Annotated in this window: 55 protein-coding genes and 1 tRNA gene (1 of these 56 cut by a window edge); 29 read left to right on the forward strand and 27 right to left on the reverse strand. The window is 64.9% G+C overall.

Annotated elements, in window-relative coordinates; all coding sequences use genetic code 11:
- Window positions 1–306 carry the final stretch of a TolC family protein gene (locus MET49242_RS22775; RefSeq protein ID WP_036286404.1) on the forward strand. It extends 1,068 nt beyond the left edge of the window, so only the last 306 of its 1,374 coding nucleotides appear in the window; the start codon falls outside the window, past its left edge; it ends in the stop codon at window positions 304–306.
- Here MET49242_RS22775 and MET49242_RS22780 read toward each other — a convergent pair whose 3' ends face one another.
- Window positions 307–1,188: an alpha/beta fold hydrolase gene (locus tag MET49242_RS22780; RefSeq protein ID WP_036286407.1), complete on the reverse strand. Its 882-nt coding sequence runs from the start codon at window positions 1,186–1,188 to the stop codon at window positions 307–309.
- Between the two features lie 182 nt (window positions 1,189–1,370).
- Between MET49242_RS22780 and MET49242_RS22785 the strand changes: the two genes are divergently transcribed.
- The 3 genes from MET49242_RS22785 to lexA all read left to right on the forward strand — a co-directional run bounded on the left by MET49242_RS22785 (window position 1,371) and on the right by lexA (window position 4,629).
- Window positions 1,371–2,336, forward strand: coding sequence for an acetyl-CoA carboxylase carboxyltransferase subunit alpha (locus tag MET49242_RS22785; RefSeq protein ID WP_036289314.1), 966 nt, complete (start codon window positions 1,371–1,373; stop codon window positions 2,334–2,336).
- Between the two features lie 190 nt (window positions 2,337–2,526).
- The gene (locus MET49242_RS22790; RefSeq protein WP_051134431.1) at window positions 2,527–3,750 is read left to right on the forward strand and encodes a murein L,D-transpeptidase family protein; all 1,224 of its coding nucleotides are present in this window, start codon (window positions 2,527–2,529) and stop codon (window positions 3,748–3,750) included.
- A gap of 165 nt (window positions 3,751–3,915) precedes the next feature.
- Window positions 3,916–4,629 (forward strand): transcriptional repressor LexA, encoded by a 714-nt coding sequence (gene lexA / locus MET49242_RS22795; RefSeq protein WP_036286409.1) that lies wholly within the window; start codon window positions 3,916–3,918, stop codon window positions 4,627–4,629.
- A gap of 125 nt (window positions 4,630–4,754) precedes the next feature.
- On the opposite strand, the gene MET49242_RS22800 is transcribed toward lexA, so the two are convergent.
- Window positions 4,755–7,028, reverse strand: coding sequence for a ComEC/Rec2 family competence protein (locus MET49242_RS22800; RefSeq protein WP_036289321.1), 2,274 nt, complete (start codon window positions 7,026–7,028; stop codon window positions 4,755–4,757).
- Between the two features lie 218 nt (window positions 7,029–7,246).
- Entirely contained in the window at window positions 7,247–7,456 is a 210-nt protein-coding gene (locus MET49242_RS22805) for a hypothetical protein (protein ID WP_036286412.1), read from the reverse strand.
- Between the two features lie 131 nt (window positions 7,457–7,587).
- On the opposite strand from MET49242_RS22805, the gene MET49242_RS22810 reads away from it, so the two are divergent.
- Window positions 7,588–8,679, forward strand: a complete 1,092-nt coding sequence (locus MET49242_RS22810) for a DUF2336 domain-containing protein (RefSeq protein ID WP_244430878.1) — start codon at window positions 7,588–7,590, stop codon at window positions 8,677–8,679.
- Between the two features lie 3 nt (window positions 8,680–8,682).
- On the opposite strand, the gene MET49242_RS22815 is transcribed toward MET49242_RS22810, so the two are convergent.
- Genes MET49242_RS22815 through MET49242_RS22825 form a run of 3 tightly spaced genes read right to left on the reverse strand, consistent with a single transcriptional unit; the run spans window position 8,683 to window position 11,654 of the window.
- Window positions 8,683–9,024, reverse strand: a complete 342-nt coding sequence (locus MET49242_RS22815) for a DUF1491 family protein (protein ID WP_036286420.1) — start codon at window positions 9,022–9,024, stop codon at window positions 8,683–8,685.
- 49 nt (window positions 9,025–9,073) lie between these two features.
- The gene (locus MET49242_RS22820) at window positions 9,074–9,790 is read right to left on the reverse strand and encodes a peptidoglycan-binding protein (RefSeq protein ID WP_036286422.1); all 717 of its coding nucleotides are present in this window, start codon (window positions 9,788–9,790) and stop codon (window positions 9,074–9,076) included.
- Window positions 9,783–11,654 carry an ATP-binding protein gene (locus MET49242_RS22825; protein WP_036286424.1) on the reverse strand — a complete coding sequence of 624 codons (1,872 nt, stop codon included), beginning with the start codon at window positions 11,652–11,654 and terminating at the stop codon, window positions 9,783–9,785. The genes MET49242_RS22820 and MET49242_RS22825 overlap by 8 nt, the downstream gene beginning before the upstream one ends.
- A gap of 229 nt (window positions 11,655–11,883) precedes the next feature.
- Here MET49242_RS22825 and MET49242_RS22830 point away from each other — a divergent pair, with 229 nt between their 5' ends.
- The 4 genes from MET49242_RS22830 to MET49242_RS22845 all read left to right on the forward strand — a co-directional run bounded on the left by MET49242_RS22830 (window position 11,884) and on the right by MET49242_RS22845 (window position 16,239).
- Complete coding sequence (locus MET49242_RS22830; protein WP_036286426.1) at window positions 11,884–12,159, forward strand: hypothetical protein; 276 nt, start codon at window positions 11,884–11,886, stop codon at window positions 12,157–12,159.
- Window positions 12,160–12,356: 197 nt separating this feature from the next.
- Window positions 12,357–13,016 (forward strand): hypothetical protein, encoded by a 660-nt coding sequence (locus MET49242_RS22835; RefSeq protein WP_036289323.1) that lies wholly within the window; start codon window positions 12,357–12,359, stop codon window positions 13,014–13,016.
- Window positions 13,017–13,133: 117 nt separating this feature from the next.
- Complete coding sequence (gene lepA, locus MET49242_RS22840) at window positions 13,134–14,939, forward strand: translation elongation factor 4 (protein WP_036286434.1); 1,806 nt, start codon at window positions 13,134–13,136, stop codon at window positions 14,937–14,939.
- Between the two features lie 34 nt (window positions 14,940–14,973).
- Window positions 14,974–16,239 carry a hypothetical protein gene (locus MET49242_RS22845; protein ID WP_036286437.1) on the forward strand — a complete coding sequence of 422 codons (1,266 nt, stop codon included), beginning with the start codon at window positions 14,974–14,976 and terminating at the stop codon, window positions 16,237–16,239.
- Between the two features lie 130 nt (window positions 16,240–16,369).
- On the opposite strand, the gene MET49242_RS22850 is transcribed toward MET49242_RS22845, so the two are convergent.
- Window positions 16,370–17,272, reverse strand: coding sequence for an EamA family transporter (locus MET49242_RS22850; RefSeq protein ID WP_036286440.1), 903 nt, complete (start codon window positions 17,270–17,272; stop codon window positions 16,370–16,372).
- A 33-nt stretch (window positions 17,273–17,305) separates the two neighbouring features.
- Entirely contained in the window at window positions 17,306–18,034 is a 729-nt protein-coding gene (locus tag MET49242_RS22855; RefSeq protein WP_036286443.1) for a class I SAM-dependent methyltransferase, read from the reverse strand.
- Window positions 18,035–18,238: 204 nt separating this feature from the next.
- Between MET49242_RS22855 and MET49242_RS22860 the strand changes: the two genes are divergently transcribed.
- The 3 genes from MET49242_RS22860 to MET49242_RS22870 all read left to right on the forward strand — a co-directional run bounded on the left by MET49242_RS22860 (window position 18,239) and on the right by MET49242_RS22870 (window position 20,260).
- Entirely contained in the window at window positions 18,239–18,580 is a 342-nt protein-coding gene (locus MET49242_RS22860; RefSeq protein ID WP_144259779.1) for a hypothetical protein, read from the forward strand.
- A gap of 255 nt (window positions 18,581–18,835) precedes the next feature.
- The gene (locus MET49242_RS22865) at window positions 18,836–19,324 is read left to right on the forward strand and encodes a restriction endonuclease (RefSeq protein ID WP_244430879.1); all 489 of its coding nucleotides are present in this window, start codon (window positions 18,836–18,838) and stop codon (window positions 19,322–19,324) included.
- Between the two features lie 246 nt (window positions 19,325–19,570).
- On the forward strand, window positions 19,571–20,260 hold the full coding sequence (locus MET49242_RS22870; RefSeq protein ID WP_036286451.1) for a spermidine synthase: 690 nt from the start codon (window positions 19,571–19,573) through the stop codon (window positions 20,258–20,260).
- Window positions 20,261–20,843: 583 nt separating this feature from the next.
- On the opposite strand, the gene MET49242_RS22875 is transcribed toward MET49242_RS22870, so the two are convergent.
- Window positions 20,844–20,919 (reverse strand) — tRNA-Glu (locus MET49242_RS22875).
- Between the two features lie 112 nt (window positions 20,920–21,031).
- Between MET49242_RS22875 and MET49242_RS22880 the strand changes: the two genes are divergently transcribed.
- Both MET49242_RS22880 and MET49242_RS22885 read left to right on the forward strand, forming a co-directional pair.
- Window positions 21,032–22,333, forward strand: a complete 1,302-nt coding sequence (locus tag MET49242_RS22880; protein ID WP_036286454.1) for a glutamate-5-semialdehyde dehydrogenase — start codon at window positions 21,032–21,034, stop codon at window positions 22,331–22,333.
- Window positions 22,334–22,421: 88 nt separating this feature from the next.
- Complete coding sequence (locus MET49242_RS22885) at window positions 22,422–22,991, forward strand: nicotinate-nucleotide adenylyltransferase (RefSeq protein WP_244430880.1); 570 nt, start codon at window positions 22,422–22,424, stop codon at window positions 22,989–22,991.
- A 6-nt stretch (window positions 22,992–22,997) separates the two neighbouring features.
- Here MET49242_RS22885 and MET49242_RS22890 read toward each other — a convergent pair whose 3' ends face one another.
- Window positions 22,998–23,294 (reverse strand): hypothetical protein, encoded by a 297-nt coding sequence (locus MET49242_RS22890; RefSeq protein ID WP_036286459.1) that lies wholly within the window; start codon window positions 23,292–23,294, stop codon window positions 22,998–23,000.
- A 272-nt stretch (window positions 23,295–23,566) separates the two neighbouring features.
- On the opposite strand from MET49242_RS22890, the gene MET49242_RS22895 reads away from it, so the two are divergent.
- Window positions 23,567–25,045, forward strand: coding sequence for a metalloprotease (locus MET49242_RS22895; protein WP_144259780.1), 1,479 nt, complete (start codon window positions 23,567–23,569; stop codon window positions 25,043–25,045).
- Here the strand turns inward: MET49242_RS22895 and rimO are convergent.
- Together rimO and MET49242_RS22905 are read right to left on the reverse strand one after the other, a co-directional pair.
- Window positions 25,027–26,376, reverse strand: a complete 1,350-nt coding sequence (gene rimO, locus MET49242_RS22900) for a 30S ribosomal protein S12 methylthiotransferase RimO (protein WP_036286465.1) — start codon at window positions 26,374–26,376, stop codon at window positions 25,027–25,029. The genes MET49242_RS22895 and rimO overlap by 19 nt on opposite strands.
- A 235-nt stretch (window positions 26,377–26,611) precedes the next feature.
- Entirely contained in the window at window positions 26,612–26,821 is a 210-nt protein-coding gene (locus MET49242_RS22905; protein WP_036286468.1) for a hypothetical protein, read from the reverse strand.
- A gap of 32 nt (window positions 26,822–26,853) precedes the next feature.
- Here MET49242_RS22905 and MET49242_RS22910 point away from each other — a divergent pair, with 32 nt between their 5' ends.
- Window positions 26,854–27,837, forward strand: a complete 984-nt coding sequence (locus MET49242_RS22910) for a beta-ketoacyl-ACP synthase III (protein ID WP_036286470.1) — start codon at window positions 26,854–26,856, stop codon at window positions 27,835–27,837.
- A 375-nt stretch (window positions 27,838–28,212) separates the two neighbouring features.
- On the opposite strand, the gene MET49242_RS22915 is transcribed toward MET49242_RS22910, so the two are convergent.
- Both MET49242_RS22915 and MET49242_RS22920 read right to left on the reverse strand, forming a co-directional pair.
- Window positions 28,213–28,449 carry a thioredoxin family protein gene (locus MET49242_RS22915; RefSeq protein WP_036286471.1) on the reverse strand — a complete coding sequence of 79 codons (237 nt, stop codon included), beginning with the start codon at window positions 28,447–28,449 and terminating at the stop codon, window positions 28,213–28,215.
- Window positions 28,450–28,537: 88 nt separating this feature from the next.
- Window positions 28,538–29,206 carry a MarR family winged helix-turn-helix transcriptional regulator gene (locus MET49242_RS22920; RefSeq protein ID WP_051134432.1) on the reverse strand — a complete coding sequence of 223 codons (669 nt, stop codon included), beginning with the start codon at window positions 29,204–29,206 and terminating at the stop codon, window positions 28,538–28,540.
- Between the two features lie 120 nt (window positions 29,207–29,326).
- Between MET49242_RS22920 and ftsY the strand changes: the two genes are divergently transcribed.
- From ftsY to MET49242_RS22955, 7 genes are all read left to right on the forward strand, one after another.
- Entirely contained in the window at window positions 29,327–30,388 is a 1,062-nt protein-coding gene (gene ftsY / locus MET49242_RS22925; RefSeq protein ID WP_036286472.1) for a signal recognition particle-docking protein FtsY, read from the forward strand.
- Window positions 30,389–30,393: 5 nt separating this feature from the next.
- Window positions 30,394–31,020, forward strand: a complete 627-nt coding sequence (locus tag MET49242_RS22930; protein WP_036286474.1) for a septation protein A — start codon at window positions 30,394–30,396, stop codon at window positions 31,018–31,020.
- Window positions 31,021–31,154: 134 nt separating this feature from the next.
- Complete coding sequence (locus MET49242_RS22935; protein WP_036286476.1) at window positions 31,155–31,583, forward strand: hypothetical protein; 429 nt, start codon at window positions 31,155–31,157, stop codon at window positions 31,581–31,583.
- 215 nt (window positions 31,584–31,798) lie between these two features.
- A complete protein-coding gene (locus MET49242_RS22940) occupies window positions 31,799–32,545 on the forward strand; it encodes a L,D-transpeptidase (protein ID WP_036289328.1) in 747 nt (248 codons plus the stop codon).
- A 67-nt stretch (window positions 32,546–32,612) separates the two neighbouring features.
- Window positions 32,613–32,756 (forward strand): hypothetical protein, encoded by a 144-nt coding sequence (locus MET49242_RS22945; protein WP_036286478.1) that lies wholly within the window; start codon window positions 32,613–32,615, stop codon window positions 32,754–32,756.
- Between the two features lie 10 nt (window positions 32,757–32,766).
- Window positions 32,767–33,717, forward strand: coding sequence for a tyrosine recombinase (locus MET49242_RS22950; protein WP_036286480.1), 951 nt, complete (start codon window positions 32,767–32,769; stop codon window positions 33,715–33,717).
- Between the two features lie 360 nt (window positions 33,718–34,077).
- The gene (locus MET49242_RS22955; RefSeq protein WP_036286482.1) at window positions 34,078–34,665 is read left to right on the forward strand and encodes a polymer-forming cytoskeletal protein; all 588 of its coding nucleotides are present in this window, start codon (window positions 34,078–34,080) and stop codon (window positions 34,663–34,665) included.
- Between the two features lie 140 nt (window positions 34,666–34,805).
- On the opposite strand, the gene MET49242_RS22960 is transcribed toward MET49242_RS22955, so the two are convergent.
- From MET49242_RS22960 to MET49242_RS23015, 12 genes are all read right to left on the reverse strand, one after another.
- Window positions 34,806–35,105 (reverse strand): hypothetical protein, encoded by a 300-nt coding sequence (locus MET49242_RS22960; RefSeq protein ID WP_036286484.1) that lies wholly within the window; start codon window positions 35,103–35,105, stop codon window positions 34,806–34,808.
- A gap of 168 nt (window positions 35,106–35,273) precedes the next feature.
- A complete protein-coding gene (hemW, locus tag MET49242_RS22965) occupies window positions 35,274–36,440 on the reverse strand; it encodes a radical SAM family heme chaperone HemW (RefSeq protein ID WP_036286486.1) in 1,167 nt (388 codons plus the stop codon).
- A gap of 56 nt (window positions 36,441–36,496) precedes the next feature.
- Complete coding sequence (locus MET49242_RS22970; RefSeq protein WP_051134433.1) at window positions 36,497–36,808, reverse strand: (2Fe-2S) ferredoxin domain-containing protein; 312 nt, start codon at window positions 36,806–36,808, stop codon at window positions 36,497–36,499.
- On the reverse strand, window positions 36,805–37,104 hold the full coding sequence (locus MET49242_RS22975; protein WP_036286489.1) for a type II toxin-antitoxin system RelE/ParE family toxin: 300 nt from the start codon (window positions 37,102–37,104) through the stop codon (window positions 36,805–36,807). The genes MET49242_RS22970 and MET49242_RS22975 overlap by 4 nt, the downstream gene beginning before the upstream one ends.
- Window positions 37,101–37,346: a type II toxin-antitoxin system ParD family antitoxin gene (locus MET49242_RS22980; protein ID WP_036286492.1), complete on the reverse strand. Its 246-nt coding sequence runs from the start codon at window positions 37,344–37,346 to the stop codon at window positions 37,101–37,103. Before MET49242_RS22980 ends, MET49242_RS22975 begins: the two co-directional genes overlap by 4 nt.
- Window positions 37,347–37,395: 49 nt before the next feature.
- Entirely contained in the window at window positions 37,396–39,828 is a 2,433-nt protein-coding gene (gyrB, locus tag MET49242_RS22985; protein ID WP_036289332.1) for a DNA topoisomerase (ATP-hydrolyzing) subunit B, read from the reverse strand.
- A gap of 230 nt (window positions 39,829–40,058) precedes the next feature.
- Entirely contained in the window at window positions 40,059–41,477 is a 1,419-nt protein-coding gene (locus MET49242_RS22990; RefSeq protein ID WP_036286509.1) for a hypothetical protein, read from the reverse strand.
- A 93-nt stretch (window positions 41,478–41,570) separates the two neighbouring features.
- Entirely contained in the window at window positions 41,571–42,176 is a 606-nt protein-coding gene (locus MET49242_RS22995; RefSeq protein WP_036289334.1) for a glutathione S-transferase family protein, read from the reverse strand.
- A 50-nt stretch (window positions 42,177–42,226) separates the two neighbouring features.
- Window positions 42,227–44,026, reverse strand: a complete 1,800-nt coding sequence (recQ, locus tag MET49242_RS23000; protein WP_036286512.1) for a DNA helicase RecQ — start codon at window positions 44,024–44,026, stop codon at window positions 42,227–42,229.
- A 50-nt stretch (window positions 44,027–44,076) separates the two neighbouring features.
- Entirely contained in the window at window positions 44,077–44,292 is a 216-nt protein-coding gene (locus MET49242_RS23005; RefSeq protein WP_144259781.1) for a hypothetical protein, read from the reverse strand.
- 57 nt (window positions 44,293–44,349) lie between these two features.
- Entirely contained in the window at window positions 44,350–45,480 is a 1,131-nt protein-coding gene (gene recF / locus MET49242_RS23010) for a DNA replication/repair protein RecF (protein ID WP_036289336.1), read from the reverse strand.
- A gap of 41 nt (window positions 45,481–45,521) precedes the next feature.
- A complete protein-coding gene (locus MET49242_RS23015; RefSeq protein WP_036286523.1) occupies window positions 45,522–46,061 on the reverse strand; it encodes a DUF3124 domain-containing protein in 540 nt (179 codons plus the stop codon).
- Window positions 46,062–46,152: 91 nt separating this feature from the next.
- On the opposite strand from MET49242_RS23015, the gene MET49242_RS23020 reads away from it, so the two are divergent.
- From MET49242_RS23020 to rpsT, 6 genes are all read left to right on the forward strand, one after another.
- Window positions 46,153–47,895 carry a cation:proton antiporter gene (locus MET49242_RS23020; RefSeq protein WP_036289337.1) on the forward strand — a complete coding sequence of 581 codons (1,743 nt, stop codon included), beginning with the start codon at window positions 46,153–46,155 and terminating at the stop codon, window positions 47,893–47,895.
- Between the two features lie 72 nt (window positions 47,896–47,967).
- Window positions 47,968–49,248, forward strand: coding sequence for a bifunctional phosphopantothenoylcysteine decarboxylase/phosphopantothenate--cysteine ligase CoaBC (gene coaBC / locus MET49242_RS23025; protein WP_192815611.1), 1,281 nt, complete (start codon window positions 47,968–47,970; stop codon window positions 49,246–49,248).
- Window positions 49,245–49,712: a dUTP diphosphatase gene (gene dut, locus MET49242_RS23030; RefSeq protein WP_036286527.1), complete on the forward strand. Its 468-nt coding sequence runs from the start codon at window positions 49,245–49,247 to the stop codon at window positions 49,710–49,712. The genes coaBC and dut overlap by 4 nt, the downstream gene beginning before the upstream one ends.
- Window positions 49,709–50,152, forward strand: coding sequence for an Rrf2 family transcriptional regulator (locus MET49242_RS23035; RefSeq protein ID WP_036286529.1), 444 nt, complete (start codon window positions 49,709–49,711; stop codon window positions 50,150–50,152). Before dut ends, MET49242_RS23035 begins: the two co-directional genes overlap by 4 nt.
- A 35-nt stretch (window positions 50,153–50,187) precedes the next feature.
- Window positions 50,188–50,961: an enoyl-CoA hydratase gene (locus MET49242_RS23040; protein WP_036289338.1), complete on the forward strand. Its 774-nt coding sequence runs from the start codon at window positions 50,188–50,190 to the stop codon at window positions 50,959–50,961.
- Between the two features lie 123 nt (window positions 50,962–51,084).
- A complete protein-coding gene (rpsT, locus tag MET49242_RS23045) occupies window positions 51,085–51,357 on the forward strand; it encodes a 30S ribosomal protein S20 (RefSeq protein WP_036286531.1) in 273 nt (90 codons plus the stop codon).
- 21 nt (window positions 51,358–51,378) lie between these two features.
- Here rpsT and MET49242_RS25935 read toward each other — a convergent pair.
- On the reverse strand, window positions 51,379–51,588 hold a 210-nt coding region (locus tag MET49242_RS25935; RefSeq protein ID WP_210162341.1), incomplete at its 5' end, for a hypothetical protein.

A 51,588-nucleotide genomic window follows, 5' to 3' on the forward strand; every position in this document is an offset into this window, starting at 1 on the left:
GAGGTGACGCGGGCGCGCGCCGAATATGAGCGCGCCAAGCGAATGGTCGTCGCGGAAATAAAGGCCGCGCGGACGGCGCTCGCAGCGGCGCAAAAGGCGGCGGGCCTCGCCGACAAGCGGCTCGCCGTCGCCAATGAGCAGTTCGAACTGTCGCGCAAGTCCTTCGCGCTCGGCGAAATCAGCGCCTTCGATCTGTATCGCGTGCGCCAGATTCAGCTGGAGGCGCAACGCATGCAGGCGGGCGCCGCGATCAATGTCGGCGTTGCGGTTTCACGCGTGAATCAGGCGCTGGGATACGCGCCATAATCACGGACAACGGCTCAGGAACTCCATTATCCGCCCGATCGTCGGCTGATCGAGCAGCAGGGGCGCATGGCCCTGGCCGGCGACGGTGAATGTTTCGAGCCGCGGCGCGCGCCGGGCCATTTCCTCCATCGTCTCGGCCGAAAAGATGTCCGACGTCTCGCCGCGAATGACGAGCATCGGCGTTTGCGACATTGTTTCGAAACGGTCCCAGAAGGTTTCGGGCTCGGCGTCCGGCGTGAAGATGTCGAGCGTGTGCGACAGTTCGGGGTCGTAGCGAAGCGCAACCTTCCCGTCCTTCTCGACGAAGGTCTGGCGCGCATAAACGGCCCAGTCCTCCGCGCTAACGGCGGGAAATTGCGGCGCGGCGGTCATGCGCATCAAGGCGATCGCGTCGTTCATCGAGGCGATGGGCGGCAATTTTCCGACATAGCGCTTTATGCGCAGCAGACCCTCGAGTTCGATCTTTGGCCCGATGTCGTTGAAGATCGCCGCGCGCACGAGGCCCGGCGTTCCGGCGGCGAGATCCATCGTGTGCAGCCCGCCGCGCGAGGTGCCGAGAAAGACGGCCGACGAAACGCCCGCGTCGCGCAGCACCGCGAGAATGTCGTCCTGTTCGACCGCGAGCGCGTAATGGGTCCAGTCCTTATCCCAGTCCGATCGGCCGCGCCCGCGGTAGTCGAGCGCGAGCACGCGCCGTCCCTGCGCCTGCGCGGCCTCGGCGACGCGCCAGAAGTCGTCGGCGGAGCGCGCGAGGCCCGGCAGGCAGACGAGCGGCAGACGCCCGGCCGAGGGACAGGCGTAATCGAGATAATGGAGGCGCAGCCCGTCGCTCGCGGAAACGAAGCGGCTGTCGGCATGGGCCCGAGGGGTCGGAGGGTTCAAGCGAATCGCGCTCCTCTTGCAGAAAATTGCGCCATGCCCCCGATTGCGCCATTTGGCGCTCGAAATCCACCCCGCGCGGTCCTGCCGTCTTCCTTGACTTCGGCGCCGGTTGCGGCGAGTTTGCGCGCGCCCGAGAGGCCGCCGGGCGCTGGTCGAATCTTGCAGGAAACATCGTCGCCCCCATGCGCTCTTATCTCGACTTCGAAAAGCCCGTCGCGGAACTGGAAACCAAGGTCGAGGAACTGCGCGCGCTGGCCGAGAAAGGCGAGGGCGTCTCGATCTCGGAGGAGCTGACGAAGCTGGAGGCCAAGGCGTCCAAGGCGCTGGCCGACCTCTACGCGAGCCTCACCCCCTGGCAGAAAATTCAGGTCGCGCGTCATCCGCAGCGCCCGCATTTCTCCGACTATGTGAAGCAGCTCGTCACGGAATTCACGCCGCTCGCCGGCGACCGCTTCTTCGGCGAGGACGCCGCCATCGTCGGCGGCTTCGGGCGCTTCAACGGCGAGCCCATCTGCATCATCGGGCAGGAGAAGGGCTCGGACACCGCGAGCCGTCTGCACCATAATTTCGGCATGGCGCGACCCGAGGGCTACCGCAAGGCGGTGCGCCTCATGGAGCTCGCCGACCGCTTCGGCCTGCCGGTGGTCTCGCTGGTCGATACGGCCGGCGCCTTTCCGGGCATCGACGCCGAGGAGCGTGGGCAGGCGGAAGCCATCGCCCGATCGACCGACGCCTCGCTGTCGCTGGGCGTGCCCAATGTCGCGGTCGTGGTGGGCGAGGGCGGCTCCGGCGGCGCCATCGCAATCGCCGCCGCCAACAAGGTGCTGATGCTGGAGCACGCGGTCTACACCGTCGCCTCCCCGGAGGCCTCGGCCTCCATCCTGTGGCGTGATTCGGCCAAGGCGCAGGACGCCGCGACCAGCATGAAGATCACGGCGCAGGATCTGCTCAAATTCGGCATCATCGACGTGATCGTCACCGAGCCCTCGGGCGGCGCTCATCGCGACCCCAGGGCGGCCATCGCCGCCGCGGGCGACGCGGTTTCCCTCGAATTGTCGCGTCTTACCAATCTTTCGCGCGAGCAGCTTCGCCACGCCCGGGCCGAGAAGTTCCTCGCCATGGGCCGAAAGATCGAGGAAAAGCGTTAAGGTAAATCCGGCAAATTTGCGGTTTTCACCATTCCGGATGGCGCCTCGGACACTTTCTCGTCCCAATGTTTGGTCTAAATGCGGGTCGGCGCGGAAGGTCAGCCGTCGCGCCGGGTAAGGATTGCGTTACGCGCAGGCGTGTAAAGGTTCTCGGACACGCGGGGGCGTCGCGCAAAGGGGAGCGGGTCGCATGAATTTCCAGGGTTTCAAGCCGTTTGCGGTTGTTGCGGCCTTCGCCGCCTTCACGCTGGCGGCCTGCGAGGACGGGGGCTTTTCGCACCGCTCGCTCGCGCCCATTCCGCCGGAGACCGTCGCGCTGATGGAGAAGGTCGGCACGACGAAGGAAGCGCCGATGCTCATCCGCGCCTACAAGAAAGAGGCGGAGCTCGAGATCTGGAAGATGCGGTCCGACGGCCGCTACGTCCATCTCAAAACCTTCCCCATGTGCCGCTGGTCGGGCCAGCTCGGCCCCAAGACGCGCGAGGGCGACCGCCAGGTGCCGGAGGGCTTCTATTCGATCACGCCGGCGCAGATGAACCCGAATTCGGCCTATTACCTGTCCTTCAACGTCGGCTACCCGAACCAGCTCGACCGCGCGCTGGGGCATAGCGGCGGGACCATCATGGTGCATGGCGCCTGCTCGTCGGCCGGCTGCTTCTCCATGACCGACAAGCAGATCGCGGAAATCTACGCGATTGCCCGCTCCTCCTTCGGCGGCGGCCAGCGCGCAATCCAGATGCAGTCCTATCCCTTCAAGATGACGGCCGAAAATCTGGCCAAGCACCGGCTTGACCCGAACATCGGCTTCTGGAAGAACCTGAAGGAAGGCAATGATCACTTCGAGGTGACGAAAGAGGAGCCGCAGGTCGCTTTCTGCGGCCGTCATTATGTCTTCAACGCCACGCCCGCGGGACATATGGACGCGGCCTCGGCCTGTCCGCCCCTGAAGCACAATCCGGAGATCGCGGCCCAGGTCGCCGAAAAGGCGGCCAAGGATGACACCAAGGTGGCCGAACTCGCCGAAAGCGGCGTGAAGCCGGTTCGCGTCGTCTATCAGGACGGCGGTCAGAACCCGGCCTTCGCCTCGCGCGTCGCCGAGGTGAGCCGCCCCGAGGCGATCGCCCCGCCAGTCGAAATCGCGCTGGAGGAAAAACCGGCCCGCGGCGCCGGCAAGGCCGCGACGCAGCTCGCCGCCAAATCGCCCGTCGTGACGGTCGCTGCCGCCAAGGCCGCCGCCGAGAGCCGGGAGGCGGAGGCGCCGCATCCGGTGGCGCAGGCCTTCGCGCCCGACGACCGCCGCGAGATGCAGGCGCTCGCCAGCGACGACAGCCCGACGAGCTCGATCAAGAAAGCGGCTCCCCGGAAGCCCGGCGCCCCCGATCCGGCGACAAAGAACAAAGCCGCCGCCCATTAGAGCGGCGGCGCCTCCGCGCTAGCTCCAGTTAACAGCCCCCTGACATAAGGCTTGCGGAACGCACCGGGAACGCATATGAATCGTTCATGATTTGTTTTTGAGCGATTCAGGCTCCCCTGCGGGTCTGTGTCGACGCTACGGCGCGAGTTCAGGGGCCAACTTTCGATGCTGACAAAGAAGCAAAGCGACCTTCTGCGCTTCATACATGAACGCCTGAAGGAGTCCGGCGTGCCGCCGTCCTTCGACGAGATGAAGGATGCGCTCGATCTGAGATCGAAGTCGGGGATTCACCGATTGATCCTCGCGCTAGAGGAGCGGGGCTTCATCCGCCGTCTTCCCAATCGCGCCCGCGCGCTCGAGGTGCTGCGCCTGCCTGAATCAGCGACGCCGCGCGGCGGCGGAGGGTCGCGGGGCGGAAAATTCTCGCCGGCTGTCATCGAGGGCAATCTCGGCCGTGTGCGGCCGCTGCACGAGCGGCGGGAGGAGGAGACCGGGCAGAATGTGGCGATTCCGGTCATGGGCCGCATCGCCGCCGGCACGCCGATCTCCGCGATCCAGAGCCGCAGCCACACCATCAGCCTGCCGCCCGACCTTCTGACCAGCGGCGAGCATTACGCGCTGGAAGTGCGTGGCGACTCCATGATCGAGGCCGGCATCCTCGACGGCGACACGGTCGTCATCAAGAAGCAGGACAACGCCGACACCGGCGACATCGTGGTGGCTCTCATCGACGACGAGGAGGCGACGTTGAAGCGTCTGCGCAAACGCGGCGCCTCGATTGCGCTCGAAGCGGCCAATCCGGCTTATGAAACGCGCATCTTCGGGCCGGATCGCGTGCGTATTCAGGGGAAGCTCGTGAGCCTCCTGAGGAAATACTGATTGGCCCGCATTCGCCCCATGCCCGCGCATGGCGAATGGGGGCGCGGCGGGCGTCCCGGGGCCGGAGCGAAGCTTCCTCCAGTCCGCAGCGCCTTGAAGCAGGGGCGATGCAAAAAAAGCCGCGGTCAGTCGTCCAGCGGCTCCGCCGCCTGAGCGTCGTCATTGTCGCTTTCAATTTCAGAGGCCTCGGGCGTGGTGATCCGGCCGCGCCTTTCCTGCGGGGCCTGCGACCACGGCCGATCCTCGTCGACGCCGCGCGCTCTCGTCCATTCGATCTTCTCGCCCTTCAGTCGCAAGGAAATCGCGCCCGTTTCCACAAGCTTGCGACGATCTATGACGATCGGCGCGGCGCAACCTTCGGGCGCATGAAGCGGCGTGACGATGATCGCCGCGCGCGCGCAGTCTTCCAGAAAGGCGCCGCGCTCATTCACAAGGGCGACGATGCGCCCGTCGAACAGTCTTCCAACGCATCCCAGATCGTCGCAGGCGACGCCAGCTCCGGCGTCTGCGGCCGCGCGGGAATCCGCGTCGGCGCGCAACCATTGTTCGGACGCGAAGACGCTCGGTCTTTTGCCCAGAAGGGCGATTTCGCCGGAGGCGGCACGGAAGGCCGCCGAGTCGCCCGTCGGCGGAACGGCGAGATCGAAACCCGTTCCGTTTTTCGCGCCGAGCAGGCCGACGAGCGCCAGAGGTATCGCGGTCGCCCGGAGCGACCACGTCCGCCATAGCACCGCCGACAGAACGGCAAGCGCGAGAAAGACGATCGCCCAGGGCGCAAAAGCCTTCACATGCAGGCTCGCCCCCGGCGCGCTCGCGATCAGCCCCGCGAGATAGATGACGAGATCGATCCCGATCTTCAGATAGCGCCAGACGAAGCCGTCGAGGCCGAAAGGATAGAGGACCGCGCCGATCAGCGCGCAAGGCACGGCGAAAAATTCGATGATCGCCAGGGTCAGCGGATTTCCGACCAGCACATATGGACTGAGCTCGTGGAAATCATTGGCCATGAAGGAGGCGGTGGCGGAGGTGGCGCAAAGGGTCGCGAGAAGCGCCGCGCCCGGTCCGTGCACCAATCGCTCGACCAGGGCTTCGCGCAGTTCCGCAAGTCGCCCGCGCATGCTCGGGCCGACAGGGCGCGCGCGGCTTCGTCCGAGATAATCGCCGCGCCATTCATAGACCGCGATCAGCGCCGCGACGGCGGCGAAGGAAAGTTGAAAACTCGCGCCGAGCAGCGCCTCCGGCTCGAAGGCGATGATGAAAAAGGCGGCGAGCGCAAGATTGCGCATGGAGAGCGACGCGCGGTCGAACAACACGGCGACGAGCATGATGAGCGTCATGACCAGCGCGCGCTCCGTGCCGACGCGCGAACCCGTCGCGATGTCGTAGAGAATGGCGCCGAGGATAGCGAGCCCGGCCGCCCATTTCTTGATCGGGTAGTTGAGCGCCAGCGTCTGCGACATTGCGAGGAGGCGCCGGAAACCGACGAAGAAAATGCCGGCGACGAGCGTCATCTGCATGCCAGAGATGGTGATGATGTGAAAGATGCCGGCCCGGCGTATGAGGTCTTTCGCGTTACCGGAAAGGAAATCGCGCTTGCCTGTCACCATGGCGGCCGCGATGGCGCCCGCGTCGCCGTCGATCGTGCGATAGACGCGCAGGGCGAGCGCATTTCGCGCGCGATCGATGGCGGCGAAAAAGCGTAGCGAAATTGGCGCCGGATCGGGCGGCGGCATGACCTCGATGCGGCCGAGCGCGTTCCCGACGCCGCCGAGCCGCGCGAAATAGGCGTCGCGCGCGAAATCATAGCCGCCGGGCAGCGCCGCGCGGGCAGGGGGCATGAGCCGGGCTTTCAACGCGACGAAATCTCCCGCCGAGAAAGACGGATCGCCGCGCGTGGTGAGGCGTACGCGCGCCGGCGCGACTTCGCCCGGCAGACCTTCTGCGCTTGCGACGCGCAGGATGAAGCGGGCGCCGGACCGCCGCGGGTCGAGCTCTTCCACGAAGCCGGTGAGTTCGCCGATCCCGACGCGCGGGATGATCGGCGCGGCGACGCGCGCGGTCCGCCACGCCGCGGAGGTGAAGCCGGCGGCGACGAAGGCGAGCGCCACGAATAATGCGCGCGCCCGCGCATGGCGGCGAGCGATGAGAGCGAACGCCGCGGCGGCGCCCAGGACTGCGAAGCAAAGCGGCAGCGGCGGTTCGCGCTCCGCGGTGAAATACAGCACGACGCCCGCGCCGGCGGCGACGACGAGCCAGAGGAACGGCCGTCGCAGCGCGGCCTCTTCCGCAAGCGCCGCGCGCAGCGCCTCGCCGATCCGATGCGCACGCGGGGCGAGCCAAAGGGCGACGGCGCCGCCGCCGCGACGCTCCCCTTCCGCCACGCGCGAGGCTTCTCTCACCGCCCGCTCCAAATCGCCAAAAGGTAAAGCTGGAGCTTAACTTGGTTTCTCGCGCCTGTCTCGCCTCGCTGCGAGGCGTTCACAGGCGGCGCTCTCTATCCGCCGGGTTCCGGCGGGGGCGGGGAGCGAAAGCTTACGGGAAATCTTCGAGGAACGGCCTGCGGCGTTCTACAACGGCCGATCCAACCGTGGTCAGCAGGCGCAGATCTCTGTCGACGTCATGCGCGGGCGCGGTTCTTGCGCTTCTTGCCGCCTCTCGGCGTGTGGCCGAGATCGGGCGGCGACCAGCCTCCCGCGGCGTCGGGCGTCTCTTCCATGCGCATGTAGCGCACGCCGAGAAAGAACAGGATTTGCGCATCGCCATTGAAAGGCTCGGCGCGGTTCGGCGCGTCTTTGACGCGCGTTCGGAAGGCGATGACCTCCCCCATTTCAGCCTCTCCGCACTTGCTGCGGCCAAAAGTGAATCGACCGTTACTTGGCAATTAGGGAATGGTGAGGGTTAATGTTCCGTCAACGAAGAGCTGCTAATTTTAGCAGTGTGTGCTGCGTAAGAGTTTAAGTGAGTGGACAGCTTATGCTTTCCGACAAGAGACAGCGGCGAGCCGATGACGCGTCGATCCTGCAGGTGATCGTCGACCAGTTCGTCGAGCGTCCAGTCCATCCATTCAGCGATATCAAGCAATTTGAACGGCTTGCGCTCGGTCTGATCGACATTGTCGACGCTGGCGCGGTCGCCCGCGTGGCGCGGCCGTTGTGTTTCCATCCGGAGACTCCCCCTTCGATTTTTGCGCGCCTTCTCGACAAGGGCGGCCCTTGCGCCGAGCTTGCGCTGGAATATGCGCCGGCGCTGCCGCGCGCCGAAACGGCGGTCCTCGCCGCCCGGTGCCCGACGGGATTCGCCCTCGCCCTCTCGCGCCGTCGCGATCTCGACCGCGAAATCATCGCCGCGCTGATGTCTCGCAACGAACCCCGGGTGTTGCGCGCGCTCGCCGGCAATCTCGCGGCGCATTTCGAATCCGCCGCGCGCCGCGTTCTGGCGCAGGCCGCGCGCGACGATGTGAGGCTGGCGCGCCTGCTGCTCGATCGCGACGATCTGGAAATCGATCCCGGACCGCTATTTCTCGCCGCGACGCGCCTCGAACGCACGGCGATCATCCTCAACGCCTGCCGCAAGGTTCTCGCCAGCGGCTATGCGGAGCCGCGCCGCGCCGATCCGGACTTCGTCGCGAGGCTGGAGGACGCCGCCCTGCGCAGGGATCGCGAGGAAATGGCCGCGCTGGTCGCGAGTGCGCTCGATTGCCGGAAGGATCGGGCGCTGGCGGCGCTGACGGATTCGCTGGGCGAGGCGCTGGCCCTGACGCTCGTCGCGCTCGGCGTCGATACGGAGGCGGCGACGCGTATCTTCCTTTGCGCCGACGCGCCGATCGCTCACGACGTCGATCGCGTGCGCGCGCTCCTGCGGCTCATGCGCTCGACGCCGCAACGCGCGGCGGCGCAAATCGTTACGGCGATCACCGGCGCGGCGCGGACGGAGAAGGAGCCCGCGCGTCGGAATGGTTCGCGCGAGGAAGCCGTGACGGCTCCCGGCTGGCGACGGAGTTTGCCGCGCCAGAACGGCGTCGCCGCGCGCAAACTCGATCAGTCGGCGTAAGGGTCAGGCCGCGAGGTCGACGAAGACGCGCCCCTCGCGGTCCTCGATCTCGACGATCCATAAATCGGGATCGAACATGATTTCGCGCTTCAGCCGCGCTTCAGCCTCGGCGGGGTCGAGCCATTCGCTGGCGTGGGCGCGCGCGAACAGCCGGTCGACGCCGGCGGGCGTTTCCTCGCTCTGTGGCGCAGGTCCGTAGATTGCCGTGCGACCGTCGAGTCGATCGAGCTTGATGAAAAGGGCGCCCGCTTCCGCCGCGCCGCGCCGGCGCAACATGGCGACGGCGCCTTGAGCTTCCGCGCGACGGATGAGGGCGGAAGCGAAAATATCCGATCTGAGCCGCATGGCTGACGATGTAGCGCGGACGTGCCCGCGCTACAAATGATCGCCTTGCTTACTGATGCGCGAGGCCGGAGCGGGTCGCGAGCTGGCGCATGACCTTGGGGCTGAGCTGGCCCTTCACCGGCAGGCCGCTGTCGCGCTCGAACTTTTCTATCGCCTGGCGGGTCGTGCCACCAAAGACGCCGTCCGCGCGCACCACGTAACCGAGCTTGAGAAGCGCGCGCTGCGCATAAAGCACGTTCTTGTCCGGACCGGCCTCCGCCTCCTTTTCCGCCGCGCCGCCGAGCAGCTGGCTGATCGGATCGCGCTTTTTCTCGATGGTCGTTTTGCTGACTTCGGTTTTCGCGACTTCGGCCTTCTCCGGCTTTGCGGCGTCCGTCCTGGTTCGCTCGACCTTCGCCGGCGGGCGCGGCGCCTCCGGCTTTGCGGCCTCGGCCTCGGCGCGCGTCGCGGCGATTTCCGTGGGCCGGACCGGCGGCTTCGGCGCCGCGGCCGTTTCTGTCTTCTCCGCGACGGGCAGATGCGTCGAGAAAAGCGGGGCCGGATGACGTCCGTCCTGGAAGAAGAGCGCGTTCATCGGCACGCCGACGGCCGCAAGGCCGCCGATGCCGAGAAGCAGCAGAACGCTCATCCGCTTGAGGCCGAAAACGCGCGACAGAACCGACGGGCGGTTTTTGTCGGCGCGCTTGGCGCTCGCGCGGCGCCTGGGGGCGGAGCGTTCCTCGGGAAGGGACTGGCGCCCTGAGGCGCTGAGCGAAGCGTCACGCAATTTTCTTCACCGTTTCCTTTTCGAAGCCCACGTCGCTGTTGTGACAGGCGCCGTGACGGGCGATGGTTTCGATTTTCGCCGAGGCGCCCCCGGCGCCGTTCTGCGCGCGGCAGTCGAGGGGCAGGCGCACCGTGACGGAGGTGCCCTTGCGCGGCGCGCTCTCCACGGTGATCGAGCCGCCGTGCAGGCCCACGAGGCCGCGCACCACCGAGAGGCCGAGACCCGTGCCTTCATGCGTGCGGTCATGCGACGCGCTCGCCTGGAAGAAGGGATCGCCGAGCCGCGCGAGATCGGCGGGGGCGATGCCGATGCCGCTGTCGATCACGGAGATGCCGAGGTGATTCCCCTCCGGAGCGAGACGGATCTTCACCTTGCCGTTGGCGGGGGTGAACTTCACCGCATTGGAGAGGAGATTGAGCAGGATCTGCTTGCAGGCGCGCTTGTCGGCGACGAGATCGTCGATGTCGCGGCGATAGTCGCGCAACAGCGTCACGGCGGACTGGTCGGCCTTCAGCTGCACCATGTCGCAGCATTGATCGATCAGCGCCGGCAACGAGAAGGGCTCCGGGAAAATCTGCATCGAACCCGACTCGATCTTCGACATGTCGAGGATCGTATTCACGACTTCGAGCAGGTGATGACCCGAATTGCTGATGATTTCCGCATATTCGCGCTGCTTGCCCGGATCGGTCGGCGCGAGTTCCGGATTTGCGAGCATTTCCGAAAAGCCGATGATCGCGTTGAGCGGCGTGCGCAGCTCGTGGCTGACGTTGGCGAGAAAGCGCGTCTTGCTCGCCGTGGCCCGTTCGCTCTCGGCGCGCGCCGCCGCGATGGCTTCCTCGGCGCGTTTCGCCGCGGTCACGTCGCGCAGGATGCAGACGACGGGAACGACGGTTTCGATATTTTCCTCAATTCCCGTTTCGAGATCGTCGGCGATCGGTTCGGCGCGGCACATGCGCGCGTCGAAATAATTGAACACCGGCTCCACATATTTGCCGGAGGCGGTCGCCGCGAGCGCAACCTGCACGCGCAGCACCGCCGTCGTCGGCCTGGCGCGGTCGAAGGCGTCGGAGACGAGCTTCAGAAAGGCGGGACGATCGGCGATATGGACGCGCTGGAAGAAGCCGCGTCCGATCAGATCGCGACGATCGAGACCATAGGTCTTGTGCGTGTCGCCGACGATGGTCGAGACGGCGCCGTTACGGTCGAGATGCAGCACGATGTCGCCGATCGCGTCCGTAAGCAGCCGCAGGTCGCGCGCGTTCTGCGCGTCGGAGCGCATGCGGACGTTTTCGGCGCGGATCGCGCAGATCGCGACCACGGCGATGTAGAGCAGAAGCGGCGCCGCGAGCATGGCGATGCTGGTCGAATGCTCGATCGATGTCAGCTCCGGGGATGGAAACCGCAAGCCGGCCGTGAGCGCGAGGACGTCCACGGTCGCCGCCTCGATGACGAAGACCATGACGATCTCCGGCGTCAGTGCGGCCTCTACAAGCGCAATCGTCAGAAGCGCGATCGAGATGATCTCATAGCCTTCGGTCAATCCGTGCACGGCCACGGCCATCGCGAGCCAGCCGAAGATCGAGAGGCTCTGCGCGAGACGCAACCTGCCGGTGCGCACGAGAACCACGATCGAGATCAGCGGTATCTGCGCGAGAAAGAAGATCAGGCTCTGCGACGGCGTCGGAACGCCATAGAAGAAGAGCCAGAAGGGCGTTCCCAACAGAACGCTGGCGGCGACCACGAGCCGGGCCAGGATGAATGACCGATGGCGGGCGGCTTCGAGTGGACGGCCGGCGACGCTCTCATGAACGAGATGCTCAACCCAAGACGGGCGCCAGTTATGATTGGCAACAATACGCAAATCATACGCTCCTGATTTGGTTTACTCTCGCAAGCCGTTCTTAAATGACTGCTAAGCGTGCGACCGCGCAGGCGCCTTGTTTTGAAATCGCGCGCGGCGTTTCATCTTCATGGTTTCTGGATGGTTGCCGCGTTTCGAGCGTTAAAGCGCCGCTTACATTTACGAAGGGTCAACCCAATCGTTACAAAACGCTGTTGTCCGCAGTTCTTGCGACGTCGGGAGACGCGCCTTGGTTTTTCTCGCCAAATGCCTGATCTGCATCGCGCTGGTCATGGCGGCGCTTCAGTGGCGGCCATTGACGGCGCCGGCGCCAACGCCAGCGCTTAGCGCGCGACCCGCCGGCGCGCCGCAGCCGCCGCGGCGTCCCCAACTGGACGAAGCCGCGCATTCTCTCGTGCAGGCCGGCGTGGACGCGCTGGCGACGACGGCGCGCGACAAATGTCTGGCGAATCCGCGCGAATGCGCCGCCACGCTGCAGCGCCTTCAGGCCCTGCGGGAGCGATGAGCCGTCGCAAGCGGCAATCCACGGGGACGTTTCGTGTTTTGCGAGGGCAAGCCGCAGATTTTTTGCCGAATCGCAAAATTGACTTTATTGAGGGAAACGGTTGGAAGGCGTTTAGAGGCCGAACCGCTACCGACGCACATCCGCGCAGCGCCTGCTGCGCGCGCCCCGGCAAATCCATTCTTCATCAGGAGGCGGTCATGTCCGACGATACCGTTTCGCAGCCCGAAGACACAGTTTCGCGCGCGGAGTTCGCCAATCTCCAGGAACAGCTGAAGACAGCGAGAGCAGAGCGTGACCGCCAGATATTCGAGAAATCGGAAATCGTCGCGAAGGCAAACGCCTGCTCGAAGGAGCGCGACGATCTGAAGGAGCAGCTCGCCTCAATCCTTACCGAGCGCGACAAGATCATCGGCGATGTCGTCGCCGATCACGACAAGATTGTCGCCGACATCACCTCCCAGCGCGATGGGCTCGCAATGGAAAAGGCGGCGCTCGCGGCGTCCCTCCAGGGTGCGACGCGCCGCGCCGAGGAAGCCTCCCGACGGGCCGATGAAGCCGCCGCCGAAATCCAGCGCCTGCGCGGCGTCATCGACGCCGCGCCGCCGAGCGACCTCGTCGCCGTGTTTTGGGCGCTCCTCTCCCAGAAGACCAAGGCGGCCGTCGCCTGGGTCCGCGGCAAGATCCCGGCGGACAGCCCGCTTCTGCCCTGGTTCGACAAGACGGTCGAGACCGTGACCAAGGTCGGCTGCATCGCCGTGACCCTCACGGTCGACTTTGTCCGATGGGCGACGCCGAAGGTCATCGACCTGTCGAAGCAGGGCATAGCCAAGGTCGAGGAAATGCTGGCCAAGAAATAGGCTCTCGCCCGTCTCCCGGCCGCCTGAAGCGGCGCGGGGCGCAGGTTGCGGGGAATGCGGGCGCGGTTGGTTAACCGCGCCCTTTCCTTTGGGGCCGGGCGCTGCTATCCGACGCCCATGAGCACCCACAAAATCGACAACATCCGCAATTTCTCGATCGTCGCCCACATCGACCACGGCAAATCGACTCTCGCCGACCGCCTGATTCAGGAGACCGGGACCCTCGCCGCCCGTGAGATGGTCGAGCAGGTGCTCGATTCGATGGACATCGAGCGCGAGCGCGGCATCACGATCAAGGCGCAGACCGTGCGTCTGAATTATCGCGCCAAGGACGGTCAGGATTACGTCCTCAATCTGATGGACACGCCCGGCCATGTCGACTTCGCCTATGAGGTCTCGCGCTCGCTGAAGGCCTGCGAGGGATCGCTGCTGGTGGTCGACGCCTCGCAGGGCGTCGAGGCGCAGACGCTGGCCAACGTCTATCAGGCGATCGACGCGGGGCACGAAATCGTGCCGGTCCTCAACAAGATCGACCTTCCGGCGGCCGAGCCCGACCGCATCAAGGAGCAGATCGAGGAGGTCATCGGCCTCGACGCCTCGGACGCCGTGCTGATTTCCGCCAAGACCGGAATCGGCATTCCGGACGTGCTGGAGGCCATCGTCACGCGCCTGCCGCCGCCTACGGGCGACGAGAAGGTGCCGCTGAAGGCGCTGCTGGTCGACAGCTGGTACGACGCCTATCTGGGCGTCGTGGTGCTGGTGCGCATTTTCGACGGCACGCTGAAGAAGGGCCAGAAAATCCAGATGATGGGCGCAGGCGCCCATTACGAGGTGGACAAGATCGGCGTCTTCCGTCCCAAGATGCAGGACGTGGCCCAACTCGGCCCCGGCGAGGTCGGCTTCATCACCGCCCAGATCAAGCAGGTGGCCGATACGCGCGTCGGCGACACGATCACCGACGAGCGCAGGCCCACGGCCGAGGCGCTGCCGGGCTTCAAGCCGGCGCAGCCGGTGGTCTTCTGCGGGCTCTTCCCGGTCGACGCCGCCGACTTCGAGGATTTGCGCGCCGCCATCGGCAAGCTGCGCCTGAACGACGCGAGTTTTTCCTATGAGATGGAGACATCGGCGGCGCTCGGCTTCGGTTTCCGCTGCGGCTTCCTCGGCCTGCTGCATCTCGAGATCATTCAGGAGCGTCTGCAGCGCGAATTCAATCTCGACCTCATCGCGACGGCGCCCTCCGTCGTCTACAAGATCACCCTGACGAACGGCGACGAGATCGAGCTGCACAACCCGGCCGACATGCCGGACGTGGTGAAGATCGACGAGATCAAGGAGCCGTGGATTCGCGCCACGATCCTCACGCCCGACGACTATCTCGGCTCGGTGCTGAAACTCTGTCAGGACCGGCGCGGCGTGCAAGTCGATCTCAATTACGTCGGCAAGCGCGCCATGGCGGTCTATGATCTGCCGCTCAACGAGGTCGTCTTCGACTTCTACGATCGCCTGAAGTCGATCTCGAAAGGCTATGCGTCGTTCGATTACCAGCTCACCGACTATCGCGCCGGCGATCTCGTCAAGATGAGCATTCTCGTCAACGCCGAGCCGGTGGACGCGCTATCCATGCTGGTGCATCGCACCCGCGCCGAGGGGCGCGGCCGCGCCATGTGCGAGAAGCTCAAGGAGTTGATCCCGCCGCACATGTTCCAGGTGCCGATTCAGGCGGCCATCGGCGGCAAGATCATCGCCCGCGAAACCGTGCGCGCCTTCCGCAAGGACGTGACGGCGAAATGCTATGGCGGCGACGCGACCCGCAAGCGCAAGCTTCTCGAAAAGCAGAAGGAAGGCAAGAAGAAGATGCGCCAGTTCGGCCGCGTGGAGATCCCGCAGGAGGCGTTCATCGCGGCGCTGAAGATGGAGGATTGATTCCATCTAAAGGGATCCGGGAAAAGGTTTGATCATGGAAAGATACCTTGAGCCTTCGCGCGACATCAGTGATCTAACCTTCCTGGATCTGGATTATCGTCGGCCGCTGTACAAGGAAGGATTCCCATTCGTCATATTCTGGTCAGAAAAGGCCGCCTGTACTGTTGTATCCAAATGGTTCTTTCTGCAACTCGGCCAGTTGGACGAGGCGCTCCGCTACAGCAAATGGATTCATAATTACGAAGCGCGCTTCATCCGGACGAACAAGGTGGAATATCTCGAGAGCGTTGTCGCCGCGCTTAAAGCCGGCGTGCCGGCGATAAAATTCGTTCGTGACCCATATGCTCGCGCTTACAGCGGCTATCTCGAAATGCAGCGGCCCGGCGCGCTGACCAATCCCACGAATTGGGCGACACAGGCCCGAAGGACGGTCATATCTGAGATCGCGACGCCAAACGCCAGCATTGAATATACATTCTCGTTCAGGCAGTATCTTCTGTGGCGCGCCACGAAAAGGAACAACGAGGTCGACGCGCATCTCGCGGAACAGTACGTGCCGCGTGACCGCTTCATCCGAATGCGGGCCGTGAAGATTGAAAATGCTCGGCTTGCATTTCAGCGGCTCGAGGAAGAATTCGATCTTCCAGTGCGTTCGGCCGAACACGACCATATTTTCTCGTCCGACCATCATCACGACAAGGGCGTCGGCTACTCCGCAGAGGAGATCGAGAAAATAATCGAGCTTGGCGTGCCTCTCAGGAGGCCACCCACCTTCCGCCTGCCCAAATTCGCCCGTGACATAGCGCTGCGGACAGGATTAGATGACTTGGTCAGGGTCTCTTTTGGTCGAGATATCGAGCTCTATGGCTATGGCCCTGCGACAGAGACTTTGGGCGACGCTCCACGGAACTCGGAGCGCGATTTTTTGCTAGCCGCCAACCTGTCTTTGGCGAGTGAGCGAAATCAGCTCCTGCTAGCCAACAGGCAATTGATTGTCGAGCGAGACCAGGCCGCTTTGGAGCTTGGACAGGCTGTCCGGCGGAATGCGCTTCGAAAGGAAAGGCTCGACAGTGTGCTCGCTCAGCCCGGCGTTTTCCGCCGTTGGATTCTCGACAACAACATTTTCGTCTTCAAACTCCTATTCGAAAAAATCGAGGTAATGCGTCTTACCAACCTGAATTTCGACACGCAGTATTATCTGGACTGCAATCCAGATGTGAAAAAAAGCGGCGTGCAACCCCTACTGCATTTTGTGCGTCATGGAAGGAGAGAGGGACGGCAATTTCGTCTCGAGGAATGAGAGGGGCTGCAGTCGGACCTTGTTGGGGGGAGCAGATCTCATATTCAAGAGGCGCCGCGAGTAAAGCCAGGAGTCGCCAGCAGCATGTCTGCGGCGGGTTTCTGCCGCTCGACCTTCTATGAAGGAGGGGTCACCCCCTCGCCAGCGCAATCATCACCGCGCCTGCCAGCATCACCGCCGCGCCGAGCAGGCGGCCGCCGGTCTCCTCTTTCAGCACTCGCCCGCTCGCCAGCACGGTGAACAGCGCAGACAGCCGCTTGATCGCTATGACGTAAGGCGTGAACAGCACCGTCAGCGCCCACATCTGCACCGTATTTCCGAACGCCATCGCCGAGCCGGCGCCGAGCGCGTAGCGCAACGTCCGCAGGCGCGGGGCGGGGCGGCCTCCCGCGGCCCAATAAGCGAAGGCGCATAGCGCGATCACGATCGTCACCGCCGTAATCCAGATCAGCGGCGTCGAGGCCTGCACGCCGAGCTTGTCGATATTGGCGGTGACGCTCCATATCACCGCCGTCGCGATCATCGAGCGCGCGCCCGCGTCGCGCGCGAAGATCGCGAAATTGAACCGCTTGCCATTGGTCTGATTGGCGTCGAGCAGCCCGACGCCCAGCACCGTGAACAGTACGCCGAACATGCCTAAGGGCGGCGCCTGCTCGCCCGTCATGACCGGCGAGGTGACGAGCATCAGGACCGGGGTCAGCAGGACGAGCGGCGCGACGAGCGAGGCGTCGGAGAGGCGAAAGGCGCGGATGTAGAGGGCGTAGGCGACGACATTGAGCGCGCCGGACCAGGCGAGCAGCGTCCAGAAATTCGGCCGCGTCACCTCCGCCAGCGTCGCGCCCGGCGCGCTCAGCAGCCCCGGATGGGCGATGAGGCAGGAGGCGGTCAGCAGCAGCGCGCCGACGCCCCATTGTGCGGCGAGGATGGCGCGATCATCCGCCTCCCGAGTCGCGGCCTTGGTGCCGAGATCGGTGAGGGATTGGCAGATCGCCGTCACGAGCGCGGCGAAGAGGGCGAGAAGCGCGAGATCCATGGCGCGCTATACCGCGCCGGCCGCCATTTGCAACTAGGGTTTCACCGCGCGCAAAAGCGTGTCGACGCCGTCGCGGAAATCCACCGTGACGGGCGCGAAGCCGAGCGCGGCGAGTTTCTTCAATGACGGCTCGTAATACATGATGTGGTCGGGCGACTCGTCGCTGTAGAGATGGACGACCCAGTCCTCGAGCAGATCGAGCCGGTTCATCTCCCTGAACATCTTGAACCAGCGGCGGACCATGGTCTGCGTGTCGGCGAGATGCGCGGCGCGGTCGTCCATCGCGTAACGGTCGCCGTTGATGAAAAGCCCGCCGGATTTCAGCACGCGAAAGATCTCGGCGAGAACGTCGTCGCGGTAGTCGTCGAGGAAATTGTGGATGGCGTAATTCGAGGCGACAACGTCGACGCTCGCGTCGGGCAGGGCCTGGAGCGCGGAGAGCGCATCCGCTTCTTTGAACTCGACGCGGCCGGCGGCGACGTAACCGGCGAGATTTTCGCGCGCCTGCTCCAGCATTCTGGCGGCGCTGTCCACGGCGATGAGCTTCAGATCATCGCGGCCGGCGAGCAGCGCCAGCGTGCAGACGCCCGTGCCGCAGCCGATCTCGAAGCCGGTCAGCGCGCCCGCCTCGGGGCGCCACGCGCCGACCGTCTCGCCAACGCGTTTCGCGAGGTAAGCGTGGTTCGGGCACATCAGCCGCAGCATGTCATATTCGGCGCCGATCGGGCCGGTGAAGAGATTGTCCTGCAGGCGTGACGACATTTCGCGGGCTTCCCAACAAGATGGACGCTGAGCGTTGGTAACGGCGGCGGATGCGGAAATCAATTTTTCCCCGCGCGCCCGCTGCGTTCGTCGCGGCAATGCTTTTGTCAATCGACTGTGGCGCGAAACGAGATAAACTGCGCCATAGTCCGTGGCGCCGGGCTGGAGCTGCGCCGGATCGCGGCGGACGCAGGGGAGGGGATCGTGAAAACAATCGTCGCCGCGCTCGCTATGTTTCCGATCCTGCTCTTGGCGCCGGGCCCCGCCGCCGGCGCCGTGAACTGCTATCCGCAGGCGGCGGGCGTGGCGGGCGTCATCGCCGATCAAAAGGACGTCATCGCCGCCGTCAATTGTCTCGGCCAGCAACTCGCAGAATTGCGGCGAGCCGCCACGATCTCGGATCAGAACCAGACAGCGCGCGTGGAGGAGTTGGCCCGGCAAATTGCGGAGCTGCAGGGCGCCGTCGAGGTTTTGTCGAGACGCGTCTCGGCGCTCGAGGGCCGGCTGAACGATGTGCTGACGCCTCTGGCGACGAGGCCGTGGTAGGCTGGCGACTGAAATCGAGCGTCAGTGATCCCGCCCCGCGCGCGTGATCACGCCGATTCAGCGGGGAGCCTCGAAACCGCGATGCGATGCTCGGCGCGAGCGGAGCGGCCGAGCCCGGCCTTGTCGCTTGGCGCCAACATCGAAAAAAATTTATCTCCAGCCTTTCATATCTCATAGATTTGACGCCTGAACGGATGACCATCACGGGGAGCAATGGTGCGCTGCCAGCAGAAAAGTCGCGGCACGGCAAATTGCGTGATCTGGATTGTCGTATTCACCGTCCTTGCCGGACTCTTCTGGCCGCGCGCCGCTGGCGTCGTCTTCATGGGTCTCGCATTTCTCGGTCTGCTCCATCTGGCGGTGCTCGCTCATGAAGAGGTCACGGAGGCCAGGTTTCAGGAGGACATGAGTCCGGAAGAGTTCGAGCACTATTGCGCCGCCGTGTTGCGGGAGATGAAATGGAACGCCCGCGTCACTCGCGCCAGCGGCGACCAGGGCGTGGACATCGTGGCTGACAAGCGCGGCATGCGCATAGTGATCCAGTGCAAGAAGTATTCGAAGCCGGTCGGCAATCGCGCGGTTCAGGAAATTGTCGCAGCGATCGCCCACGAGGACGCGCAGCGAGGCGTCGTCGTCACCACCAGCGATTACACGCCGGCGGCCGAGAGGTTGGCGGCCTCCAATCAGGTTCTGCTGCTGCACCACGCGGATTTACGCAGGATCGACAGGCTTCTTGCCCGGTGATCGACCGCAGCAGTCGCCCCTCCACTGGAGGCTATGGAGGCGAGGCGGACGGGCGCGACTTTGGACATCTGGGGGCCGGCAATGCGACTGCGTCCGTATGAGCCCGCATGTCCGAGCCGACGCGGGGGCATATGTCGAGCCGGGCCGATCTCTCGCCTTGAACCCGTTTTCTGGTGACAAGCGCATGATTTTGAACCAATGCATGTCGATGCGCGAAACGCCGCCCGCTGAACCCGAAAGCCGCAGATGATTCCGCGTATATTGCTCGACACGGCGCAGATTCCCGGCGGCGAGGGCGAGCTGCGGCTCATGCGTCGCGGCGCCGAATTCTCGATCATGTTGGGCAACAACGAATTGATGAACAGCCGCCTCAGCGGCTCCGAGGAAGCGCTCGCCACGCTTTCCTGCGAGAGGATTCGCGCCCGCCCGCAGCCGCGAATTCTTATCGGCGGGCTGGGGATGGGATTCACGCTGCGCGCGGCCCTCTCCGTCCTGGACGCGCAGGCGCGGATTGTCGTCGCCGAACTCGTTCCGGCGGTTGTGGCCTGGGCGCGCGGTCCAATGGCCGAGGTCTTCGGCGACAGTCTGACGGATCCGCGCGTGCGCATCGAGGAAGCGGATGTCGGGCGCGTGATCCGCTCCGGTCGTTCGGCTTTCGATGCGATTTTGCTCGATGTCGACAATGGTCCCGAAGGGCTCACCCGCGAGGCCAATGACAGTCTCTACTGCATCGCGGGATTGACCGCCGCCCGCGATGCGCTTCGCCCCGGCGGCGTGCTGGCGGTCTGGTCATCGGGGCCGGATCAGAATTTTTCGCGGCGCCTCGGCAAGGCCGGCTTCGATATGGACGAGGTCAAGGTGCGCGCCAACCGGGCGCGCGCCGGCTCCCGGCATGTCATATGGCTCGCGACGCGGCGCGATGCGGGAAGCAGCTGAGCGTATCGACAGCCGCGCAGCTGTTTTCTCGCGGCGCGGCCCAGCGTAGCGGCGGCCCTTCATATCGGCGCGGGCTTTATCGAAACATTCGATAAAGGGCTTCGAAGAGGCCGACATCCACCGATATCAGCATCAGCGCTATCGCAGCGATTTCCGCCAGTCGGAGCAATTCCCTTTGCATGCGCATCATACGCTCCCTTGGTGGCGCGTGTGATGCGAGTCAGGTGGCGCGGTCTTCCGCATGAACAAGCGGGACGCGTCGGGGAGAAATACTCGGGCAACAAAAGACGGTTAGCGCCGCCTCGGCGACAACCGCCAGCGCCTGAAGCCGCGTCCGGCGGATCGCGCTAATCTGCTCCACGAACCGGGCGAGCGGATTCTGCGCTCGTTGGCGAGTCTCGCCACCGTCTTACTGAAACCTCGAAGCGTCCAAGAGGAGTTGTCGCCTTGAGGCGGCTCGGTCAAGGGATTGGCTGGCGAACAAGGAGGTCGATGCGCCGCCGCGCTCGCTCCATCCATGCGGGTGAGCTTCCGATTTCCGCCCGCCGAACGGCGGCCGCAATTAAGATATATTTGATTTCCCTGGCGCTCCCTAGGGGACTCGAACCCCTGTTTTCGCCGTGAGAGGGCGACGTCCTAGACCGCTAGACGAAGGGAGCGGGGAGGCCGTTCTATAGACTGCCCGTTCCCGCTCGGCAAGAGGCTCGACGCCGACTTTTCCGCTTCTGTGCATCGTGATAGCGGAACAGGGTTCTTTACCGGATCATCGACATGACGCAGCCCCTGAGAAACGAAACGCCCGACGCCGACGCTGCGGGTCTCGCCGCCGCGCTTTCCGAACTGGGCTGCGCCGCCCGGCAGGCTGCGCGCGCCGTGGCGCTGGCGAGCGCTGAAGCCAAGAACAGGGCGTTGCGCATGGCGGCGGAAGAAATCCGTCGGCGGAGCGGCGCGATCCTCGCCGCGAACGCTCTCGACGTCTCCGACGCCAGGGCGCGCGGCACGGCGGGCTCCTTCATCGACCGGCTAACGCTCGATCCCTCGCGCGTCGAGGCCATCGCGCGCGGCGTCGAGGAGATCGCCGATCTGCCTGATCCCGTCGGTCGCGTGCTCGCGCGATTCGAGCGGCCCAACGGGCTTGTCATCGAGCGCGTGTCGACGCCGCTCGGCGTCATCGGCGTCATCTATGAGAGTCGCCCCAATGTGACGGCCGACGCCGGCGCCCTGTGCCTCAAGGCCGGCAACGCCGTGATTTTGCGCGGCGGCTCGGAAAGCCTGCGTTCCTCGGGCGCCATTCACGCCTGCCTCGTGGCGGGGCTCGAGGCGGCCGGATTGCCGAAGGCGGCGATCTCGCTTGTGCAGACCGCGGACCGCGCGGCGGTTGGCGCCATGCTTGCCGGGCTCGACGGCAATATCGACGTCATCGTGCCGCGCGGCGGCAAGAGCCTCGTCGCGCGCGTGCAGCATGAGGCGCGCGTGCCGGTCTTCGCGCATCTCGAAGGGATCGTGCATGTCTTCGTGCACAAGGACGCCGATCTCGACATGGCGAAGCGCGTGCTGCTCAACGCCAAGATGCGGCGCACCGGCATTTGCGGCGCGGCGGAGACATTGCTCGTCGACAAGGCCTGCGCGTCGACGCATCTCACGCCGCTTGTCTCCATGCTCATCGACTCGGGCTGTGAAGTGCGCGGGGACGCGGCGACGCAGGTCGCCGACGCGCGCGTGAAGCCGGCCGCCGAGGAGGACTGGAGCGCGGAATATCTCGACTCGATCATCGCCGCGAAAGTGGTGGACGGACTCGACGCCGCGATCGACCACATCGAGAAATATGGCTCGCATCACACCGACTGCATCATCACGCGTGACGAGACGGCGGCGCAGCGATTCATGAATGAAGTGGATTCCGCCATCGTGCTGCACAACGCCTCGACGCAGTTCGCCGACGGCGGCGAATTCGGCTTCGGGGCCGAGATCGGCATCGCCACGGGCCGCATGCATGCGCGCGGGCCTGTAGGCGTGGAGCAACTCACCTCGTTCAAATATCGGGTGCATGGGGCCGGTCAGGTGCGGGGGTGACGGGCGGCGCGTGGATTTCCTGTCGCTCGAACCGCCATCGTCGGGCATGAGGCGCGGTTTCGTCCGCCTCCCCCCTCACGCGCCCGGCATGCGCATCGGGCTTTTCGGCGGCTCTTTCAATCCGCCGCATGAGGGGCATCTGTTGGTCTCCCGTATCGCGCTGCGGCGGCTGCGGCTCGACAGGCTCTGGTGGCTGGTTTCGCCGGGCAATCCATTGAAGGACACGCGCGAACTGCCCTCGCTGGCCGCGCGTATGGCGGCGGCGCGGCGCATTGCGCGCGATCCGCGGATCGTGGTCACGGGTCTGGAGGCGGAGGTCGGCGCGCGCTTTACGATCGATACGCTGCGCTATCTGCGCGCCCGCTGCCCGGGCGTTCGCTTCGTCTGGATCATCGGCGGGGACAATCTGCTACAACTCGATCGCTGGCGACGATGGGAAGACATCATGCGCCTTGCGCCGGTCGCCGCCATCGACAGGCCCGGCGCGACATTGCGCGCCGCCAACGCAAAGGTGGCGCTGCGCTTTCCCCAGTCTCGACTTCCGGAGCGCAAGGCCGCGCGGATAGCGTTCACTGCTCCGCCCGCCTTCATTTATCTGCACGGGCCGCGCAGCGCGGTCTCGTCGACCGAGCTGCGCCGAGGCGCAAGGCGGCCCTGACCGGTCCTATTTCCGGTCGAACAGCGGAATGATCCAGCGCTTGTAGGCCCAGAAGCTCGCTGGGATGCCGACGAAGATCGCGAGCCACATCATCATGGAGCTATCCATGCCGCCGCGCTCGTAATAGCCACCGCCTTCCGTCACCGCCTGCGTGTAGGGGTTGCGCACGAACAGCGTCAGCGCGAAGGAGCCGACGACGATCGCGCCCACAATGTAATAGAAGCTCTTGGGCACGAGGATCACTGGCCGGGCGTTTTGCGGCGGCTTCTGTTCTTCCGGCGAGTTTTTCTGATCTTCGGACATGGGTGCTCTCCTACATGTTTCCATCCGACCGCTAATATGGGCGGCGCCGCGTGGGTCCGCCACAACTATCGTCAGTAGCGCTAACGGCGGAGGCGACCGGATTTTGAAACCTTCTGCAATCTAGCTCCTGCCACAGCCGGGGGCAGGGCGTCTTTTTCGCCAAATAGCGTACAAAGCAAATAATAACCGTACATCCGGTCCCGTTCGAGCTTAAACGGTCCGTGAACCGCTCCCGCGCGACTTTGGCGCATACATTCATATGGAGCGGCGCCGTGACCGGCAGCGAGACTTTCTCCCTTCTGCAATTCCTCGGCGGCGCCTTCGTCTCGCTCATCTGGTGCGCCATCGGCTTCGCCGCATGGTGGATGATGTTCCAGGCTCCATTTGGTCGACGAACGTTCAGGGCCAGCGTTGCGATCAAGGCGCCGGTCGAGAGGATCTGGTCCGCCTTTCTGCTCGAGCCGTCGCCGCCCGGCGGCTGGGGCGGCGCGCTTGAAATTTCGGGGCAGGAGTTTCGCGGAGAACCGCCGTCGCGACACAGGGTCGTCGTGCGGCATGGCGGGATGGGCCCTTTCCGGGATACGGTCTGGCGCATCCTGCGGCTCGAGCCTTTCACCCTGTATGAAGCCGAACAGGAAACGATCGGCGGAAAGGCGGTCGGCGCCCGTGAAGCCGCCGTCATGCGCCTTCGGCTCACGCCGCGAGGCGGGGAGGCGTTGGTCGAACAGGAGACGAGGCGACTCGTGCGAGGCGTCTTCGGCTTTCTCTACGTGCCCCGGGCCAATCGCCGATGTTTCGACCATTTGCGCGCGCACTGCGAGGGGCTGGAGGCGATGAATGCGGTGCCGATCGTGAGCCGTTCGGCGAGTTTTCTGCTCGCTATCCTCGCTTTCGGCGCCGTCGTTGCGCTCTTTTGCGCCGCCAATCCGGAAATCTGGGAAATTGTCGCCTTCATAGCGATTTTCCTTCAGCTGGCGCTCTGGACGCACGAATACGGCCATCTGATCGCCATGCGCTGGTTCGGCCAGCGCGACGCGACGCTTCTCATGCTTCCCTTTCTCGGCGGCGCCGCGCTCAACACGCGGCGGCCGCGCTCGCGTTTCGAGGAGGCGATGATCGCGCTGATGGGGCCGGCCTTTTCGGGCGCGATCGTGCTGGCGCTCACGCCTTTCGCGCCCTGGGGGCTGAGGTTTTTCGAGGCGGGGACGGACCCTGAGGCGCTGAGCTGGACGGCTCCCGGCGCGCCTGCGACATGGGCGGGCCTTTGCGTCGTCGCCTTTCTTGCGATGTCCATACCCATTAATCTCTATAATCTCACGCCCATTGGCGCGCTCGACGGGGGCAGGGTCGTCTCGGCGCTGGCGCGGGGGCGCCTTTCGCGCGCGCTTCTCACGGCGGGCGTTTTTGCGGCGCTGGCGTACGCCATCGCGGGGACGGGGAGCGCGAATGACTTTGGCGCGGCGATCGCTTTCGTCGCCGTCGCCGCGGCTTCCGCGCTCCTTGCCGGCGCTAACGGGCAGGATGAACTCGCGCCGATGAGCGGGGGCCAAACGGTGACGACGGCCCTGCTGCTCGCCGTGACGCTTTTCATCCATGTCGACGCCTCGCGCACGCTCCTGCCGCGCTTCATGGCGGCGGTGCGTGACGGCGTTGGCGGGACCGCCGACGCGGGCCCGCCAATATCAGCGACGGCCTCGCGCTATGTCGTCAGCGAGACCATGCGTCCGCAGGGTCAGACCGCCGCGCCGTAAACGTCATAGGCGTCGGCGCGGTCGACCTTGACGGTCACGATGTCGCCCGGGCGCAGCGGCCGGCGCGACTCGACGAAGGCGGCGCCGTCGATCTGCGGCGCGTCGGCCTTGGTGCGGCCTTTGGCGAGCGCGCCAGACGGCCCGCCGCCCGCTTCGTCGATGATGACCTGCAGGCGCTTGCCGACCTTGCGCTTCATCAGCCGGGCGCTGACGGCCTGCTGCTTTTCCATGAAACGCTTCCAGCGCGCCTCCTTCACTTCCTCGGGCACGGGCGCCAATCCCAGCTCATTTGCGGGCGCGCCGGAGACCGGCTCATATTTGAAGGCGCCGGCGCGGTCGATCTCGGCTTCGTCCAGCCAGTCGAGAAGCAGCTGGAAATCCTCCTCCGTCTCGCCGGGGAAGCCGACGATGAAGGTCGAGCGAAGGGCGAGGTCGGGACAGGCCGCGCGCCAGGCCTTGATGCGCGCCAGCGTCTTTTCCTCATTTGCCGGGCGCTTCATCGCCTTCAGCACATTGGGCGCGGCGTGCTGGAAGGGAATGTCGAGATAGGGAAGGATCTTCCCCTCCGTCATCAGCCCGATCACCTCGTCGACATGCGGATAGGGGTAGACGTAATGGAGCCTCGTCCACAGGCCGAGTTCGCCCAGCTCGCGGGCGAGATCGAGGAAGCGGGCGCGCACCGCGCGATCACCCAGCATGCTCTCCACGTAGCGAAGGTCGCGGCCATAGGCGCTGGTGTCCTGCGAAATGACCAGCAATTCCTTGACGCCCGCGCGGGCGAGCTTCTCCGCCTCGCGGAGCACCTCCGCCGCCGGGCGCGAGACCAGAGGGCCGCGCAGATGAGGAATGATGCAGAAGGAGCAGCTGTTGTCGCAGCCTTCCGAAATCTTCAGATAGGCGTAATGGCGCGGCGTGAGCTTCACGCCCTGTTCGGGCACGAGATCGACGAAAGGATCATGCGCGGGCGCGACGGCGCGATGGACGGCCTCGACGACGCTCTCATATTGCTGGGGGCCCGTGATCGCGAGCACCTCGGGGAAACGCTCGGCGATCGCCTCGGGTTCGGCGCCCATGCAGCCGGTGACGATGACCTTGCCGTTTTCACTGAGCGCTGCGCCGATCGCCTCCAGCGACTCCGCCTTGGCGCTGTCGAGAAAGCCGCAGGTGTTGACGACGACGACATCGGCGCCCTCGTGGCGCCGCGCGAGTTCATAACCCTCGGCGCGAAGTCGGGTGACGATGCGCTCGCTGTCCACGAGCGCCTTGGGGCAACCCAGCGAAACAAAAGAAACGCGCGGGGCGGCGGAATTAGGCTTCAAGTCTTCCTGCATCAGGCCCGATTGCCACGCCGCGGCGGGAATGGCAATCGCGGCGGGGCGGCGGCTCAGGCGAGCATGGCGCCGACGAGGGCGTAAAGAGCAACGGCGGCAAGAACGAGGGCGTGAATCATGAACGCAAACTCCACTGTGCGCGCCGGAGCGCGCGCCTAAAGCGATTGGACTTTTTGAGAGCGGCGTCGACCGCCGGTTACGAGGCGACGACTAACACGTTAATAGATTGCGCCTCTTAACAAACCGTTTCCGCAACGCGAATCCGGATTGCCGGAATGTGGCGGAATTTGCGCGGGGAAGAGCGCCGGAGGGAGGCATAATTCAACATTTTCATTAATTTGCGACGCGCCGTAAAAACAGTTTTGCGCTCGCCGTCCGCGCCTCTATGAATAGCCGCGCCGTAGTCGCCCGCGCGGGGCAAGTCGCCATGCGCGTTAATTTCCATCAGCGCCGCCGTCCTAAAGGAAGACTTGACCCTTGCCGAATTCGATCGTTCTCGGAACCGGATCCTACGCGCCGAGTCGCGTCGTCACCAACGCCGATCTCGAGAAGATGGTCGCCACCAACGGCGACTGGATCGTCAGCCGCACGGGCATCAGGGAGCGGCGCGTCGCCGCGGACAGTGAGGCGACCTCCGATCTTGCCGCCGCCGCCGCGCGCGAGGCGCTGGCCTTTGCGGGCGTCGATCCTGCGGATGTCGACATGATCGTCGTCGGCACGGTGACGGGCGATACGCCCACGCCCTCCTGCGCCGCTTTCGTGCAGGCCAGGCTCGGCGCGAAGAACGCGTTCTGTTTCGACGTGGCGGCGGCCTGCGCAGGGTCGCTTTACGGCCTCACCATCGCCGACCAGTTCATTCGCTCCGGCATGGTGAAGCGCGCGCTCGTCATCGGCGCCGAGACGCTGAGCCGGTTCGTCGACTGGACCAATCGCGAGACCTGCGTGCTGTTCGGCGACGCCGCCGGCGCCATCCTGCTCGGCGCGACGGAGGAGGAGGGTCACGGCCTTCTCGCCGCGACGCTGCGCACGGACGGCTCGATGACTGACATTCTCGGCATTTTCGGCGGCGGCAGCCGCCGCCCATTGTCCGAGGAGTTGCTCGCCGACAATGGCAACAAGATCAAGATGCGCGGCCGCGAGGTCTACAAGGTTGCGACGCGGCTTCTGCCGGAGGTCGTCGCCGACACGCTCGCCAAGGCCGGACTGTCCGCCAGCGACGTCACCCATGTAATCGCCCATCAGGCCAATCAGCGCATCATCGAGTCCGCGCTCGACAATCTCGGCGTGCCGGTCGAGAAGTGCTGGATCAACATCGACCGCTATGGAAACACGTCGAGCGCCTCCATGCCCATCACGCTCGACGAGGCCAATCGCGCCGGAAGGCTGAAGAAGGGCGACGTGATTGCGATGATGGCCATCGGCGCCGGCATGACGTGGGGCGGCGCCGTCCTGCGATGGTGACGGCGGCTGAGGCGCGGGCGGCATCGTTCGGCGGCGATTGCTAAATCAGTTCGTCGTCGCCGGAAACATCCAGCTCCAGCCCACGATCATGAGGCTCAGGCACCAGATCGCCGGACCGACGACGATGACGATATTGGCGATGCGATCTTCGCTCATGTTTTCCCCTCCGGATCATCGAACGCAGGTTGCGTTCCGTGGGCGAAGGGAATGGCACGGGAGCGGCTGAGTGCGGCGTGCGTCAGCGCACGGGCGAAGGACTTTTGCGGGGAGCGTCAGGAAAAGAAGGGGCGGACCCCGGGGGGAGGCCCGCCCGACAGGAACCGTCAGATCATTGCGCGGTGCTGAACGGTTCCCGCTTACTGGTAAGGTGGCGCGTTACTTCAGCGCGGCGAGGTCCGCGCCAAAATTTATGTGGTAGGGCTTGCCGCCCAGCACAAGCGCCGGCACCGATTTCACGCCGGCCTTCTCGGCCTCGCCGATCCGGCTCTTGTCCTGCCCGAGATGCACGATCTCGACCTCGAACTTCTTGGGATCGAGGCTTTCCGCCAGCTGACGTTCGGCGTCGACGCAGACCGGGCATCCGGCGTGGTAGAAGACGGCTTTTTGAGACATAGTGCGTTTCCTTCTTCGTGATGCGAAGTGGGATGAAAGGCGGTTCGTCGGCTGCAACCCGGCGAACCGCCGCTTTTTTCCGGGGCGCTCAGGGCGCCGCCGGTCTCGCGGCGTCGCGTTCGGCGACGCCGAGAAACTTGTTCCAGACCTCCTCCTGATCCTGCGCCGCTTCATGGTCGGCGCAATCGAGCCTGAGCGCCGGCGCGCCGAAGGCGGCGTCGACGAGAGCGCAGTGATGCGGGGCTTCCGCGTCGTCATGCGCGTAGGGGCGAAAATACTTGCAGCTGACGCACATGCGTTGCGGCGGGATCGCGCCCTCTATTTGCAGATTACGGATGAGCCGAATGACGAGGCCGAGCAGTTGCGATTGCTCCTGCGCGCCCAGCGCCTGCAATGCGCGCTCGGTCGCACCGGCGCGCGCCTCGATCGCTCCGCTCAGCGCCAGTCCGCGCTCGGTCGCGGCCACGGTGGTCGCGCGACGATCCTGCGCATCCGGGCGGCGCTCGACGAGCCCCTTCTTCTCCAGCGCGGCGATGGAGTCCGTCGCTGTCGGCTGGCTTGCGCCGAGATGGGCGGCGATGGCGCCGACGCGAGCGCCTTCGTGACCGGCGAGATAGCCGAGTATCTGCGCCTGCGTCGGATTGACCGGCGCGGTCTCCAGCGCGCGCCAGCGATCGGCGCGCAGCGCCGCCGAGACGCGCTCGAGACCGTCGATCAGTCGCTTCGTGATGGCTGCGGAAGGGCCTCCGGTGCTCATACCGGCATATTTATAGGACTCCTAATAATTTTCAAGACTGACGGAATGATTTGACTTTCTCCAACTTCACTGGCCCTTCGGCCATGATTAGTGTAGGCATTGCCGCCAATTGAGGGACGCATGAGCACGGACGCAGACGGGTCGAAAAAGCGCGGCATGTTCTCGCGCCTGTTCGGAAAAAACGAAAAGACGCAGGCGGAGCCGCAAATTGCCGAGGCGCCGGAGGAGCCCAAGCGCTCCTGGTGGTCGCGACTGACGGGCGGTCTGGCGCGCACGTCGCAGGCGATTTCCCAAGGCGTCGCCGACATTTTCACCAAGCGCAAGCTCGACGCGCTGACGCTCGAAGAGCTGGAGGACGTGCTCTTGCGCGCCGACCTTGGCGTCGGCGCGGCGATGCGCATCACCAAGGCCGTCGGCAAGGCGCGCTACGAAAAGGACATCGAGCCCGACGAGGTGCGCGCCATCCTCGCCCGCGAGGTCGAGGCCGTGCTGGAGCCAGTGGCTGTTCCCTTCGAGATCGACGAGAGCAAAAAGCCTTTCATCGTGCTGGTCGTCGGCGTCAATGGTTCCGGCAAGACCACCACCATCGCCAAGCTTGCCTCCAAGTGGACGGGTGAGGGCAAGAAGGTCGTGCTCGCGGCCGGCGACACTTTCCGCGCCGCCGCCGTCGAGCAGCTGCGGATCTGGGGCGCGCGGCTCGATGCGGAGGTCGTCGCGGGCAATGAAGGCGCGGACGCCGCCGGACTCGCCTTCGACGCCATCAAGCGCGCGGGTGAAAGCGGCGCCGACATCATGCTGATGGACACCGCCGGGCGCCTTCAGAACCGCGCCGAGCTGATGGCCGAGCTGGAAAAAATCGTGCGGGTGATGAAAAAGGCCGAGCCCGAGGCGCCTCATGCGGTGCTGCTGGTGCTCGACGCCACCGTCGGCCAGAATGCGATGCAGCAGGTCGAGGTCTTTCAGCGCATGGCGGGCGTCACCGGCCTCGTGATGACCAAGCTTGACGGCACGGCGCGCGGCGGCATTCTCGTCGCCATCGCGGAGGCTTATGGCCTCCCGATCCACTTCATCGGCGTAGGCGAGGGACAGGACGATCTTGAACCCTTCACGGCCCGCGATTTCGCGCGCGCCATCGCCGGCCTCGAGGAAAGCGAAACGCCAGAGGCGGCTTCGGAAAGCTGAACGACATGACTCAGGACACTGCGACCAAGCCCAAGACGGATCTGTCCACGGGCCCCAAGAAGCGTTTGAGCCCGTGGGCCAAGCTCCTACTCGAGCTCGGGCCGCTCGTGCTGTTCTTCGTGGCGAACAGCAAATACGGCATTTTCGCCGCGACGGGCGTGCTGATGGCCGGCGTCGTCCTCACGCTCGTCGTGTCCTGGGCGGTGACAAAACATCTGCCGGCGATGCCGGTCGTGACGGCGATTCTCGTGCTGGTTTTCGGATCGCTGACCTATTTCCTGCACGACGAAACCTTCATCAAGCTGAAGGTGACGATCCTCTATTCGCTGTTCGGCGCTGGCCTCATCGGCGCGCTTTACTTCGGAAAACTCCTCTTGCCGATCGTCTTCGATCTCGCGATCCATATTGACGACGCGGGCTGGCGCAAGCTCACCTGGCGCTGGGGCCTGTTCTTCTTCTTTCTTGCCGGCCTCAACGAAGTCGTGCGCCGCGTGGTGTCGACCGACGACTGGGTGAACTTCAAGGTCTTCGGCATTCTGCCCCTCACGATCCTGTTCGCGATCGCGCAGGCGCCGCTCATCATGCGCCACGAGATTCCCGCGGAGGAAGAGGATACGGAGACGCATTTCTGACCGGGGAGAGCGAGAGCGTCGCGAGTTAGTGAAGCTTCAACTATGCCGTGGTGTATACAATTTACTATATTTATTCATCACGTAGCCTGAATTTCGTTGTGCGCGGAGCTGCGCGCGAATTCAGGGGGAGGCCGATGTCCGACACTTTCTTTTCAAGTCATACTCATCACCATGACGATGAACACCACGCCCCGGAGGAAGGCTATCCCATTCCGCTGGGGCCCAAAGTCGCGCTGATCCTCAACATCAACGCCGCCATATGGGCGGCGGCGGTGACGGTGATCGTGACGGTGACGCGGCGCGAAAACAATATCGAGCAGATCGCGTCACTCTCGAATCTCATTCTTTGCTTTCTCGTCGGCGTCGTGATCGCCATACTCTCCTGCGGATGCGACCGCGCGGCGCGCAACATGTACCGGCGGGAAGCGTCGCGAAAGAAAGCGTGGTTCGGCGTCGCGGAGATTTGCGACATATCCGCCGTCGGCGTGCTGGCGGCGGCCTTTGCGATCTTCGCCTGGGGCGTCTGGTCGATCGTCATGCTGGCCGCAATGGCGTATCGCTGACGGCGCCTTGGGCCGTCGGGCCATTCCCGGCGCGCGCACGATTTGTTGACCATGAATATTTGGCTGGCGATAACCAGGAAAAGCAGGCTTTAGCGAAGCAATAACCACAGCTTATGCTTAGCATTTACGGTAAAAATCGATCGATTATCATGTAAACCATCGTCCCTTGCGCCGTAGGCTCCATGCTTCCGGCGCGCGCTCAACGGTTTCGCGTCATGTCCCGCAAATCGATATTATTGCGTCTCGTTCCGGCCTTCTCCGCGACGGCCCTGTCGCTCGCGCTCTCCTCCGCGGCGCAGGCCAATCCCTACGCCCTGTCCGCCGCGCCGCCCTATCCGTCGAATTATTATGCGCCGCAGCCGCAAAGCGCGCTCGGCGGGGGGCTGATCGAGGCCCTGGTCGGCGAGGCTTCCGGGCCGCATGTGCGCTATGCCGCGCCGCCGGCCGCCCATCCTTACGCCACGCAGACGCGCGTCGCCGCCTATGCGCCGCAGCCGATGGACATGCAGCGTGAAATGGATCCCGACTATCTGCGCGCCGAAGTCGATTACCAGGGCCCCGAATCGCCCGGCACCATCGTCGTCGACACGCCGCGCAAGCATCTCTATCTCGTGCAGGGTCGCGGCCGCGCCATCCGCTACGGGATTGGCGTGGGCCGGCCAGGCTTCGAGTGGTCGGGCGTCAAGACGATCAGCCGCAAGGCCGAGTGGCCGGACTGGACGCCGCCCGCCGAAATGCTGGCGCGCCGGCCCGATCTGCCGCGCCACATGGACGGCGGTCCGGCCAATCCGCTCGGCGCCCGCGCGCTGTATCTGGGCTCCTCGCTCTATCGCATCCACGGCACCAATGAGCCGCACACGATCGGCCAGAACGTGTCGTCGGGCTGTATCCGCATGATGAACGACGACGTCGTGGATCTCTACAACCGGGTCGGCGTCGGAACGCGGGTGGTGGTGCGGTAGGGCTCGCGGTTGCAATCGACGCCGCTTCGGGCGATAGCTTGAACTGGATTTACCGGGGCGAGTCGAATTGCCGAGTCTCATCCGCTTTCTTGTCATTGTCGGCGCGATCGTCGCGATCGTTTACGGCGCCATGGTCGCGATCGTTTCCTACGTGACGCCGCAGCCGCGTGAGATGACCTACACGATACCCGCGCAGCGCCTGAACAAGTGAGAGAAGGGCGATGAGCGGACGCGCGGAGCGCCAGCTCGACGCCTTTCTCGACATGCTCGCTGCCGAGCGCGGCGCCGCGCAAAACACGCAGGACGCCTATCGCCGCGACCTTGCCGATTACATCGACTTCCTGCGCGGGCAGGGGACCAACCCCGACGATGTGACCAGCGATGGCGTGCGCGCCTATCTCGCCTCGCTGGAGCCGCGCGGCATGTCGGCGGCGACCGTAGCGCGGCGGATTTCGGCGATCCGGCAGTTTCACAAATTCCTTTATGTCGACCGGCATCGCGGCGACGACCCCGCCGCCGCGCTGGAAGGCCCGCGCCGTGTCCGCAGCGCGCCGGGCGTGATGTCGGTTGCGGAAGTCGACCGGCTGCTTTCCGTCGCGCGCGAGGGGCTCGACGACGAGAAGCGCCCGCTGCGGGAGCGGCTGCGCGCGGCGCGGCTCTATGCTTTGCTCGAAACGCTTTATGCGACGGGGCTGCGCGTTTCAGAACTCGTGTCGCTCCCGAAAAGCGCCGCGCGGGCGCGCGATCCGTTCATCACGATTCGCGGAAAGGGCGGGCGCGAGCGACTTGCGCCGCTGACCGACCGCGCCAAAAGCGCGCTCGCTGATTACCGCAAGCTGTTGGACGCCACTGCGCCGGGACTGGCGGAGGGACCTTTCCTCTTCCCTGCCGACAGTGACAGCGGCCATCTGACCCGTCAGGCCTTCGCGCGCGATCTGAAAATGCTGGGGGTCGTCGCCGGTCTTTCAGCGGCGCAGGTCCATCCCCATGCGCTGCGTCACGCCTTCGCGAGCCATCTCCTGCAAAACGGGGCGGATCTGCGCGTCGTGCAGGAGCTTCTGGGCCACGCCGACATTTCGACGACCCAGATTTACACGCATGTGCTCGATGAGCGCATGCGCGCGATGGTGCGCGACCTGCACCCGCTGTCAGATTCGGGCGACGAATCTTGAGTCGAAAGTGTTTGTCGACTCTGTACAAGCATTAGGTGAACTATCAAAGTATAAAATTGAATCCAACGTGTTAGCCGGTCGGGCAAACGTCTGCGACGTCACGCGTCGTCCGCGCTCTCTATATGGTTAAGTAATTGAAAAAAATACATTCATGCCGGCATGATGCGCGCGCTCATTTTAGTACACAAGCATAGCGGGAGTATTCCGTCCCCCACCGCTTTTTCCACTGTCTAATACACTGGAATGTCTACGTAATTTACCTTGAGCGCGGCCTTTGATTTTTTTAATTGCTGCCATGAATATGCTAGTATAGTCTTTAGACTGGTTGTATCCGTTATGTAACGGGAATAGGGGCGTCTAATGACGATTAACACAAATTCCGGATTCAGGCCGGATCAGGAAAATGTCGCCTATATTGGCGCCGGAGTTACGCTCAAGGGCGAAATCTCTGTGCCTGATCTTATTGTTATTGATGGCACTGTCGAGGGCGACATTACCGCCCGCGTCGTCTGCGTCGGCCAGTCCGGCGTCGTTCGGGGCAATATCAGCGCCACCGAGGCTGACATCAGCGGCTGGGTCACCGACCATGTCGAGATCAAGCAACATCTGATCGTTCGCGCGACCGGCCGGGTCGAGGGCCGCGTCATGTATGGCGAAATCGAGCTGGAGAAGGGCGCCGTCGTCACCGGCGACCTTTCGGCGACCGACGATTATCGAGCCGTCGCCAAGGCCTCGTCAGCGAAGATCGCGGCTCCCGAGCGTAGCCTCGAGCCGCCCGCGCCGGTCGCGAGACCCTCTGGCTCGTCGATCGACCGGCTGAACGAAGCCGTGCGCTTCGCCAAGGGCGGAAGCGTCAAGAGCGCCGGTCTCTACCTCGCCTCCGACGCCGACGGTATGAAACGCGGCAATTCCCGTTCGCCGCTGTCCGGCCGGAAGGCGAACGCCTGAATCGCTCCCCTCGCGCATGCGCGAGGGGAATGGATTTGCATCCGCCGCGCAAAGCGCGGGGCCGCTGTTTTTCTCGTTCAGCCGGGAGGCGCCTCCACGCCTGTTTATTTCCCGGCCCGGCAGATCGTCGCCGGTCGGCTCTATCCGACGAAGCGCTTCTTGATGACGTTGTAAAGCAGGGTGACGATGGCGCCGGTGACGCCGCCGCCGACCGCCTGGCCGAGCAACACGCCGATGTCGAAACCTCCGCCGCCGGACGCCGCGCTCGCGAGCGACGGAATGATGGCGCTCAACAACTGGCCGCCGAGTCCGCCGCCAAGCGCGCCGCTGATCAGATTGCCGAGCGCATTGGTCTCGTCGGTTTTCGTCAGCTTGCCGGCAGCCTTGCCGCCCATTGCGCCGGCGACCGCCTGAACAAGAATATCCGTCAGAAGGGACATATTGAACGCTCCAGAAAATTGCTGCGCTGGCGCAGCCATATGAAAGCGCGGCCGGGGCCGCATCTGGATAAGCGCTCTGGCTACGACTTGGTTCCCGCCGATCTATACATTTATCGTGTTATACGCAGCGAATCGCCTTGAAATCGCGGCTCCGCCAAACGCCGGCCATCAGGCGGCGAGATCCGCCACCACGGCGTCGAGCACCGGAAAGCCTTCCGAACTCACGCGCAGCCGGTTCTCGCGCGTAACTTCCACGAGCCCGTCGCCGATCAGTTCGCTGATGCGCGACTGCGAGAGTTTTTTGCCGGTGAGCAGGAAATAGCGCTGCGGGTCGATGCCTTCGCGCAGACGCAGGCCCATCAGCAGGAACTCGTCGCCTTCCTGCTCGGCGTTCAGCAACTCGTCCTCGACGAGGCCGTGGCCTTCCGTCTCCACGCAGGTGAGCCACATCTCGGGATGCCGCTCCGTCGCCTGCGCGCGGCGGCCGCGCGTGGTCACGATCCGCCCATGCGCGCCGGGGCCGACGCCGGCGTATTCGCCATAGCGCCAGTAGACGAGATTGTGCCGGCACTCCGCGCCGGGGCGCGCGTGGTTCGACACTTCATAGGACGGCAGGCCATGGCGGGCGGTGACTTCCTGCGTCACGTCCCACAGAGCGCGCTGTGTGTCGACGTCGGGGACCGTCATCTTGCCCGTATTGACCATGCGTTCGAATAGGGTGTCGGGCTCGATGGTGAGCTGGTAGAGCGACACATGTTCCGGCGCGCGGGCGAGCGCAAGGTCGAGCTCCTTGCGCCAGGCGGCGGGCGTCTGGCCCGTCCGGCCGTATATGAGGTCGAAGGAGGTGCGGTCGAAGACCGAATTGGCGATGTCGAGCGCCATCAGCGCCTCGGCGACCGAATGTTGGCGCCCGAGGCCCTTGAGGTCAATGTCGTTGAGCGCCTGAATCCCCAGCGAGACACGATTGATTCCCGCCGCCTTGAAGCCCTTGAAACGCGACGCCTCCACGCTGGTCGGATTGGCTTCGAGCGTGATCTCTACGTCTCTCGCCATGGTCCAGTGGCTGGCGATCTGCGAGAGAATCGCCTCGACGGTCGAGGGCGACATCAGCGAGGGCGTGCCGCCGCCGAAAAACACGGAGCGCACCTCGCGCCCCGGCGCGAGACTCGCGCGATGGGCGAGCTCCACGGCGAAGGCTTCGACGAAGCGGTCTTCGTCGACGTCGCCACGGCGGACGTGGCTGTTGAAATCGCAATAAGGGCATTTCGACAGGCAGAACGGCCAGTGCACGTAAACGCCGAAGCCAGGGTCGAAAGCATTCCGAATCGTCGCCATGTTCCCTTATCGCATGAAATGGCGGAAAACGCAGGAGTCGCGCGGGAGCGTGGGGATCATGCGCCGCCCGGCTCCAGCCCGTTTCCCGGGGCGGACCTCAGCGTATCGCGGATGGTCTGCATCAGGTCGTCGACGTCCGGCCCGGAAAAGGCGTCGCCCGAGGGCTCGACGCGCACGACCGGATCGCGCGTGCAGAGACGCAGACATTCGCGCGTCGAAATTTTCAGCCGGCCTTCTGCGAGCGCGTCGGGGAACGCGGCGCGAGCGGCTTCTTGCACGTCAGCCAGCAAGGCGCGCCCGCGGCCTTTCGCGTCGCAGTTGGGGCCGACGCAGACGAGGAGGCGGACGGATTGTGGCCCCGGACTCATTCCGTTGGAAACAGAAGGGCGTCATAATCCCGCGCGCCACGCAGGATCTGGAGGATTTCGACCGTATTTGCAGTCACGCGATCGAAGACGAGGAAATTGCCATGGACCATCCGGCGCACACCCGTCGCTTCATCGCGCGGCGCGAGGGATAAGCGCCTCGGCATGTCGGCGAGCCGTTCACACCGCCTCCGCAAAGCTTGGACGAAGGCCAACGCCTGCGCCGGACTTTCGGACGCAATGAAATCTCCGATCGCTTCCAGATCCGTCTCGGCTTCCCTCGCGAAAACAACTTTCACACTACGCTCGTTGTCCGATACTTGCGTTCGAGCCGGTCGAACACGTCGGACGCCGGCGAAACTCGCCCCGCTTCGGTGTCGGCCAAGCCCCTTCCAATTGCGGCGTCGAGCCCCTCGAGCTTTCGCTCGCGCTCTTCGAGCAGACGCACGCCCTCGCGAAGGATTTCGTCTTTCGAGGCGTAACGGCCCGAGGCGATCAAACGTTCGACGGCTTCTTCGAGTTCTCCGAGAGCGTGTGTCATATTTCGTTCCTCGCCAGACCCGCGGCGATCATACCCTGTCGCTGGTCGCTCACACATCCAGATTCGCGACGCTCAGCGCATTCTCCTGGATGAACTCGCGGCGTGGCTCCACCACGTCGCCCATCAGCTTCACGAAAATGTCGTCGGCCTCGGCGGCCTCCTTCACCTTCACCTGCAACAGCGAGCGCGCCTCGCGGTCGAGGGTCGTCTCCCAGAGCTGCTCGGCGTTCATTTCGCCCAGACCCTTGTAACGCTGGATGGTGAGGCCCTTGCGGCCGATCTGGTTCATCGCCTCGTAAAGCGCGATGGGACCCGAGAGCGGCGCCTCGTCGCCGCGGCGGATCAGCGTCGCGGGCGCGGAGAAGACGTCGCGCAGGCTTTCGGCGCGTTCATGCAGCTTGCGAGCTTCGCTCGAATTCAGCATCGCCGCGTCGAGGATCACCGCCTGCGTCACGCCGCGCAGCGTGCGCTTGAAGACGTAACCGCCCTCGCGCGGTTCGCCCGTCCAGCCGCGCTCGGTCTCCTCTGCGATGGCGTCGAGCCGACGCGCGACTTCCTGAGCGAGGCGATCGGCCTCGCCGTTCTCGCCATGCGGCGCCAGAGCGCCGGCCATCGCCGCCTGCTCCACGACATGGCGATCGTAGCGCGAATGCAGGCTCGCCATCACGGTTCGGAAGGCACGCGCGTCCTCCAGCACCTTGCGCAGATCGGCGCCGGCGCGATCTTCCGATCCCGTGCGCAACACCGCGCCGTCGAGCAGGCTGTCGATGAGATAATCCTCCAGCGCGCGCTCGTCCTTGAGATATTGCGTCGACTTGCCCTTCGTGACCTTGTAGAGCGGCGCCTGCGCGATGAACACATGGCCGCGCTCGATCAGCTCCGGCATCTGCCGGTAGAAGAAGGTCAGGATCAGCGTGCGGATGTGGGCGCCGTCGACGTCCGCGTCGGTCATGATGATGATCTTGTGATAACGCAGCTTGTCGGCGTTGAATTCGTCGCGCCCGACGCCCGTGCCGAGCGCCGTGATCAGCGTGCCGATCTGCTCCGACGAGAGCATCTTGTCGAAACGCGCGCGCTCGACGTTCAGGATCTTGCCGCGCAGGGGCAGCACGGCCTGGAAGGCGCGGTCGCGGCCCTGCTTCGCGGTGCCGCCGGCCGAGTCGCCCTCGACGATGAAGAGTTCGGACTTGGCCGGATCGCGCTCCTGGCAGTCGGCGAGCTTGCCGGGCAGATTCGCGACGTCGAGCGCGCCCTTGCGCCGCGTGAGTTCGCGCGCCTTGCGCGCCGCCTCGCGCGCGGCCGCCGCCTCGACGACCTTGGAGACGATGTTCTTCGCTTCGGCCGGATGCTCCTCGAGCCATTGGCCGAGAATTTCATTCATGACATTCTCGACGGCCGGACGCACCTCCGACGAGACGAGCTTGTCCTTCGTCTGCGACGAGAACTTCGGGTCCGGCACTTTCACGGACAGCACGCAGGTCAGGCCCTCGCGGCAGTCGTCGCCCGAGAGATCGACCTTCTCGCGCTTGGTCAGGCCCGACGAGTCGGCATAGCCCGTAATCTGGCGCGTCAGCGCGGCGCGGAAGCCCGCGAGATGGGTGCCGCCGTCCCGCTGCGGAATGTTGTTCGTGAAGGCCAGCACATTCTCGTGGTAGCTGTCGTTCCACCACAGCGCGACTTCGACGCTGATGTGGTCGCGTTTGCCGTTGACGAGAATCGGCGCCGAAATCAGCGGCGACTTGGCGCGGTCGAGCCAGCGCACGAAAGCCTCCAGCCCGCCTTCGTAGAATAGCTCCTCCCGCTTGACTTCGGCGTGGCGCGCGTCGGTGAGGACGATGCGCACGCCGGAATTGAGGAAGGCGAGTTCGCGCAGTCGGTGCTCGATCGTCGCATAGTCGAATTCGACCATGGTGAAGGTCGCGGTGGAGGGCAGGAAGGTCACTTCCGTGCCGCGCTTGGGCTTCCCGTCCTCGATCGGCGCGTCGCCGACGATGGCGAGCTTCGTGACGGCGTCGCCATTGGCGAATTCCATCGCGTGCTCTTTGCCGTTGCGCCAGATGCGCAGCTTCAGCCACACGGAGAGCGCATTGACGACCGAGACGCCGACGCCGTGCAGGCCGCCGGAAACCTTGTAGGAATTCTGGTCGAACTTACCGCCGGCGTGGAGCTGCGTCATGATGACTTCGGCCGCCGACACGCCCTCCTCGGGGTGGATGTCGGTCGGAATGCCGCGGCCATTGTCGGTGACGGAGCAGGAGCCGTCGGCGTTGAGCGTGACCGTGACGCGCGTGGCGTGGCCGGCGAGCGCCTCGTCGATGGCGTTGTCGACGACCTCATAGACCATGTGATGCAGGCCGGTGCCGTCATCGGTGTCGCCGATATACATGCCAGGACGCTTGCGCACGGCGTCCAGCCCGCGCAGCACCTTGATGGATTCGGCGCCATATTCGGCCGGGTCGACGTTCTTCTCGTTCTCGCTCATTTCGCTCGGTTTTCCGGGAGCCTTCGGCCCCATGATTCGTAAAGGCCATTCTAGCCCGGATCACCCGGCGATTGCACGGAAAGAACAATGTTCTCCCCCTCGTGCGAGGGGCGGAGTCACGATGGTTTCACCCACGCGCGCCGTCCCGGGACGGCGCAACGTCCGCGCCCGTCAGCGTCGCGCGCAGGCGCAGGGGGCGAAAAGCGGATGAACGCTGTTTTCCGGATCGCTCAATGCGACAGGGAAATGATAGCCGGCGCTCCGGTCGAGCCGGTCACAATTGCTCCCGTCATCGATCTCCCCGGCAGCCTGGCCGGGCGCGACGGGCCAATCTCGACCGCGCCGGTATACGCCACCGCATGTCCGCCCAGAGTCGCGCCCCTCAGAGTGACAAGGTAGGTTCCTTCGAGAAAGGCGCTGCCGTCGGCGCGTTTCAAATAGCTGTAGCCGGAGCTAATGTATTGGCCGTAATTTGCGGCGACCGTCACTCGGCCGGTTCCCGGCTCTGTCAGCTCGACGCTGGAGAGCATTATCGGGTCGCTGAAAACATGGCTGAGGATCAGATAATCCGCCTGGCCGGCGGCGGGCGCCCATTGATAGGCGCGCCGTATCGCGCCCTGGGGCGCGAAATAGCTGTTCTTGATGAGGAGCCTGTCGCCTGTCTGGATATCCGAGCGCGGATAGGCGACCGCCGCGAGAGACTGGGTGGTGGCGAAGCTCTTGTATGACCAATACGCCATGCCCGGAGGCGCAATCGAGCCGGCCGACGCCGGCGGCCAGCTCGTGCCGAAACTGTTCTGTATCAGGAGGGCTCCCGTCCGACCGGGGACGCCGACCTTGTCGTCATAGCCGACGACCAATTGCCCATGGCCGGAGTTCGGCACGATATTTGTTTCGTAGATCACGCCGTTCCTGAACTTCACCTTTTTACCGTAACCGCAAAGGACCCTGCCCGAAAAAGCAACGGCTTGCCTGTTCGCGACATATTGTTTGATCCGCTCTATCGCGTTTGCGTCGCCCTTTATCTTGATCGTCGCGTAGCTGCCAATTCGGAAGCGCCGCATGTCGGGATAGCTATTCGGAAAATCCGCCTGATACTGGATTGCGTCCAGATAGGAGCAATAGGGCCTGTAAGGCACGCCCTGCCGCGTGGGCGCGCCATTGGAAACCAGCTGAGCGAGATAACCGAGCGCCAGAGAGCCTTGGGGACAGCTCTTGCCTTCCTGCTTGTGCGCCAGAGCATAAAGAAAGGCCGCGCTGACGGAATTCTGCGGGAACTTGGGATCCCATTTCAACGAGCCGTTCGCGTTGCGCGCCGCCGTATAGGAGCCGAGGCCATAGCCGAATGACTGCGCCTCGCAGCTGCCGGGCGATCCGGGCTGCGTCAGCGTTCCCTGCTGGGCGACGGCCGGCAGATTTCGGAGAAATGATTTCTCGGGAAGGATCGGCGCGAGCGGAGGATCGAGCAAAGCCGCCGGCGGCAGCGCCTGCACGGCCTTGTTGAACTCGGTGGAGTCGAGGAGCGATCCGAATTGCGCCGAAGACTCGCACAGGGGGACGACTTCAGCTCGGGACCCGGCGGCGAACAGAAGGGCGAAACAGGAAGCGCAGGTAAAAGCCAGTGAGCGATAGCCTGTGGATTTTCTCATGATCTCGCCCCGCGAAGAAAATCGAGTTAACGAACCTGCCCCTGAAAAAGTTGCGACTTTTCTTCCCTTTTGGCAAGCAAGACCTGATTTTCGCTAACGATAGCCTTCCTCCGCGAGCACCTGCCTTACGGCGGGGCGCGTTTTCATGCGCTGGTAATGGGCGCGACAATTGGGCTGCAACGTCATGCCGATCTTGTCCGCCCAGAATTCGACATAGAAAAGCGCCGCGTCGGCGATGGAGAAGTCGCCCGCGACATAGGCGCGCCCGGCGAGTTCGGCGTTGACGGCCTCGAATGCGCTCTCGGCTATCGCGCGCCCTTCCGTGATGATTTCCTCGCGCGCGGCGCCATAGCGCTCGGGCGTGAAGACGCGGCGAAATCCTTCGCCGTGGATATGTCGCGTGCAGAATTCGAGCATCGCCAGCGCTTCCTGCGCGAGCGAGGGATCTTCGGGGAGCAGTTTGCGGCGCGGATGGCTTTTCGCCAGCCATGTCGCGATGCTGACGAAATCGGTCAGAACCAGCCCGTCGTCGCAAACCAGCGTCGGAATGGTTCCATTCGGATTGATCGCGAGATATTCCGGCGTCAAATGATCGCCGCGCGGCAGATTGAGCACATGGGCCTCGAAAACGAGGCCGATCTCCTCGAGCAGGATATGGATGCCGGTCGAGCAGGAGCCCGGCGTCATGTAGAATTTCATTTGCGGCGCCTTTCGGTTGCGGGCCTGTTGCAACCGGGGCGCCAGGGCGTTCAACGTAACGCTTCTTCCAGCGCCTCGAGGAAAGCGTCGCCATAGCGCGCAAGCTTGCGCTCGCCCACGCCATGCACCGACAACAGATCGTCGAGCGTCGCGGGGCGCTTCTCCGCCATGTCGATCAGCGTGCGGTCGGCGAAGATGACATAGGCGGGCACGCCTTCCTCATGCGCGAGCTCGAGCCGCTTGCGCTTCAGCGCGGCCAATATTTTGTCGCTCGCCTCGTCGAGGCGCGGGGCCTCCTTGCGCATGCGTCCGCGCGGCGAGAGTGGATCGCTGCGCAACATGATCTTCTCGCGACCGAGAAGAATGTCTTCGCCTTTTTCTGTCAGCGCGAAGCCGCCATGTTCCGCGCTCGCCGCGCGCAAGGCGCCGGCGGCGAAGAGCTGACGCAGGATCGAGGCCCACGCCTGTTTCGAATGTTCCTTGCCGACGCCGAAGGTCTTGATCGCATCATGTCCGTGACGCCGCACGGCTTCCGTCGCTTCGCCCGTCAGAACATCCGCAAGATGTCCGGCGCCGAAGCGCTGTCCGGTGCGATAGACGGCGGAGAGCGCCTTTTGCGCGGGGATCACGCCGTCGAAAACGGCGATTTTCCCGAGGCACACGTCACAGCGTCCGCAAGGCGCGGCTTCCTCCGCGAAATAGGCGAGGAGAGTCTGGCGCCGGCATGTCGGCGTTTCGCAAAGCATGGCGAGCGCGGAAAAGCGGTTGTGCTCGATGCGGCGGCGCTCCTCGCCGACTTCCTTTTCGTCGATGCGCCGGCGCCGAAACGCCATGTCGTCGAGGCTGTAGAGCGTCAACGTATCGGCGGGCAGTCCGTCGCGGCCGGCGCGGCCGATCTCCTGATAGTAGGATTCAACTGACGACGGCATGTCGGCGTGCGCCACGAAGCGGACGTCCGGCTTGTTGACGCCCATGCCGAAGGCGATCGTCGCCACCGCAATGATTCCGTCTTCCTGCAGAAAGCGATCCTGATTGCGATTGCGCGTCTCCTGATCGAGCCCCGCATGATAGGCGAGCGCGTCGTGCCCCTGATCGATGAAATAGGCGGCGAGGTCCTCCGTGCGCTGGCGCGAAGAGCAATAGACGATGCCGCTCTCGCCCTTGTGACTTTCGAGAAAGCGCGACAATTGCCGTCGCGGCTGATCCTTCAGCGCGAAGTTCAAAGCAATATTCGGCCGATCGAAGCTGTGCAGAAATATCTGCGGTTTCGCCTGAAACAGACGCTGCGCGATATCGTCGCGCGTCGCGGCGTCGGCGGTGGCGGTGAGGCCGATCACCTGCACATTTCCCAGCGCCTCCGCGGCGCGGCCGATCTCGCGATATTCGGGACGGAAATCATGGCCCCATTCGGAGACGCAATGCGCTTCGTCGATGGCGAGTCGGCGCGGCGCCGCGCGGCGAAGCTCGGCGATGAGCCCGTCCATCAGCAGACGTTCGGGGGAGACGAACAAAAGCCGAAGATCGCCCTCGCGCATCGCGCGGCGCGCCTCGTCGTTTTCTTCCGTCGTGTTCGTGGAATTGAGCGTCGCGGCCGAAACGCCCAGCCCCCGCATCTGCCGCACCTGATCGCGCATGAGCGCGATGAGCGGTGAGACCACGACGGTCAGGCCCTGCTCGATGATCGCGGGAAGCTGATAGCACATCGACTTGCCGCTGCCCGTCGGCATGATCGCGAGCACGGGGCCGCCATCGAGCACGGCGGCGATGATCTCGGCCTGTCCGGGACGGAAGTCATCGTAACCGAAGACGGATTTCAGCAGCGCGCGCGCCTGCGGGGGAAGGGAGGGCATGGCGCTCGATAGCATGGGCGGCGGCGCCAGGGCGAATGCGCGGCCGGCGTCTAGCCAAGCAGCCTGTGAATAATCCAGCCCGCGAGGAGCGCCATCGACGTCGTGAAGACGGCCATTCCCGCCCAGACGGAAAATCCGGTGACGGCGCCGCCCTCCTTGAAGGTGTTGCGCAGGGATTTTCCAAGGATGACCCAAGGGGCCATGATTCCAATGATAATCGCGATCCAGTGCCAGCCCATCGACGCCCCCGATTTTGCCGGTCGCATATCATATCGCGCAGAACCGCGTCGATCATGACGCAACCGCTATTGCGTAATCCGTGATCAGACCCGCTCGATTCGGCCAGGCGTCACCTGCAACATCTCCGCGCGCCCTTGCAGCGACGCAAACAGCAGCGGGTCCGCGCCCGTCATCCACACCTGACCGCCGAGCGATTCGAGCTCGTCGAACAGCGCCTCGCGCCGCTTCACGTCGAAATGCGCGGCGACCTCGTCGAGCAGCAGAAGCGGGGCCTTTCGCGTCATGGCCGTGACGAGGCGGGCGTGAGCGAGCGTGAGGCCCATCAGCAGCGCTTTCTGTTCGCCGGTTGAGCAGTCGCGCGCGGCCTCGTTCTTGGGGCCGTGGCGCACGGCGAGGTCGCTGGTCTGCGGGCCGGTGAGCGTGCGGCCGGCGGCGGCGTCGCGACGGCGCGTCGCGGCCAGCATTTCACGAAAGCGATCCTCGACGGCGAGCGCGGGCGCTTCCGCCAGCATGGTCTCTATCTCGCCCTGTATGGCGATTTCCGCCCATGGGAAGGGGCTTTCGCCCCCGCTCGCGATGAGAGCAGAGAGTCGCGAGACGGTCTCGCGCCGCGCGGCCGCCGCCGCCACGCCGATTGAGGCGATTTCCTGTTCCGCGGCGTCCAGCCAGCGGCGGTCGGAGACGCCTTCCTCCAGCAGCCGGTTGCGGTTGCGAAGCGCGCGTTCGAGCCTGTTGACACGTGCGCCGTGATCGGCGTCGACGCCGAGCGCGAGACGGTCGAGAAAGCGTCGCCGTTCCCCCGCCGGTCCGGCGAAAAGACCGTCCATCGCGGGCGTGAGCCATAGCACGCGGATATGGTCCGCAAAGGCGCGCGCGGAGCCGATCGGCGCCCGGTCGATACGAAAACGTCTCTCGCCGTCTTCCGTCAGCCCATGGCCGAGCTGCGTCGTGACGCCGCCAATTTCGATCTCGATCGAAACCGCAAAACCGCCTGCGCCGTCCCGACGCGCGCATTCGGCGAGCTCGGCGCGGCGAAGGCCGCGGCCGGGAGAGAACATCGACAGCGCTTCGAGCACATTGGTCTTGCCGGCGCCGTTCTCGCCCGAGAGCGCGACCAGCCGCGCCTCGATGTCGCAGCGCGCCTGCGCATAAGAGCGAAAGTCGGAAAGCGTCAGCCGCCGCACGAGCGGCGCGGGGGGAGCGGCGCGGGTCATTGCGTCCGCTTTGCCACGACCGGCCGGCCGGGGCCAGCAGATCATTGGGGGCGCGAAACCTTCCGTCCAGCGGAGAGGAAGCTGAAGCTGTGCGTGCCGACGAAGGACGCCATGACCGCCTCGATGACGGGATCGTCCGCGCCGTCGGGCGTGGACCAGTCGATGGTGAAGCTTGCGCCCGTGCCGCCGCGCACGTCGTCCTGCGCAATGACCACTTGCAGCGAGCCGTAGGGCTTCAGATAGATCGGATCGGACAGGTAGTTTTCAATCAGTTCGCCCGAGCCGTTGCGGTATTCGATCTTCTCGACCGCGAGGACATTCGTGGCCGAGGTGTTGTGGATCGACAACGCCCCCGAGAAATTGAGGCGCGTGACGCCCCCCTGGCCGATGAGCGTCGAGTGCAGCGGCACGAAGGTGCGCCCGCGACTGGCCATTTTCTGCGCCGGCGCGGGAGCCGTGGCGTCGGGACTGACGATGACGGGCTGGGGCGCCGGCTGACGCGCCTGCGCGGGGCCGGGCGCAGGGAGCGCCAGGGCGACAAGGCCGAGCGCGAGAATTCGCAGCCATAGGCTCGCCGACATTGCGCGCACCGTCTGTTTTGAACTAAGGCGTATGGACGCCGGACGGCGACCCCGCAAACATTATCACCTTGTTGCGAAAGGTCTAAACGAAATGTCGTTCGCCACCGCGGAATTTCGGGAAGCCGTGGTTTTCCTAGGCGCCGCGGGCCTGGTGGTGCCGGCGATCAAACGTTTGAACGTCAGCCCTCCGCTCGGCTTTCTCCTGATCGGGCTGCTCGTCAGCCCCTATGGCCTGGGGCGCCTCGCGGAGACGCACCCCTGGCTGGAGGCGCTGGTGATCGAGGACCAGAAGGCGGTTCACTTCGCCGCCGATTTTGGCGTGGTCTTTCTTCTGTTCATGATCGGTCTCGAACTGTCGCTCGAACGGTTGCGGTCGATGTGGCGCCTCGTCTTTCTCCTCGGCGGCGCGCAGGTGCTGATCTCGGCTGTCGTCATCGCGACAATCGCGGTCTTTTTCGGTTTCCGCTTCGACATCGCGGTCGTTTTCGGATGCGCCCTGTCGCTTTCCTCGACCGCCATCATCATGCATCTTCTGACCGAAAGCGGCCGGCTGGGAACATCCGTCGGGCAGACCAGTTTCGGCATCCTGCTGTTTCAGGATCTCGCCGTGGTGCCGATCCTGTTCGTGGTGGGGGCCTTCGCTCTCGACACCGGCGCGGTCGTCGCCGAGATGGTCTCCGCCGTCGGCAAGGCTGTCCTCGTTATCTGCCTGATCCTCGGGCTCGGCCGACTCGTCGCGCGGCCCCTGTTCAGGACTGTCGCGAGCACGGGAAGCCGCGAGCTTTTTCTGGCCGTCGTCCTTCTCACGATAATCGGCGCCGCGGTGGCGACGGAGGCCGCGGGGCTGTCGGCGGCGCTCGGCGCTTTTCTGGCGGGGCTGCTTCTCGCGGACACCGAATACCACCACCGCATCGCAATCGACATCGAGCCGTTCAAGGGACTCCTGCTCGGCGTGTTCTTCGTCTCCGTCGGCCTGAGCATCGACCTCGCGGAGATCGTCGCGGAGCCGGCGCGGATATTGACGGCGGCCTTCGGCCTGATCGTCGTCAAGGCGCTCATCGTTTATGCGCTCGCCCGCCTCGCGGGAAAAGAGTCCAGCGTCGCTCTGGAGATCGCGATGCTCCTCGGCCCGGGCGGCGAGTTCGCTTTCGTCGTCGCCGACATGTCCTTGACGACCGGCGTCTTCTACGAGGACACGGCGCAGTTCATGCTGATCATCGTCAGCATCACCATGGCGATGGCTCCCTTGCTGGCCATGGCCGCGCGGCGGCTCGTCGCCTATTTCGGCGCGTCCGGAGTGGCGACAGAAACATTCGCCGATTACCCGGACCAGATTTCCGGCCATGTCATCGTCGTCGGCTATGGACGCGTGGGGCAGGAGATCGGTCAGCTGCTCGACAGCCAGAGGATCCCGCATGTCGCTATCGACCTGGACGCGCTCCGGGTCGCGGCGCTGCGCGAGGCGGGGCTGGCGATCTATCACGGCGACGCGCGACAATATGAAATTCTGGAGCGCCTCGGCGTGCGCAGCGCCGCCGCGCTGGTCGTCACCATGGACGATCCCAAGACCGCGCTCCAGACCGTGATCTCGGCGCATCGAGATTGGCCCAAATTGCCGATCTATGCGCGCGTGCGCGACGCCGTTCATGCGAATGCGTTTCTCGACGCCGGCGCGAAAGAGGTGATCCTGGAGGCTCGGGAGGGGGCGCTCCAGCTTGGCGAGACCGTGCTCGTCGGCGTCGGTCTGCCGGAGGACGCCGCCCGCGACCTCGTGGCGGAGCGACGCGCGATCCTCCAGATGGCGCCGCCGAACGCTGGCGCTGCCGTTCTGTAGGGCCGGCGCGACGCTTTGGCCTTGCGGGTAAAATCTGTATTCTCCCGCGCGCAGCGAGCGGGGGAGCGGCGCGTGGCGAATTCCGGTGCAACACATAGGCTTGTCGGCAAGCGCATTTTGCTCATCGTCGGCGGCGGGATCGCGGCGTACAAGTCGCTCGATCTCGTGCGGCGGCTGCGCGAGCGCGGCGCGCGCGTCCGCGTGGTGATGACCGCCGCCGCGAAAGAATTCGTCACGCCGCTCGCTTTCGTCAGCCTCACGAACGAAAAGGTTTACGACGATCTCTTTTCGTCCACCGACGAGCAGGAGATGGGCCATATCCAGCTTTCGCGCGAGGCCGATCTGATCGTCGTCGCGCCTGCGACCGCGCATCTCATCGCGCGCGCCGCGCGGGGCCTATGCGACGACCTCGCAACGACGCTGCTGCTCGCCACCGACAAGCGCGCGCTTTATGCGCCGGCGATGAATGTGCGCATGTGGCTGCATCCGGCGACGCAGCGAAACGTCGCGGCGCTGCATGCTGACGGTGCCTGGTTCGTCGGGCCGAATGCGGGCGAGATGGCCTGCGGCGAATATGGTCCCGGCCGCATGAGCGAGCCGTTGGAAATTGTCGCGGCGATTGAAGCGGCCTTGGCGCAGGAAACGCGCCTGCCTTTGCCCGAGGGCGTGACCCGGCGCGGCGCGGAAGGTCCGCTTGCGGGCCGCCATGTGATCGTCACGTCGGGCCCCACGCATGAGGCGATAGACCCCGTGCGCTATATCGCCAATCGCTCCTCCGGCAAGCAGGGCCACGCCATTGCCGGCGCGGCGGCAACCGCGGGCGCGCGCGTGACGCTTGTCTCCGGTCCGGTGCGTATCCCGGATCCACAGGGCTGCGAGACCATTCATGTCGAGAGCGCACGCGAAATGTTCGAGGCCGTGCGGAGGGCCCTGCCGGCGGATGTCTTCATCGGTGCGGCCGCGGTCGCGGACTGGCGCGTGGAGGCGGCGGCGCACAAGATCAAGAAAGAGCAGGGGGCGGCGGCGCCGGTTTTCACGCTCGTCGAAAACCCCGACATTCTCGCGAGCGTCGCGCGCGGGGAAAGCCGTCCGCGCCTCGTCGTGGGGTTTGCGGCCGAGACGCGCGACGTGATCGTCCATGCGCGCGACAAGCTTGCGCGAAAGGGCTGCGATCTCATCGTCGCCAATGACGTCGGCGAAGGGACGGGCACATTCGGCGGCGAGACCAATGAAGCGCATCTCGTGACGCGCGAGGGCGTCGAAAGCTGGCCGCGCATGGGCAAGGAGGCGGTGGCGGAACGTCTCGTCGCGCGCCTTGCCGACATTCTTTCGCAAAGCGAGGCGAAGTCATGAAAGTAACGATCCGTCGGCTCACCCATGGCGAAGGCCTGCCGACGCCCGCCTACGCCAGCGCCGGCGCCGCGGGGCTCGATCTCTACGCCGCGCTTCCGGCGGGGCAGAAGCTGGTGCTGGAGCCCGGCGCGCGCGATCTGATCCCGACCGGGATCTCCATCGCCCTGCCGCCGGCCCATGAGGCGCAATTGCGCCCGCGCTCCGGGCTTGCCGTCGAATTCGGCGTCACGGTGCTCAATTCGCCGGGCACGATCGACAGCGACTATCGCGGGGAGATCAAGGCTCTGCTGATCAATCACGGCGGTCAGCCATTCGAGATCACGCGCGGCATGCGCATCGCGCAGCTCGTCATCGCGCCCGTCTCGCATGCCACGCTCATCGAGACGACCGAGGAACTCGACGAGACGGCGCGCGGCGCCGGCGGCTTCGGCTCCACGGGATTCGGCGGAGCCGGCGAAGAATGAGGCTTCTGCCGCGTTCCGCGCGTTTCGCGCTGATGGCGGCGCTCGACGTCGCCCTGCACGCGCGCGGACGCCCGGTCCCGTCCAAAGAGCTTGCGGCGCGGCACGACCTGCCGCCGCGCCGGCTGGAGACGCTGCTGCAGGCGCTCGTTCGCGCCGGAATATTAAAGAGCGTGCGCGGCCCGGCCGGCGGTTATGAGCTGGCGCGCGAGCGGCGCCGACTTTGCGTCGGCGAAATCGTGCGCGTCGCCCTGCGCGCGGAGGAAGAGGATGAGAACCAGTCGCCGGCCCTGCTCGCCGCAGTGCTGGAGCCTGTGATCGCTCAGGCCGAGGAAAGCGCGCTGGCGCGACTCGACGAGATCACGCTCGAGGATTTGTACGCGCGCGCCATTGCGCAGGGGTTCGGCGAAAGGCGGGACGCGCGCGGCGATTTCGATATATGAAGCGCCCCGAAGCGCTCGTGAACAAGGAGGCCGGCGTGAGCTACGAGACAATAGAAACGGAGAGGCATGGACGCGTCGCCCTGGTGCGGCTCAACCGCCCGCAGGCGCTCAATGCGCTCAATGCGCAGCTCATCGCCGAGCTCGACGCCGCGCTGATGGCCTTCGACGCCGATGACGGAATTGGCTGCGTGGTGCTGACCGGCTCCGAGAAAGCCTTCGCCGCAGGCGCCGACATCAAGGAGATGAAGGACAAGTCCTTCGTCGACGCTTTCCTCGGCGACTTCCTCGGCCGCTGGGACGCCGTCGCGCGGGCCCGCAAGCCGATCATCGCCGCCGTCTCGGGATTTGCGCTGGGCGGCGGCTGCGAGCTGGCGATGATGTGCGACTTTATATTGGCGGCGGACACGGCGACCTTCGGCCAGCCGGAGATCAAGCTCGGGGTGATTCCCGGCGCCGGCGGCACCCAGCGCCTCACCCGGGCGATCGGCAAGGCCAAGGCGATGGACCTGGTGCTGACCGGCCGGATGATGGGCGCCGAGGAAGCGGAGCGGGCGGGGCTCGTCGCCCGAATCGTGCCGGCCGCCGACCTCGTCGCCGAGGCGCTGAAGGCGGGCGCGGCGATCGCCGGCATGCCCCTTCCGGCCGTGATTGCGGCCAAGGAAGCCGTGAATAAGGCCTTCGAGACGACGCTCGCGGAGGGCGTGAAATTCGAGCGCCGCCTGTTCTACGGGCTTTTCGCGACAGAAGATCAGAAGGAAGGCATGGCCGCCTTCGTGGAGAAGCGGAAGCCTTCGTTCAAGAACCGCTAGGGAACGCCATTGACGAGAGCCCCGACCCGCGCTTATAACCCGCCCGACGTGGCCGCGATTTCGCGGCCGCAACGGTTTTCGGCGCCCATCGGTCGCCCCCGCACCCTCGAGGATAGATAGAACATGGCCAATACCAGTTCGGCCAAAAAAGCCGTTCGCAAGATCGAGCGCCGCACGGCGGTCAACCGCGCCCGTCGCAGCCGCATGCGCACCTTCGTGCGCAAGGTGGAGGAGGCGCTCGCCGCCGGCGACGCGACGCTCGCCTCCGACGCTCTGCAGAACGCTGTGCCGGAAATGATGCGCGCCGCTCAAAAGGGCGTCATTCACAAGAACACGGCCTCGCGCAAAGTGTCGCGTCTGACGGCCCGGGTGAAGGCGCTGTCCGCAAAGGCATAGATCAGCGCCTGCATGAGTGGGTCATGATCTTGACGCTCGTGACGACGACAACTTCGTAATATTCAAAAGGCCCGGCTTCGCCGGGCCTTTTTGCATTCGCTGTTCACTCGATTTGAAGCGATGCACATCGATGACACAGCGATTAATTTTTTTTCGCGCAGAAATCGCGCGCACTCGAAAAGCCCCCGATTCAAGCTCTTGTAACCAAGCCGCCAGGACCGGTCCGCCTCG

This window comes from Methylocystis sp. ATCC 49242 (assembly GCF_000188155.2).
Lineage (GTDB): Bacteria > Pseudomonadota > Alphaproteobacteria > Rhizobiales > Beijerinckiaceae > Methylocystis.

Bases quoted from the DNA above. Each gene is read 5' to 3' on its own strand.
- MET49242_RS22935 (WP_036286476.1), top strand. From the start codon at position 31,155: ATGTCCGACACTTTCTTTTCAAGTCATACTCATCACCATGACGATGAA.
- MET49242_RS22930 (WP_036286474.1), top strand. From the start codon at position 30,394: ATGACTCAGGACACTGCGACCAAGCCCAAGACGGATCTGTCCACGGGC.
- MET49242_RS22785 (WP_036289314.1), top strand. From the start codon at position 1,371: ATGCGCTCTTATCTCGACTTCGAAAAGCCCGTCGCGGAACTGGAAACC.
- MET49242_RS23015 (WP_036286523.1), bottom strand. From the start codon at position 46,061: ATGTCGGCGAGCCTATGGCTGCGAATTCTCGCGCTCGGCCTTGTCGCC.
- rimO (WP_036286465.1), bottom strand. From the start codon at position 26,376: ATGCAGGAAGACTTGAAGCCTAATTCCGCCGCCCCGCGCGTTTCTTTT.
- MET49242_RS22845 (WP_036286437.1), top strand. From the start codon at position 14,974: ATGGAAAGATACCTTGAGCCTTCGCGCGACATCAGTGATCTAACCTTC.
- MET49242_RS22905 (WP_036286468.1), bottom strand. From the start codon at position 26,821: ATGGAAATTAACGCGCATGGCGACTTGCCCCGCGCGGGCGACTACGGC.
- MET49242_RS22870 (WP_036286451.1), top strand. From the start codon at position 19,571: ATGATTCCGCGTATATTGCTCGACACGGCGCAGATTCCCGGCGGCGAG.
- recF (WP_036289336.1), bottom strand. From the start codon at position 45,480: ATGACCCGCGCCGCTCCCCCCGCGCCGCTCGTGCGGCGGCTGACGCTT.
- MET49242_RS23035 (WP_036286529.1), top strand. From the start codon at position 49,709: ATGAGGCTTCTGCCGCGTTCCGCGCGTTTCGCGCTGATGGCGGCGCTC.
- MET49242_RS22805 (WP_036286412.1), bottom strand. From the start codon at position 7,456: ATGGGGGAGGTCATCGCCTTCCGAACGCGCGTCAAAGACGCGCCGAAC.
- MET49242_RS22980 (WP_036286492.1), bottom strand. From the start codon at position 37,346: ATGACACACGCTCTCGGAGAACTCGAAGAAGCCGTCGAACGTTTGATC.
- MET49242_RS22850 (WP_036286440.1), bottom strand. From the start codon at position 17,272: ATGGATCTCGCGCTTCTCGCCCTCTTCGCCGCGCTCGTGACGGCGATC.
- MET49242_RS22955 (WP_036286482.1), top strand. From the start codon at position 34,078: ATGACGATTAACACAAATTCCGGATTCAGGCCGGATCAGGAAAATGTC.
- MET49242_RS22920 (WP_051134432.1), bottom strand. From the start codon at position 29,206: ATGAGCACCGGAGGCCCTTCCGCAGCCATCACGAAGCGACTGATCGAC.
- MET49242_RS22915 (WP_036286471.1), bottom strand. From the start codon at position 28,449: ATGTCTCAAAAAGCCGTCTTCTACCACGCCGGATGCCCGGTCTGCGTC.
- MET49242_RS22995 (WP_036289334.1), bottom strand. From the start codon at position 42,176: ATGAAATTCTACATGACGCCGGGCTCCTGCTCGACCGGCATCCATATC.
- MET49242_RS22880 (WP_036286454.1), top strand. From the start codon at position 21,032: ATGACGCAGCCCCTGAGAAACGAAACGCCCGACGCCGACGCTGCGGGT.
- MET49242_RS23020 (WP_036289337.1), top strand. From the start codon at position 46,153: ATGTCGTTCGCCACCGCGGAATTTCGGGAAGCCGTGGTTTTCCTAGGC.
- MET49242_RS22790 (WP_051134431.1), top strand. From the start codon at position 2,527: ATGAATTTCCAGGGTTTCAAGCCGTTTGCGGTTGTTGCGGCCTTCGCC.
- lexA (WP_036286409.1), top strand. From the start codon at position 3,916: ATGCTGACAAAGAAGCAAAGCGACCTTCTGCGCTTCATACATGAACGC.
- recQ (WP_036286512.1), bottom strand. From the start codon at position 44,026: ATGCCCTCCCTTCCCCCGCAGGCGCGCGCGCTGCTGAAATCCGTCTTC.
- MET49242_RS22835 (WP_036289323.1), top strand. From the start codon at position 12,357: ATGTCCGACGATACCGTTTCGCAGCCCGAAGACACAGTTTCGCGCGCG.
- MET49242_RS22815 (WP_036286420.1), bottom strand. From the start codon at position 9,024: ATGCGGCTCAGATCGGATATTTTCGCTTCCGCCCTCATCCGTCGCGCG.
- rpsT (WP_036286531.1), top strand. From the start codon at position 51,085: ATGGCCAATACCAGTTCGGCCAAAAAAGCCGTTCGCAAGATCGAGCGC.
- MET49242_RS22960 (WP_036286484.1), bottom strand. From the start codon at position 35,105: ATGTCCCTTCTGACGGATATTCTTGTTCAGGCGGTCGCCGGCGCAATG.
- MET49242_RS22940 (WP_036289328.1), top strand. From the start codon at position 31,799: ATGTCCCGCAAATCGATATTATTGCGTCTCGTTCCGGCCTTCTCCGCG.
- dut (WP_036286527.1), top strand. From the start codon at position 49,245: ATGAAAGTAACGATCCGTCGGCTCACCCATGGCGAAGGCCTGCCGACG.
- gyrB (WP_036289332.1), bottom strand. From the start codon at position 39,828: ATGAGCGAGAACGAGAAGAACGTCGACCCGGCCGAATATGGCGCCGAA.
- MET49242_RS22950 (WP_036286480.1), top strand. From the start codon at position 32,767: ATGAGCGGACGCGCGGAGCGCCAGCTCGACGCCTTTCTCGACATGCTC.
- MET49242_RS22990 (WP_036286509.1), bottom strand. From the start codon at position 41,477: ATGAGAAAATCCACAGGCTATCGCTCACTGGCTTTTACCTGCGCTTCC.
- ftsY (WP_036286472.1), top strand. From the start codon at position 29,327: ATGAGCACGGACGCAGACGGGTCGAAAAAGCGCGGCATGTTCTCGCGC.
- MET49242_RS22970 (WP_051134433.1), bottom strand. From the start codon at position 36,808: ATGAGTCCGGGGCCACAATCCGTCCGCCTCCTCGTCTGCGTCGGCCCC.
- lepA (WP_036286434.1), top strand. From the start codon at position 13,134: ATGAGCACCCACAAAATCGACAACATCCGCAATTTCTCGATCGTCGCC.
- MET49242_RS22855 (WP_036286443.1), bottom strand. From the start codon at position 18,034: ATGTCGTCACGCCTGCAGGACAATCTCTTCACCGGCCCGATCGGCGCC.
- hemW (WP_036286486.1), bottom strand. From the start codon at position 36,440: ATGGCGACGATTCGGAATGCTTTCGACCCTGGCTTCGGCGTTTACGTG.
- MET49242_RS22890 (WP_036286459.1), bottom strand. From the start codon at position 23,294: ATGTCCGAAGATCAGAAAAACTCGCCGGAAGAACAGAAGCCGCCGCAA.
- MET49242_RS23005 (WP_144259781.1), bottom strand. From the start codon at position 44,292: ATGCGACCGGCAAAATCGGGGGCGTCGATGGGCTGGCACTGGATCGCG.
- MET49242_RS22885 (WP_244430880.1), top strand. From the start codon at position 22,422: ATGCGCATCGGGCTTTTCGGCGGCTCTTTCAATCCGCCGCATGAGGGG.